Source organism: Cryobacterium sp. 10I5 (genome assembly GCF_035019865.1).
Lineage (GTDB): Bacteria > Actinomycetota > Actinomycetes > Actinomycetales > Microbacteriaceae > Cryobacterium > Cryobacterium breve_A.
The window spans coordinates 1-46154 of the sequence record NZ_JASJVI010000021.1 but is presented as its reverse complement, the minus strand read 5'-3'; the positions used below and the strand labels follow the sequence as shown (position 1 = coordinate 46154).

At 69.5% G+C, this 46154-nt stretch carries 37 protein-coding genes; 18 read left to right on the top strand and 19 right to left on the bottom strand.

The annotated features are described in order from the left end of the window. Positions 1-47: 47 nt before the first annotated feature. A complete protein-coding gene (locus QN350_RS08090; protein WP_323516090.1) occupies positions 48-3674 on the bottom strand; it encodes a bifunctional proline dehydrogenase/L-glutamate gamma-semialdehyde dehydrogenase in 3627 nt (1208 codons plus the stop codon). Between the two features lie 163 nt (positions 3675-3837). On the opposite strand from QN350_RS08090, the gene QN350_RS08085 reads away from it, so the two are divergent. The 5 genes from QN350_RS08085 (at position 3838) to QN350_RS08065 (ending at position 8814) form a co-directional block, all read left to right on the top strand. Beyond that, positions 3838-4770 (top strand): LysR family transcriptional regulator, encoded by a 933-nt coding sequence (locus tag QN350_RS08085; protein ID WP_323516086.1) that lies wholly within the window; start codon positions 3838-3840, stop codon positions 4768-4770. A gap of 170 nt (positions 4771-4940) precedes the next feature. After that, the gene (locus QN350_RS08080; RefSeq protein ID WP_323516084.1) at positions 4941-5333 is read left to right on the top strand and encodes an META domain-containing protein; all 393 of its coding nucleotides are present in this window, start codon (positions 4941-4943) and stop codon (positions 5331-5333) included. Positions 5334-5460: 127 nt separating this feature from the next. Next, on the top strand, positions 5461-6396 hold the full coding sequence (locus QN350_RS08075; RefSeq protein ID WP_322138391.1) for an aldo/keto reductase: 936 nt from the start codon (positions 5461-5463) through the stop codon (positions 6394-6396). A 120-nt stretch (positions 6397-6516) separates the two neighbouring features. Further along, positions 6517-8139 carry a phytoene desaturase family protein gene (locus QN350_RS08070; protein ID WP_323516083.1) on the top strand — a complete coding sequence of 541 codons (1623 nt, stop codon included), beginning with the start codon at positions 6517-6519 and terminating at the stop codon, positions 8137-8139. A 141-nt stretch (positions 8140-8280) separates the two neighbouring features. Continuing rightward, entirely contained in the window at positions 8281-8814 is a 534-nt protein-coding gene (locus QN350_RS08065) for an SRPBCC domain-containing protein (protein WP_281533467.1), read from the top strand. A gap of 91 nt (positions 8815-8905) precedes the next feature. Here the strand turns inward: QN350_RS08065 and QN350_RS08060 are convergent, their stop codons facing one another. Next, on the bottom strand, positions 8906-9469 hold the full coding sequence (locus tag QN350_RS08060; RefSeq protein ID WP_322138394.1) for an acyl-CoA thioesterase: 564 nt from the start codon (positions 9467-9469) through the stop codon (positions 8906-8908). Between the two features lie 42 nt (positions 9470-9511). On the opposite strand from QN350_RS08060, the gene QN350_RS08055 reads away from it, so the two are divergent. Further along, positions 9512-10150, top strand: coding sequence for a LysE family translocator (locus QN350_RS08055; protein WP_322138395.1), 639 nt, complete (start codon positions 9512-9514; stop codon positions 10148-10150). 10 nt (positions 10151-10160) lie between these two features. On the opposite strand, the gene QN350_RS08050 is transcribed toward QN350_RS08055, so the two are convergent. After that, complete coding sequence (locus tag QN350_RS08050) at positions 10161-11147, bottom strand: alpha/beta hydrolase (protein WP_322138396.1); 987 nt, start codon at positions 11145-11147, stop codon at positions 10161-10163. A gap of 119 nt (positions 11148-11266) precedes the next feature. Beyond that, on the bottom strand, positions 11267-11812 hold the full coding sequence (locus QN350_RS08045; RefSeq protein WP_323516081.1) for a YbhB/YbcL family Raf kinase inhibitor-like protein: 546 nt from the start codon (positions 11810-11812) through the stop codon (positions 11267-11269). A 135-nt stretch (positions 11813-11947) separates the two neighbouring features. On the opposite strand from QN350_RS08045, the gene QN350_RS08040 reads away from it, so the two are divergent. Beyond that, positions 11948-13648 carry a sodium:proton antiporter gene (locus QN350_RS08040; protein WP_322138398.1) on the top strand — a complete coding sequence of 567 codons (1701 nt, stop codon included), beginning with the start codon at positions 11948-11950 and terminating at the stop codon, positions 13646-13648. A gap of 112 nt (positions 13649-13760) precedes the next feature. Next, positions 13761-14654 (top strand): rhodanese-related sulfurtransferase, encoded by an 894-nt coding sequence (locus QN350_RS08035; RefSeq protein WP_323516079.1) that lies wholly within the window; start codon positions 13761-13763, stop codon positions 14652-14654. Here the strand turns inward: QN350_RS08035 and QN350_RS08030 are convergent. Further along, complete coding sequence (locus QN350_RS08030; RefSeq protein ID WP_322138400.1) at positions 14623-16041, bottom strand: LssY C-terminal domain-containing protein; 1419 nt, start codon at positions 16039-16041, stop codon at positions 14623-14625. The two genes, QN350_RS08035 and QN350_RS08030, sit on opposite strands and share 32 nt — an antisense overlap. Positions 16042-16198: 157 nt before the next feature. Between QN350_RS08030 and QN350_RS08025 the strand changes: the two genes are divergently transcribed. Together QN350_RS08025 and QN350_RS08020 are read left to right on the top strand one after the other, a co-directional pair. Continuing rightward, positions 16199-17215 (top strand): MDR family oxidoreductase, encoded by a 1017-nt coding sequence (locus QN350_RS08025; RefSeq protein WP_323516077.1) that lies wholly within the window; start codon positions 16199-16201, stop codon positions 17213-17215. A gap of 379 nt (positions 17216-17594) precedes the next feature. After that, positions 17595-20288, top strand: coding sequence for a helix-turn-helix transcriptional regulator (locus tag QN350_RS08020; protein WP_323516076.1), 2694 nt, complete (start codon positions 17595-17597; stop codon positions 20286-20288). Positions 20289-20347: 59 nt separating this feature from the next. Here the strand turns inward: QN350_RS08020 and QN350_RS08015 are convergent, their stop codons facing one another. Further along, positions 20348-21685, bottom strand: coding sequence for a glycosyltransferase family 2 protein (locus tag QN350_RS08015; RefSeq protein ID WP_323516075.1), 1338 nt, complete (start codon positions 21683-21685; stop codon positions 20348-20350). A 277-nt stretch (positions 21686-21962) separates the two neighbouring features. On the opposite strand from QN350_RS08015, the gene QN350_RS08010 reads away from it, so the two are divergent. The 5 genes from QN350_RS08010 to QN350_RS07990 all read left to right on the top strand — a co-directional run bounded on the left by QN350_RS08010 (position 21963) and on the right by QN350_RS07990 (position 29609). Further along, positions 21963-23324 (top strand): nucleotide sugar dehydrogenase, encoded by a 1362-nt coding sequence (locus tag QN350_RS08010; protein ID WP_322138404.1) that lies wholly within the window; start codon positions 21963-21965, stop codon positions 23322-23324. 83 nt (positions 23325-23407) lie between these two features. Beyond that, positions 23408-24466 carry an NAD-dependent epimerase/dehydratase family protein gene (locus QN350_RS08005; protein WP_281533480.1) on the top strand — a complete coding sequence of 353 codons (1059 nt, stop codon included), beginning with the start codon at positions 23408-23410 and terminating at the stop codon, positions 24464-24466. Beyond that, on the top strand, positions 24466-26250 hold the full coding sequence (gene glmS, locus QN350_RS08000) for a glutamine--fructose-6-phosphate transaminase (isomerizing) (protein ID WP_323516074.1): 1785 nt from the start codon (positions 24466-24468) through the stop codon (positions 26248-26250). The genes QN350_RS08005 and glmS overlap by 1 nt, the downstream gene beginning before the upstream one ends. 95 nt (positions 26251-26345) lie before the next feature. Beyond that, entirely contained in the window at positions 26346-28637 is a 2292-nt protein-coding gene (locus QN350_RS07995) for a cell wall-binding repeat-containing protein (RefSeq protein WP_322138406.1), read from the top strand. A 129-nt stretch (positions 28638-28766) separates the two neighbouring features. Then, complete coding sequence (locus QN350_RS07990; protein ID WP_323516073.1) at positions 28767-29609, top strand: hypothetical protein; 843 nt, start codon at positions 28767-28769, stop codon at positions 29607-29609. Positions 29610-29664: 55 nt separating this feature from the next. On the opposite strand, the gene QN350_RS07985 is transcribed toward QN350_RS07990, so the two are convergent. The 12 genes from QN350_RS07985 to hemE form a co-directional block, all read right to left on the bottom strand. Beyond that, on the bottom strand, positions 29665-30009 hold the full coding sequence (locus QN350_RS07985; protein WP_281533484.1) for a hypothetical protein: 345 nt from the start codon (positions 30007-30009) through the stop codon (positions 29665-29667). 78 nt (positions 30010-30087) lie between these two features. After that, positions 30088-31419, bottom strand: coding sequence for a glutamate-1-semialdehyde 2,1-aminomutase (gene hemL / locus QN350_RS07980; protein WP_323516072.1), 1332 nt, complete (start codon positions 31417-31419; stop codon positions 30088-30090). Next, complete coding sequence (gene hemB, locus QN350_RS07975; protein ID WP_281533485.1) at positions 31419-32405, bottom strand: porphobilinogen synthase; 987 nt, start codon at positions 32403-32405, stop codon at positions 31419-31421. Before hemB ends, hemL begins: the two co-directional genes overlap by 1 nt. 209 nt (positions 32406-32614) lie before the next feature. Then, entirely contained in the window at positions 32615-33406 is a 792-nt protein-coding gene (locus QN350_RS07970) for a uroporphyrinogen-III synthase (protein WP_281533486.1), read from the bottom strand. Between the two features lie 3 nt (positions 33407-33409). Then, positions 33410-34363: a hydroxymethylbilane synthase gene (hemC, locus tag QN350_RS07965; RefSeq protein WP_322138410.1), complete on the bottom strand. Its 954-nt coding sequence runs from the start codon at positions 34361-34363 to the stop codon at positions 33410-33412. Then, positions 34360-35478, bottom strand: a complete 1119-nt coding sequence (locus QN350_RS07960; protein WP_281533487.1) for a ferrochelatase — start codon at positions 35476-35478, stop codon at positions 34360-34362. The genes hemC and QN350_RS07960 overlap by 4 nt, the downstream gene beginning before the upstream one ends. Then, positions 35478-36242 (bottom strand): hydrogen peroxide-dependent heme synthase, encoded by a 765-nt coding sequence (hemQ, locus tag QN350_RS07955; RefSeq protein ID WP_323503042.1) that lies wholly within the window; start codon positions 36240-36242, stop codon positions 35478-35480. Before hemQ ends, QN350_RS07960 begins: the two co-directional genes overlap by 1 nt. A gap of 79 nt (positions 36243-36321) precedes the next feature. Continuing rightward, positions 36322-36615, bottom strand: coding sequence for a hypothetical protein (locus QN350_RS07950; RefSeq protein WP_322138412.1), 294 nt, complete (start codon positions 36613-36615; stop codon positions 36322-36324). Continuing rightward, positions 36605-37063, bottom strand: a complete 459-nt coding sequence (locus QN350_RS07945; protein ID WP_323516071.1) for a phage holin family protein — start codon at positions 37061-37063, stop codon at positions 36605-36607. Before QN350_RS07945 ends, QN350_RS07950 begins: the two co-directional genes overlap by 11 nt. Next, positions 37060-37473 (bottom strand): YtxH domain-containing protein, encoded by a 414-nt coding sequence (locus tag QN350_RS07940; protein WP_323516070.1) that lies wholly within the window; start codon positions 37471-37473, stop codon positions 37060-37062. The genes QN350_RS07945 and QN350_RS07940 overlap by 4 nt, the downstream gene beginning before the upstream one ends. A 95-nt stretch (positions 37474-37568) precedes the next feature. After that, positions 37569-39152: a protoporphyrinogen/coproporphyrinogen oxidase gene (locus tag QN350_RS07935; RefSeq protein WP_323516069.1), complete on the bottom strand. Its 1584-nt coding sequence runs from the start codon at positions 39150-39152 to the stop codon at positions 37569-37571. Between the two features lie 11 nt (positions 39153-39163). Further along, positions 39164-40354 carry a uroporphyrinogen decarboxylase gene (hemE, locus tag QN350_RS07930; protein WP_323516067.1) on the bottom strand — a complete coding sequence of 397 codons (1191 nt, stop codon included), beginning with the start codon at positions 40352-40354 and terminating at the stop codon, positions 39164-39166. Between the two features lie 83 nt (positions 40355-40437). Here hemE and QN350_RS07925 point away from each other — a divergent pair, with 83 nt between their 5' ends. Beyond that, positions 40438-41790, top strand: coding sequence for a glutamyl-tRNA reductase (locus tag QN350_RS07925; RefSeq protein ID WP_322138417.1), 1353 nt, complete (start codon positions 40438-40440; stop codon positions 41788-41790). A gap of 103 nt (positions 41791-41893) precedes the next feature. Here the strand turns inward: QN350_RS07925 and QN350_RS07920 are convergent, their stop codons facing one another. Continuing rightward, the gene (locus tag QN350_RS07920) at positions 41894-43279 is read right to left on the bottom strand and encodes a glycine--tRNA ligase (RefSeq protein WP_323516065.1); all 1386 of its coding nucleotides are present in this window, start codon (positions 43277-43279) and stop codon (positions 41894-41896) included. Between the two features lie 209 nt (positions 43280-43488). Here QN350_RS07920 and QN350_RS07915 point away from each other — a divergent pair, with 209 nt between their 5' ends. Next, on the top strand, positions 43489-45798 hold the full coding sequence (locus tag QN350_RS07915; protein WP_322138419.1) for a carbon starvation CstA family protein: 2310 nt from the start codon (positions 43489-43491) through the stop codon (positions 45796-45798). Next, positions 45795-46085 carry a YbdD/YjiX family protein gene (locus QN350_RS07910; RefSeq protein WP_322138420.1) on the top strand — a complete coding sequence of 97 codons (291 nt, stop codon included), beginning with the start codon at positions 45795-45797 and terminating at the stop codon, positions 46083-46085. The genes QN350_RS07915 and QN350_RS07910 overlap by 4 nt, the downstream gene beginning before the upstream one ends. Positions 46086-46154 lie beyond the last annotated feature (69 nt).

The following is a 46154-nucleotide window of genomic DNA, read 5'->3' as shown; positions in this document are numbered from 1 at the left end:
GGGGGCGGGTGAGCGCGGGGGGCGCGCGGGGCGCGCGGGGCGGGCGGTCAGATGATGCCGACGGAGAGGGTGCTCGGGTTGCCGAAGCGGTGCGCCGTGATCGAGATCGCCTGCTCCCTGAGGAACGGAAGCAGCTCGACCCGGCCTGCCTGCGTGACCGGGTGGGCGTAGACGGCCACGTCGGGGCTGCCGCGGAGGGCGTGCGCAAGCTGGGCAGCGGCATCCGTCGCCCCGGTCAGCGGGCCGCCGCCGATGAGCCGCACCCGGCTCGTCGTGATGCCGCCCGCCGCGGCGCGGGCGAGCCATTCGGCGTCGCTCTCGACCGTGACCGGGATCTCACGCTCCGCGAGGGCGCCGCGCACGATCGGCGGCATCGGCACCGCGCTCGACACCGAGAAACGCGACTTCGACAGGGTCGCTGCGATGAGCACCCGCAACAGGTTCGACAGGGTCCCGTCCTCGGCGAGGCGCACCGTGACGGGCAACGCCCGGTAACGGAACAGGTTGCGTTCGACGCCGAGTTCCGAGACGTCCCTGACCATCGCGAATTCCTCGCGCCAGGCGAGCGCGTCGCTCAGGGCCGAGCGGCGCAGCACGTCGAAGTCGGCATATTCGAGCACAGCCTGCGAGCCCTCGATGAGCTGGGTGACCCTCGGTTCGAGGCCGCGCAGGTGCAGGGTCGAACTGTTCCTGCCCGGGTTGGTCACCCAGCTGCCGAGGCCGTAGAGGTAGTTCGGGCCGCCGGCCTTCGTGCCTGCTCCCACCGAGGACCGCTTCCAGCCGCCGAACGGCTGGCGCTGCACGATCGCCCCCGTGATCCCCCGGTTGACGTACAGGTTGCCCGCCTCGATCGTCTCGAGCCAGGTCGCGAGTTCTTCGGGGTCGAGCGAATGCAGGCCGGAGGTGAGCCCGTAGTCGACCGCGTTCTGAAAGCGGATGGCTTCCTCGAGGGTGCGCGCATGCATCACTCCCAGCACGGGCCCGAAGAACTCGGTGAGGTGGAAGTAGGAACCGGGGGCGACGCCGGTGCGGATGCCCGGCGACCAGAGCGCGCCGTCCTCGTCGAGCTGCTTCGGTTCGACGAGCCAGCTCTCGCCGACGCCGAGCTCGGTGAGGGCGTGCAGGAGCTTGCCGTTCGCCGGTTCGATGAGCGGGCCCATCTGGGTGACCGGGTCTGAGGGGCGCCCGACCCGCAGGCTGGTCGCGGCGTCGACGAGCTGGCCGAGGAAGCGCTCGGACCGCGCGACGGAACCGACGAGGATGACGAGGCTCGCCGCAGAGCACTTCTGGCCGGCGTGCCCGAAGGCGCTCTTGACGACGTCGGCGGCCGCGAGGTCGAGGTCGGCGGACGGAGTCACGATGATCGCGTTCTTGCCACTCGTCTCCGCGAGCAGGGGCAGGTCCTCGCGGAAGCTCCGGAACAGCTGAGCGGTCTCGTACGCTCCGGTGAGGATGACCCGGTCGACAGAGGGGTGCCCGATCAGCCGGGTGCCGAGCTCCCGGTCGGCGAGGTCGACGAGCGCGAGCAGGTCGCGGGGAACCCCGGCCTCCCAGAGCGCCTCGACCATGACCGCGCCGGAGCGCTGGGCGAGCTTCGCGGGCTTGACGATGACGCCGGAGCCTGCCGCGAGCGCGGCGAGCACCCCGCCTGCGGAGATCGCGACGGGGAAGTTCCACGGCGGAGTCACAACGGTGAGGCGGGGAGGCACGAAGATGGCGCCCTGCACGGCGTCGAGCGCCCGGGCGCTCTCGGCGTAGTAGTGCGCGAAGTCGATGGCCTCGCTCACCTCGGGGTCGCCCTCGGCGATGGTCTTTCCGGTCTCTGCGGCCATCACCTCGATCAGGCGGTCGCGGTTCGCGGCGAGCGCGAGGCCGGCCCGGTGCAGGATCGCGGCCCGTTCCCCTCCGGGGCGCTGGCCCCACTCGTCGCCGCTCGCGGTGACGGTGTCGATGATGGCGTCGAGCTGCTCCTCGGTGTCGACGCGGGCGGCGAGGATCGTGTCGATGCCGAGGCGGGACCCCTCGACCTGGGCGAGGATCCGGCGCCCCCACGCACGGTTCGCGGGCAGTGCGGGGTCGGTGTCCGGTTCGTTGTGGAACCGGCGGATGCCGGCGGCCGCGTTTCCGGGGCCCGCGTGGGTCAGCAGTGCGGCCGTGTCGCTGAGCGAGCCGCGGGTGAAGCCGAGCACGGCATTGGTGAGGCCGAGGTCGTCGTCGGTGTGCTGGGCCGCGTCGACCGCCGACTCGGTCGCCTCGAGCTGGGTGACCGCTGACCGGTCCTGGGTGCGGTTCGGCGCTGGCACGAATGCCTCCGGGCCGACCGACGTTTCGAGGGCCCGGAGCGAGGCGAGGAAGCGCTCCTTCTCGCGTTCGAAGAGCGGGGGCGAGGTCGTGAGCTCGAATACGGCGGACATGAAGTTGTCCTGGCTCGCGTTCTCCTCGAGGCGGCGGATCAGGTAGCTGATCGCCACGTCGAACTCGGCCGGGTTGACGACGGGCGTGTAGAGAAGCAGCCTGCCGACGTCCCGGCTCACGGCCTCGGCCTGGCTCGTCGCCATGCCGAGCAGCATCTCGAACTCGACCCGGTCGTCGACGCCGCGCCGCTTGGCGAGGAGGTGGGCCCAGGCCACGTCGAAGAGGTTGTGCCCGGCGACGCCGATGCGGACGGCATCCGTGTTCTGCGGGGTCAGCGCCCAGTTGAGCACCCGCTTGTAGTTCGTGTCGGCGTCCTGCTTGGTGCCGTAGGTCGCGAGCGGCCAGTCGTGCACGATCGCGTCGACGTGCTCCATGGCGAGGTTGGCGCCCTTGACGACGCGCACCTTGATCGGGGCTCCCCCGGCCGCGCGCCGGCCCTGCGCCCAGTGGGTCAAGCCCTGCAAGGCGCCAAGCGCATCGGGCAGGTAGGCCTGCAGCACGATGCCGGCCTCGAGGCCGAGCAACCGGGGCTGGTCCAGGATGCGTTCGAAGACCGCGATCGTGAGATCGAGGTCGCGGTACTCCTCCATGTCGAGGTTGATGAATTTCGGCACAGCGGATGCCGCGGCGAGCTCGTACAGCGGCGTCAGCCTCTCGACGACCCGGGTCACGGCCTCGTCGAACGACCACATCGAGAGCTGGCTCGCGATCGAAGACACCTTGATCGAGACGTAGTCGACGTCGGGGCGGGCGAGCAGGTCCCTGGTGCCCTCGAGCCGGCGCATGGCCTCCTTCTCGCCGAGCACGGCCTCGCCGAGCAGGTTGATGTTGAGCCGGTTGCCGGATGCGCGCAGGCTCGCGATCGCGGGACCGAGCTTGTCCGGCGTCGCGTCGACGACGAGGTGACCGACCATCTGCCGCAGCACTTTGCGTGCGGCCGGGATGACGACCCACGGCAGCACGGGGCCGAGCACGCCGCCGAGGCCGATGGCGCCGCGCAGGTACCCGGGTAGGAAGCCTGGGGCCTTCTTCGCGACGGCCTGCAGGTTGTACCCGGCGACCATGAGGTCCTGGGGGCGCATGACGCCGTCGACGAAGCCGACCGTGAAGTCGAGTCCGTTCGGGTCCTTGAGCACGCCGGCGAGGCGTTCGGCCGAGACATCCGCAGGAATGGCGGTGCTCTCCGCGAGCCACTTCCTGACGAGCGTGACAACCTCCGCGCTCTGGGCCTGGTGCACGACGGACGGTGAGTTGCTCATGGTCACGAGGGTAGTCTTTCGCTCGCGCAACGGCCGGGAGCCGTTCCGGGGGGACGGAATCTGAGTCCAGTGTCCCGGGAACTTCCGATAAGCAAAAGCGACCGTTAGTGCAGAGTATTGGTTAGTATTTGTGTGCAATGGGGCCGAGTGGAAGGTGCACGCGATGCTGGACGTGCGAAGGTTGCGCCTGCTGCGTGAACTGAAGATCCGGGGGACCCTCGCCGGGGTTGCCGAGGCGCTCTCGTACAGCCCCTCCGCGGTGTCCCAGCAACTCGCCCTGCTCGAGAAGGAGGCGGGGGTCGAGCTCCTGCACAAGGTCGGTCGCCGCGTTCAGCTCACCGCGCAGGCCGAGATCCTCGTCGAGCACACCGCCCACCTGCTCGAACGGCTCGAGATCGCCGAGGCCGAGATGATGGCCTCGCTCACGACCGTCTCCGGCACCGTGCGGGTGGCGGTCTTCCAGTCCGCGTCGCACGCCGTGATCCCGCGGGCGCTGACTCTCCTCACCGCCGAATTCCCCCGGCTGCGTGTCGAAGTGACCGAGCGCGAGCCGGAGCGCGGCCTCTTCGAAGTGAGCGCCAGGGACTTCGACCTCGTCCTCGCCGAGCAGTACCCGGGGCACGGCCGGGCGCACCGGGCGGACCTCGACCGGGTGCACCTGGCCACGGATGCACTGCGGCTCGCGCTGCCGCCCGCGAGCGCCGGTGTCGGCGTGGGCGCGAGCGCCGGGCGGGCCGCGAGCGCAGCAGGGACGCTCGCCGGCATGGCCGGGCTGCCGTGGGTCATGGAACCGCACGGGACCGTCTCCCGGTCGTGGGCGAGCCAGCTGTGCCGCGACGCCGGGTTCGAACCGGACGTCCGGTTCGAGACCGCGGACCTGATCGCGCACATCCGCCTGATCGAATCGGGGAACGCCGTCGGCATCCTGCCGGACCTGGTCTGGGCGGGTGCCGCCCCCACGGTGCACCTCGTCGACCTGCCCGGCGACCCGCGCCGCACCCTCTTCTCGGCCGCGCGCCGCTCGAGCACGAGGCGCCCGGGCGTCGTCGCCGTGCGCGACGCGCTCGCCCGCGCCGTGACCCAGCCTGACCCCTGACGAATTCGACGGAGTTTTTGCCGGGGAAGCGCTTACATCCGGCTCCCACGTGCTTTTTTCGCAAAAACTCCGTCGAATCGGTTAGGCACGGGCGCCTTGACGGGGGTCGCGGGCGGGCCTTGAATAACAAGCAGAGCACGCGCGTGACCGCGTGCGGTTATGGAGTCCCCGTGGTCACCCTCCTCGCCCGCCGCATTCTCGTGGCCACCGCGGCGGCCAGCGTCGCCGTCGCACTCTCCGGGTGCGGGGCATCCGCCGAAAGCGCCGCGACCGGAGTCTGGGGCGATCCTGACGCCCCACGGATGCCGAGCCTCGAACTCCACGAGGACCGTTCGCTCTCCGGCACCGACGGCTGCAACCGGCTCGTCGGCACCTGGAAGATGAGCGGTGACCGGATCGAATTCGGGCCCATCGCCTCGACCCTGATGGCCTGCGAGGGTGTCGACACCTGGCTGGGAGCCGCGACGACCGCGACCATCGACGGCTCAACGATGACCCTCACGGACCAGGGCGGGAAAGAGATCGGCACCCTCGAGCGCCGGCCGGCGAGCAGCCCGAACTGACCCGCAGCGCCCGAGGGGAGCAACACCGGCGAACGGACGACCCCGAACCATTGAGCGCTTCCCCTTCTCAATCGCATCGCCGTCAGTTGTTTTACTTCTGCACGGGCCTCGCCTAGCGTGAGTCGACATGAAGACTTTCACCCTGCCCGGCACCGATATCGTCGCCCCGAACGTCATCCTCGGCCTGATGCGCATCCAGGAGAAGAGCGACGACGAGGTCCGCGACCTCGTGCGCACCGCCCGCGACGCCGGAATCGACTTCCTCGACCACGCCGACATCTACGGCTCAGAACTGCACGGCTGCGAACGCCGCTTCGGCGAGGCGCTGCAGCTCACCCCCGCGCAGCGTGACGAGATCACGATCCAGACGAAGACGGGAATCGTCGGGGACGGACCGTATTTCGACTTCTCCTACGAGCACATCATCGAGTCCGTCGAGGGGTCGCTCGCCGCCCTGCGGACCGACCACATCGACATCCTGCTGCTGCACCGCCCCGACGCCCTCGTCGAACCCGAGGAGGTCGCCCGCGCGTTCGACGAACTCGAAGCCGCGGGCAAGGTTCGGGCCTTCGGCGTCTCGAACCACACCCCGCGCCAGATCGACCTGCTGCGGAAGTACGTGCGCCAGCCGATCGTCGTCAACCAGCTGCAGCTCTCGCTCACCCACGCACCGATCATCGCCCAGGGCGTCTCCGCGAACATGAGCGCGCAGGAGCAGGCCGTCACCCGCGACGGGGGCGGCATCGTCGACTACTGCCGCCTGAACGACATCACCATCCAGGCCTGGTCGCCGTTCCAGGCCGGCTTCTTCACGGGGGTGTTCCTCGGCTCGCCGGAGTACCCCGAGCTCAACGCCGTCATCGACCGACTCTCCGCACAGTACGGCGTCCCGGCGATCGCGATCGCGACCGCCTGGATCCTCCGTCACCCCGCCCGGATGCAGGTCGTTCTCGGCACCACCACCCCCGAGCGCGTCACCGGCGCGGCCCAGGGCTCAGACGTGACGCTCACCAGGGCCGAGTGGTACGAGCTCTTCCGCGCCGCAGGGCACATCGTCCCCTGAGTGCTATCGGGGCTGTCCGGGCTGTCGGGGCTGTCCGGGCTGTCGGGGCCGTCCAGGCCGTCCAGGCCGGATGTCCCGCGCCGGCCCGCACGCGACGGCGCCCGTTGCTAGTCTCGAGGCGTGACGGAACCCACTCATGACGTTGTCATCGTCGGCGGCGGCCACAACGGACTGACCGCCGCCGCGTACCTCGCCCTCGCCGGCCGCAGCGTGATCGTGCTCGAGCGCGCGGACCACGTCGGCGGGGCCGCGATCTCCGCGGAGGCGTTCGAGGGCGTCGATGCCCGGCTCTCGCGCTACTCCTACCTCGTCAGCCTGCTGCCGCAGCGGATCATCGACGAACTCGGCCTCGAGATCGGCCTCGCCCGTCGCCGCTTCTCCTCGTACACGCCGAACCCCGCCGACCCGGCCGGCGGGCTCCTCGTCGACAACGGCGACGACTCCGCCACGCGGGCGAGCTTCGACCGGATCGGCGCACCCGCCGACGCCCCGGCCTGGGCCGACTTCTGCGCCGACACCGGGCGGCTTGCCCGAGCGCTCTTCCCCACGGTCTGCGAACCCCTGCCGACCCGCTCCGAGGCGAGGCTGCTGCTCGGCGACGACTCCCTGTGGGATCGCTTCGTCGAGCATCCGCTCGGCCGGACGATCACCGAGGCCTTCACGAACGACCTCGTGCGCGGCGTCGTCGCGACCGACGGCCTGATCGGCACGTTCACGTCTGCGGATGCGAGCGACCTCGCTGCGAACCGCTGCTTCCTCTACCACGTGATCGGCAACGGCACCGGGGACTGGGACGTGCCGATCGGCGGGATGGGAGCCGTGACGGGCGAACTCGAGAAGGCGGCGCGGCAGGCGGGTGCCCGGATCGTGACCGCTGCCGAGGTGACGAGCGTCCGTCCGGACGGAACCGTGCGCTACCGGCGCGGCGGCAGCATCCGCGAGGTCGCCGGAACGGTCGTGCTCTCCGGTGTCGCCCCCTGGGTGCTCGAGCGGCTCCTCGAAGCGGATGCCGGCGGCCGGGAGGATCGCGACGCCGCGCCAGACGCCGCTCCCGACCGGGTGCCCGCGCCGAAGCCGGAGGGCGCCCAGGTCAAGGTCAACCTCCTGCTGCGCCGCCTGCCGCAGCTCCGCGACACGTCGGTCACCGCAGAGGCCGCGTTCGGCGGCACCTTCCACGTCAACGAGACGTACATCCAGCTCGAGGGCGCGTACGACGAGGCCATCCGGGGGATCATCCCGGACCGGCTGCCCTGTGAGATCTACTGTCATTCCCTGAGCGACCCGAGCATCCTGTCGCCGGAGCTCGCGGCATCCGGCGCCCACACCCTCACCGTCTTCGGCCTGCACGCACCGAACCGCTGGCTGAGCGATGAGAACAACGACGCAACGCGGGCCCGGCTCCAGGAGGCCGTGCTCGCCTCGCTCAACTCGGTGCTCGCCGAGCCGATCGAAGACCTGCTGCTGACGGATGCGGCCGGCCGGCCCTGCATCGAGACGAAGACGACCCTCGACCTCGAGCACGCCCTCAACCTGCCCGGCGGGAACATCTTCCACGGTCCCCTCGAGTGGCCGTTCCTCGAGGACGACGCTCCCCGGGGCACCGCGGCGGAACGCTGGGGGGTCGCGACCCGGTATCCGCGCATCCTGGTCTGCGGCGCCGGCGCCCGCCGTGGCGGCGGCGTCAGCGGCATCGGAGGGCACAACGCCGCCCTGGCGGTGCTCGAGGCAGAGCTCGACGACTGAACCCGCCGGGCGATTTCGGCGGCCGATTTCGGCGGCCGGGGCCAGCGAACCAGGCCGGCACAGGCGATGCTGTGGCACGGGGACGCCGAACGGGTTTAGCCTGAAGGCACGGCTCCTGTTTCACTCACCGCGGAGGTTCCCATGTCAGCCAAGCCCACCGGTCGCCTCGCCCATCGCGAGGACGGGCTGTACCTCATGCTCGATCGTCTTTTCACGGCGCCCATCGACGACGTCTGGGCGAGCGTCAGCCGGCCCGGTGGCCTCGCCGGGTGGATCGGGACGTACACCGGGGCGCCGGAGACCGGTGCGGTGCGCTTCAAGCTCTCCGAAGCGGATGCCGAGTGGACGTATGTGACGATCCTCAAGTGCATCCCGCCGAAGCGGTTCACCGTCAACCTCGGCGAGGGTGAAGCGGCGAGGCACCTGATCCTGCACCTCGTCGAAGGCGCGGGAATGACCACGCTCACCCTCGGGCAGCGCCTGCACTCCGCGGCGGACGCCGCACGGGTCGGGCCGTTCTGGGACTACTACCTCGATCGCCTCGTCGCCGTGCGCACCGGGCAGCCGCTGCCCGCCCACGAGCACTACGCGGGCGGGCACGAGCTCTACTACTCCGAGCTCATCGTCCCGACCAAGCCCCCGGTCGCTCCCGTCCCCGCACCGCCGCGCGCATAGTCCTGCCGACCGTCCCCGAGGGTGCGAGCCCTCCCGGACGTCGGCGCGCCAGAACTGCTGCGCCCGCTGCCGAAACGGCCGCTGCCGCCGACTATTCCCAGAGACTCGGGGCGGCCGCGCGGGTCGCGGGCAGGGCGACGTCGGCGCTCCACTCGAGCAGCCACGTCGGGACGGTGAGACCGGCGGGCGCCGGTCCGACGGCGGCCAGCAGTTCCTCGATTCCGACGACGCCCCCGCTGCGCTTGAGGAAGCGACCCCGGATGAAGCCGAGCGCGAGGATCTCGGGGTTACCGTCGGCATCCGGTCGCACGAAGCGCTGCTCCACGTAGACGGCCTTCTCGTCGAAACCGAGGATGCGCGATTCGACGGTGAACCGCTGGCCGACGGTGAGCGACTTACGGAAGCTGATGGTCTCGCTCACGACGACGGGGTACCAGCCCCGTGCGGTGAAGATCGGCCAGATGCCGGTGCGGTGCAGCAGGTCGAGCCTGGCGATGTCCATGATCGACAGGTACACCCCGTTGTTCATGTGCCTCAGGATGTCCTGGTCGGTCGGGAGAGTCACGAACCGGGTTCTCACGACGTCATAGGACCCGACGCGGGGGCCCCGCTTCGACAGCCAGCCGTGGAAGAGGGTGCGCATCAGCATATGCATCCTGCGATGTTAACGCCTCGGGCGATTGGGTAGCATTCCGGTATGGTCCCGATCGATCACCTGCTCACGTTCGCGCTCGCCTCCGTCGCACTCATCGCGCTGCCGGGGCCGACCGTTCTCTTCGTGATCGGACGCTCCCTCGCGCTCGGACGTCTCGGCGGTTTCCTGAGCGTGCTCGGAAACGCCCTCGGGATGCTGCCCCTCATCGCCGCGGTCGCCCTCGGCCTCGGCGCGCTCGTGACCCAGTCGATCGTGGTCTTCACGATCGTCAAGGTCGTCGGCGCCGCCTACATCGTCTACCTCGGCATCCACGCGATCACGCACCGCGGCGCCGTCACCCGGGCACGCGGCGTCACGCTCGTCGGCCGACCCTGGTGGCGGCTGCTCGCCGAGGGGTCGGTCGTCGGCGCCACGAACCCCAAGTCGATCGTGTTCTTCGTCGCCGTGCTGCCCCAGTTCGTCGACTACCGTGCCGGTGCGGTGCCGCTGCAGCTGCTTACCCTCGGCACCATCTTCGTCGTGCTCGCCCTCGCGGGCGACAGCGTCTGGGCACTCGCAGCGGGCACGGCGCGGAACTGGTTCGCGAAGTCGCCAAAACGCCTCGAACGGCTTTCCGCCGGCGGCGGAGTCATGATGATCGGCCTCGGCGGCGTCCTGGTCGCGACCGGCGCCCAGAGCTGAACCGCCGTTCCTAAACGGCGACCGGGGCCGGAACGGGCACTGGAAGGGCCGCGACCCGACGGACGAACGCGCCGAGGCGCCGGTAGACCTCCTGCGACTCGGGATGCCGCGCGTCCTGCTGCCAGGTGTGATGGGTGTTCGCCTGCCGCCGGTCGTAGATCAGGCTGTCCACCTGGATCGACCGGCGCTTGAGCGCAGCGATGAAGTTCAGGTTCGCCCGGTAGAAGTAGTCCCGCTCGCTCGTCGTGACGAAGACGGGCGGGAATCCGCTGTCGAGCCATTCGATCGGGTTCATGAACCGAGCCGCGGCCCGCAGCACGACTCCGCGCCCCCGCTCGGGCAGCAGCATCCGCAGGAAGTTGAGGCTCAGCACGAAGCCGCGCTCGAACATCACCGAGAGGTCGGCGATGCTGCAGTGCTGCACGAGACCGCGGAGGTTGCCCGGATCTACGTGGGGTTCGATGCCGTAGTGGGCCGCGAGCTCCGGCTCGAATGCGGATGCCGCGAGGAGCGCCGCGATGTGGCCGCCGGCCGAATCCCCGCCGAGCACGATCCGGGTCGGGTCACCGCCGAAGTCGGCCACGTTGCGGGCCACCCAGTCGAGCACCGCATCACCGTCCTCGAGCATGTGCCTGAGCTGGAACCTGGTGGCCATCCGGTAGTTGGCATTGACGACGACCATCCCGTCCGCGGCCTGGCTCGCGCAGTACTTGGTGAGTGGCGCCTTGTCGCCGGAGGTCCAGCCGCCGCCATGGAAATACACGTAGACCGGAAGCGGACCGGCAGGGTCGTGCGGCACCATCACGTCGAGCCGGTGGTCGCGGCTCGCGTCCCCGATGTAGTCGACGTCGAGGTGGTAGTCCACCGTATCGATCGGCTGGAGGTTGAACTTGTGCAGCTCGCCGGGAGAGAGCCGGATCATCAGGGCCCGCCAGACCCAGACGGGAACGCGGCGGAGACTGGTTTCGCGGGGTTTCAGGGTGGTGCCTGCGGTCATGCGAGGGTGCTGCGGATCTGGTTCACAGCACGAACCTAGGTCCCGCGTGTGTGAGCAACCTGAGAGGACCTCAGGTTTCGGCCCCGGGCAGGCTTATGTTTTCGATCCGGGCAGGCGTTCTAGGGGTGCAGTGCCGCCCCGCCGAAGGCGCCGGTCGCTTCGATGACCGCGCGGCCGAGGGTGTGGAACCGGAGGGTGAAGCCGAGCACGGCGGGAGTCGATCCCGGGTCGAGGTCGAGAGTGGGGACATCCACTGCGTGCACGATGAACTGGTAGCGGTGGGTGCCGGTTCCGGGCGGCGGGCCGGCGCCGATGAAGGAGGTGAGCCGCAGCTCGTTGGGCAGGGTGACCGCTCCGGCGGGTAGCAGCGCTCCGCCGGGTGCGCCGGCTCCGGCCGGCAGAGACGTGACGGAGGCCGGGATGTTGAAGACCGCCCAGTGCCAGAAGCCGGAGCCGGTCGGTGCATCCGGGTCGTAGAGAGTGACCGCGAAGCTCTTCGTCTCGGCCGGGAACCCGCTCCAGGACAGCTGCGGCGAGCGCTCGAGGCCACCGGCTCCCGCGCCGAACTGCGCGGCCGAAAGCGGTGCCCCGTCGGTCACATCCGTGCTCGAGAGCGTGAAGAGCGGCACCTCGCCGTAGACGGCGAGCGGATCGACGGTGGTCATGGGTCCTCCTGGCGGCGGGGGTTCTTGTGCGGGCTGCCCCCAGTTTAGGCGCCAGGCGTCCTCGCTTCGAAGATCCTCAGGCGCCGCCAAGGTCGCACAGCGGTCGGGTCCAGCCCGCCTCGCTACGGTCCAGCAATGGACTATTCCCTTCTCGGCGTCTTCGGCATCCTGACCATCGTGTCGGTCGCCGTCATCGCGCCGCGGCTCGGAGTCGCCGCCCCGCTCCTCCTCGTGCCCATCGGGATCGCGGCGAGCCTCGTCCCCGGCGTACCGGCCTTCGATTTCCCGCCAGAGCTCATCCTCGCGGTCGTCCTCCCTCCGCTCCTCTATTCGGCCGCGGTCAACGTGCCGTTGCACGACTTCCGCCGCAACGCGACGGCGATCACCGGGCTCTCTGTGCTGCTCGTGATCGTGAGCGCCGTCGCGAGCGGAGCACTGTTCCACTGGTTGCTGCCCGGCCTCAGCGTTCCCGCCGCCCTCGCGCTCGGTGCGGTCGTGAGCCCGACGGATGCGGTCGCAGCGACCTCGATGGGGCGCCGGCTGGGGCTGCCACCCCGGGTGGTGACCCTGCTGGAGGGTGAGGGACTGCTCAACGACGCCTCGGCCCTCGTGCTGCTCCGCTGTGCGATCGCGGCGACGGCAGGCGGGGTGTCCCTGATCGGCGTGGCCGGGGACTTCGTGTACGCCGTCGGAGTCGCGATCGGGATCGGTCTCATCGTGGGGCACCTGACCGTGTGGCTGAGGTCGCGCCTGGGGAACGTCGTGCTCAACACGACGATCTCATTCGCGGTGCCGTTCCTCGCGTTCATCCCGACCGACCACGTCCACGCGTCCGGGGTGCTCGCCGTCGTCGTCGCCGGGCTCGTGACCGGGCATCGGGGACCGCTGGTCTTCACTGCGGAAGTGCGGATCAGCGAACAGGTGAACTGGCGGACGATCCAGTTCGTGCTCGAGAACGGCGTCTTCCTCCTGATGGGCTTCGAACTGAAGTACCTGGTCGGCGAGGTGCACGAGGATCATGTCAGCGTCATCGAGGCCGTCGGCATCGGACTTCTCGCGACCGTCGTCCTCGTCGTCGTCCGGGGCGCCTTCGTCGTACCTCTTGTCGCCCAGCTCAAACGACAAGAGCGCAGGGCCCGGGCCGGCGGCCGGGAGGTCGACTCCGCACTGCGGCGGCTGCGCATGGCCAGGCATGAGGGCGTCGCCCAGGCCAGTGCTCACCGGAGGCTGACCAGGAAGCGGGCGGACCTCGACTTCCAGACGGTCGAGAGCCTCGGCTGGCGGGACGGCGCTGTGCTCGGCTGGTCGGGGATGCGAGGCGTCGTCGCACTCGCCGCCGCGCAGTCGCTGCCGACCGGCATCCCCTACCGGCCGCAGCTGATCTTCATCGCGTTCACCGTTGCCCTCGTGACCCTGCTCGTGCAGGGCGGCACCCTGCCGCTGCTGATCCGCAGGCTCGGGCTCACCGGAAGCGCCGAGGCGGATGACCAGCGTGGCTTCGCAGCCCTCGTCGGCCAGATCAGCGCGGCCGGGCTCCAGAGCCTCGGCAACCCTGCGCTCGCGCAGGACGGTGGTGAACCGTTCACCGCGGAGGCACTGTCCCTGGTGCGTGCGGACAGCATCCGCCGCGCACAGGCGCTCGACGAGACGGCGGCCCCGGCCACCGCGGCACCGCACCACCAGCACCGTGCGCTGCGGCTGCACGTGCTCGCACGTGAGCGCGCCGCCCTGCTCGACGCCCGCGAGACGGGGGTCTACGGCTCGCACCTCATCGAGAGGGCCCAGCGCATGCTCGACCTCGAGGAGACCCGGCTGTCCTCCAACCCCTGGGCATGACTCCTGCACATTCCCCTGCGGTGGAATTCCTGCCGCGTGATTCCGGGGCCCCCGCCGTCAACCGCGGGAATCTGCAGGAGTCATGCCGAACCAGGGCGGGTAACATGGCGCGGTGGCCATTCCGAAGATCCTGCTGTACTACGTCTTCACGCCGCTCGCCGACCCCGAGGCCGTGCGGCTCTGGCAGCGCGGCCTGTGCGAAGCGCTCGGACTGCGCGGCCGCATCCTGATCTCGAAGGACGGCATCAACGGCACGGTCGGCGGCGACCTCCCCGCCGTGAAACGCTACGTGCGGACGACGCGCGAATACCCGGCGTTCCGCGACATCGACTTCAAGTGGAGCGAAGGCACCGGCCTCGACGAAGCCGGCCTGAGCCTCGACTTCCCGCGGCTCGTGGTGAAGGTGCGCGAGGAGATCGTGAGCTTCGGCGCTCCCGGCGAGCTCACGGTCACCGGGGCGGGAGTGCAGGGCGGCGGCACCCGGCTCGACCCCGCCGCGCTGCACGAACTCGTCGCCGAGCGCGGCGAAGACCTGGTCTTCTTCGACGGCCGCAACTCCTTCGAAGCGGAGATCGGACGCTTCCGGGGCGCCGTCGTTCCCGACGTCGCAACGACCCGCGACTTCGCCGCCGAGCTCGACAGCGGCCGGTATGACCACCTCAAGGACCGCCCGGTCGTCACCTACTGCACCGGCGGCATCCGCTGCGAAGTGCTCAGCTCGCTGATGAAGGACCGCGGCTTCGGCGAGGTCTACCAGCTCGACGGCGGTATCGTGCGCTACGGCGAGGCCTACGGCAACTCCGGCCTCTGGGACGGTTCGCTCTATGTCTTCGACCAGCGGATGTCCGTCGACTTCGCCGGGGACACCGCGGTCCTCGGCCGGTGCGCCTGCTGCGCGGCAGCGACGAATCAGATGATGAACTGCCGCGAACCGTCCTGCCGGGAACAGCTCGTCGTCTGCCGGGACTGCACCGCTACGGCGCCCGCCTGCCCCGCGCACTCCTGACCGGCCGCGCGCGGGAGAACTCCCTCGCGTCCTTCGCCGAGAGGGCGAGCAGGATGAGGATGTCGAAGGTGACGCTCACGAGCGAGGTCCGCAGGGTGATCGCGGCCCCGTTGACGGCATAGTCGACGAAGCTTGTGATGATGCTCACCGTCGCGAACGACATCGCCACGATCCGCGCCCAGTTCCTGCCGAAGTACACGAATGCGGCGAAGCCGATGTTGAGGGCGAGGACGACTCCGTAGCCGGCCAGCAATAGCCCGAGGGCGACGCCGGCCGTAGCGGGGTCGACGGTGCCCGCCGGCTTGCCGTCGATGGCGACGGCCGAGACGAACTCCGGCCAGTCGAGCGCAGCGAGGACGATGACACCGAGGCCGGACAGGACCCGAGCCGAGAGCATCAGGGCTCCGACGCTGATCGAAGCCGGCCGCCGCCGGTGGACACCGGGTGCCGCCGGCGCCGCGCTCCCGTTCGGTGCCTCGCCCGATGCCGTGGACGGAACCGGCGCGGCAGCAGAACCCGCCCGCGCAGCCGCGCTGCCGGACACCGCGACGCCGGACACGTCGATGACCGGCAGGTCTCCGTCCGTCTGTATCGTGTCACCTCCGCCGTTGCGCGCGTGGTAGCCGCTCGCGAAGTCCCGGATCACGTCCACCCGGGCCCCCGAGCCGGCCTGAAGCAGCGACTCGACGATGTGGTCCCGCTCGATGTCGGTGTTCTCATCGATCTTGTGCGTGATCTGCAGGGTGAACAGGGAGAAGCCGACGGCGCGATCGAAGGTCCCCGCCGCGAGCCAGTCGACCCTCGTCCCGCCCGGGAGGAGCCAGCCGTCCGGGCAGCGCCAGAACCGCACGTGGTGCCGCTTGGCCGGATTGTCGGCGACCTCCTGCTGGTACGCGAAATCCTGCATCCGGTCGAACAGGAACAGCGGGCTGACGGGCGCCTCGTCATAACTGCGCCTGGCGAGCGTCGCCGAGACCATCCTCCAGGTCGTGCCGGGCGTGATGTCGTCCGCCCGCGTCCAGCCTGCCGCGGCGAGCGCCTGCTGAAGCTGTTCCGCCGAGCCGGTGATCGCGAGGTTGACCGGGTCGCCGAGCAGGCCGTCGCTCGTGCGGGTGCGGCCGATGAAGTAGTTGGGGACGTACAGCTGCGTGAGGATCCGGTGCAGCCTCGGGAGCACGAGGTACGCGAGCAGCACCCAGAAAAGCACGGCGAACCAGAGCGCACCCCAGCCGAGCAGGAAGCTCTCGCTCACGAGCAGAACGGCGAGCCAGACCGCGGCGAACCCTCCGAAGACGAAGAAGAAGGCGTCGACGCCCGCACTCAGCGAGAGTCGGCGCGGCACGATCCGCACCTTCTCTGGCACGGCGGCGGCGGTCATAGCGCTCATGTTATCGATTCGGCCGCGAGCTGGCGAGGGTGATCCGGGTCCCCGCGGTCTCCGCGAGAGCGCACTTTTGGCCCTTAAACCACCGCCATAAGGGCCAAAAGTGCGCTCTCGCGGAGGGGGAGGAAGGCGGGCGAGCGACGAGTCGTAGGCTCGGAGCATGACTAGTGAGACTCGGTTCCGCGCCATCGTCGTCGAACGAACCGTTGCGGAGGACGGCACGAAGTCGCAGCATGCGACGCTCACGCTCGTCGACGAGACCTTCCTGATGCCGGGTGACGTGACCATCTCCGTCGAATTCTCGAGCCTCAATTACAAGGACGGGCTCGCGCTCGCCGGTCGGCCCGGGGTCATCCGCGTCTGGCCCCTCATCGCCGGGATCGACATCGTCGGCACCGTCGAGTCGAGCGAGGACCCGCGCTGGGTTCCGGGAGACCGGGTCATCCTGAACGGCTCCGGCCTGGGCGAGACCCACCATGGCGGCCTCGCCGAACGCGCCAGGGTCTCTGGGGCCTCCCTGGTGCGCCTGCCCGCCGGGATCAGTGCCCGCCAGGCGGCCGCGATCGGCACGGCCGGCTTCACCGCCATGCTCGCCGTGCTCGCGCTCGAACGCGGCGGCACGACGCCGGACTCCGGTCCTGTGCTCGTCACGGGCGCCGCCGGCGGCGTCGGGTCGATCGCGGTTGCCCTGCTCTCGGCCCGTGGCTACCGGGTGACGGCGTCGACCGGCCGCGTCGACGAGCTCGGCGATTACCTTCGCACCCTCGGGGCCGAGGCCGTCCTGGACCGGAGCACCCTCTCCGAGCCCGGCAAACCGCTCCAGGCCCAGCGCTGGGCCGCGGCCGTCGACTCCGTCGGGAGCGCCACCCTCGCCAACGTCCTCGCCCAGGCGAACTACGGGGCCGTGATCACCGCCTGCGGCCTTGCCCAGGGCGCCGACCTTCCGACAACGGTGATGCCTTTCATCCTGCGCGGGGTGAGCCTCGTGGGCATCAACTCCGTCGAGGCCCCCCTGGCCCTCCGGGAACAGGCGTGGTCGCGGCTTGAATCCGGCCTCGACCTGGCGCTCCTCGACGGTCTGACGTCGAGCATCCCGCTCGGGGAGGCCATCAGCGCGGCCGATGACATCCTCGCGGGTCGCCTGCACGGGCGCACGGTCGTCGCGATCCACGAATAGCGCGGTCAGACCCGATTTAATCAGGGCAGTTCGGCCCAGCGCACTATCAGAACGGAGGCGCCTCGCCGCATCCGCCGTCATTCGACGCGCCGTAATCCCCCACTAGTGGGGGATACCTTGGAAAAAAATGAGCGTACCTTGCATAACAGGAACCCCCTTCACCGGGGGTGCCAGGCTCCGGACCACCCATTCCGGAACCGCACACAGGTAGTCGCACACAGGTAGTAATGCAGAGCACCGACTCATCCCCGAGGCGGCTGCTGTACTCCCCGAATAGAGTGATCCGCACGCACTCGTTACCCGAAACGAAGCGCCGTCTCATGAATGAACTCCTTCACCGACCCCCGGAACGGTACGGACAGACCCCGGGGGCCTTCGCATGAAGTCCAGCATCCACCGCGACATGCTGGGCGCGATCATCGATGTCGCAACGGCCGCCCATGAGTCGGCCCTGCTGGTCGTCGGCGAACCCGGATCCGGTAAGTCGCGCCTGCTCGCCTGCGTCGAACCGATCGCTGGGGTCGAGATCTTTCGGGTCAAGATCAATCCTGCCGAAGCCGGTTTCCCGCTCTCCGGCCTCTCAGCCTTCGTCGCCTCCTTCCAGAACCCGGCCGCCGCCGCGCTCTCCAGCGAACTCCTGATCCCCGGTGAAGCGGATGCCCAGCTTGCCGGCCGCGCAGCGGAACTTCTCGCCCTGATCCGCGACTGCACGCCGGCGGCAACCCTCCTCCTGATCGACGACCTCGACCTGATGGACCTCGCGAGCCAGACCGTCTTCGCGATGGTCGCGACGCGCCTCGGCGGCACGGGACTGCGCCTCGTGGGCACCGTGTCTGCTGAGCCGCCCGTCGGCCCGCTCGCCTCGCTCCCCCGCATCACCCTCGACCGGCTCACCTTCGCCGAATCGATGCTCCTCGCGACCGAGCTCCTGGGGCCCCAGGCCGACGAGGCGCTCCGTCGCATGCTCGCCTTCTCCTCGTCGGGAAGTCCGTCGGAACTCGCCAGGAACGCCCGGCTCCTGACCAGCAGGCATCTCGGCAACACTGCCCCGGTCGCGCTGCCGTTCCGCGCCTCGCGCGCCCCCTCGACCCGGACCTCACAGGAACCGGACGACCAGCATCTGCTGCTGGCGATGCTGTCCTGCTCCTACCTGAGCAGCCAGGATCCGTTCCGGCAGAGCGGCGACCCCCTTCGCGGGGCCCTGGAGGAGCTCCTGTCCGCGGGCACAGTGGTCCGCGACGGCCGGTACCTCCGGATTTCCGACTCTGCGCTGCGATCCCACCTCTACTGGTCCATCGACGCCGGTACCCGTGCCGAATTCCACGCCCGCGCCGCCCGAAGCGAGGCAGCGCCCGGCGGGGACCCCGGCCTCGCGGCCTGGCACCGCAGCTGGGCGGATGCCGGCAGCCTGTCTTCGGACGAACTGCTCGCCTCCGCTGCCGAATTCGCCGGCAGGGGCCTGATCTGGCAGGCCGTCGAACTCGCCGAACGCGCCCTCGCGCTCGCCCTCGACGCGACGGGCAGCCCCGAGGCCCTTCTCGAGGTCGCGGACGCGCTGTACCTGCAGGGCGAACTCTCGTATGCGGCCCGCTACGCCAGGCTCGGCCAGCGCAGGCCCGGCTCGATCGCCACGGTCACAAAGCTGGCGATCCTCCGCACCGGAATCGAATTCATGTCGACCCACCAGTTGCTCACGACCGACCTCGACGACTGGGTCGGTCTGCGCGGCGCGGGCAGCAGGGCAGAAGACCTCGCGCGCCTGCTCGGCATGAGCGCCCTCAGTCACGCCGAGCGCTGGGAAGTCGACGCCGCGCGGGACGCCCTGGCCAGGGGCCGCCACCTTCTCGAGAGCGCAACCCCGGAGTCCGTCGAACTCCACGAGCTGTCCGCGCTGCTGCTCTCCGCCCTCGAGGGCGACCCTGGTCCGTCGACGCGGATGTTCGAGAGGGTCTCCCGGCACGGCTGGACAGAGGAGACGAGCGCGCGCGCCCTGTCCGTCCTCGGCCGCAGCCTCACGTTCATCGATCGCTACGGCGACGCCAGGCGGGTGCTGCGCACCGTCGTCGGACTCGAGCCCCCTCCTGACCCGATCGTCCTGCAGACGGCCAGGTACTACCTCGCCGAGAACGAAATCCTCGCCGGCAACCAATTCGAGGCCATGGCCATCATCGAATCGCTCACGGCCTCAGGGACGGAACAGGTGCATCGTCGCCCGCTCCAGCTCTTGACGGCCTGGTACTGGCAGGCCCGCGGTGACCGCGCCCGCGCGGACGCGGCGATCGAGCTCTGCAACCGCAGCTTCGCGACGAGCGACCATCCGGCGCTCGCCGCACGGCTCGTAGCCGACCAGGGTCGGTTCGCCCTCATGGAGGGCCGGTTCGACGATGCGATCGCGTTCCTGCACCGGGCGGGGGCAATCGGTTCCGCGTTCCGCAATCCCTCGCTGCTCCGGAACCAGGTCGACCTGATCGAGGCATACGTGCTGTCCGGCCGGCTGCGGGAGGCCGTCATCCAGTTCCGCGAGTTCCGGGCCAGGGCCCGGCCCTTCCACACCCGGTGGATCGTGCTCGCCTCCGCACGCGCCGAGGCCCTGCTGACACCCGGCGAGGCATCCGTGGCCGTCTTCGAACACGCTGCGGGCCTCTGGCAGCCCAATGACTCACAATTCGAGCAGGGCCGCACCCTTCTGAGCTTCGCCGACCGGCTCGTGAACCTCGGTCACGGCAGGGAAGGCGCCGACCAGTACCTGGCCGCACGGATGATCTTCACCCAGCTCGGCGCCATCCCGTGGGCCAGGAAGGCGGATGCCGTGCGTCTCGGCACCCACGCCCCGAGCGTCAACCCCCTCCTCGCGACCCTCGCCCCCGACGAACGACTCGTCGCCGAACTCGTGCAGCAGGGCAAGCGCAACAAGGAAATCGCAGCAGAGCTCTTCGTGTCCCTGCGCACCGTGGAGGTGCGTCTCACCCGCACGTACAACAAGCTCGGCGCCAAGTCCCGGTCGCACCTGATCGCGCTGCTCTCCGGCTCCGGAGCGGTGCTGGCGGATGGCGCGGCGAGCGGGATGGTCTGAGCCACTGAACCGGTCGGGCCCCCGCGCCCCCGCGGCCGGGGGCCTGACCGGGGTTCGCGCTACCCGGGCAGGGCGTCGCCGACCGCGATCCCGGAGTTCGTTGCCGTGTTGCTCCGTCGTTCCGGGCTCTTCCAGGTTCCGCTCGACCGGCCGAAAAAGGCCTGCGGGATGGTCCGGAGACAGATGAAGGCGTCGACGATGCGCACGAGCGGGAAACCGATCCCGAGCACCAGGTACTGCGCTCTCCCGGTCACGATCACGACCAGGATCGTGAGCAGGTAGTCCGGCACCAGCACCCCGATCACGATGGACGTCGGGGGGACCGCCTGGGCGACCGCGATCCACACGGGATCGGCCGAGACCTCCCCCCAGGCCGAAGCACCAAGTGAGAACAGGAGAAGTGGAAGGAAGATCAGCATCATGATGCTGCTCGTCACGAGTTCGAAGACGTAGAGGGCGAGCGCTCCCCAGAAGGTCCCGAACCGGAAACCGTGCCTGCGGACCGTCTGCCAGAAGCCGAGCGTCCACCTGCGCAGTTGTTTCGTGTAGTCCCGGAAGGTGTCGGGGTCCTGGGTGTACGCGATCGCAGCGAGGGGGTGGAACGCGATGCGGCCGAGACGCTTGGCATGCACCTCGAATGTCATGTTGAAGTCCTCGATCGCGAGGCCTGGGGCCGAGATGTCGATGTCGGCAAGGATCCGGCTGCGATACATGCTCGCGAAGCCGGGGACGATCGACACCACGTTCGCGAAGCGGGCTGCCTGGCCGTACTTGAGGAGGTACTGCACGACGACATAGAACCGCTCACGGTACGCCACGAGGAAACGGCCGAGCCGGGTCGGTGACGGCGGGTCCGTGACCGTCGCTGCCCGGCCGGCGACGGCGACGACCCCCGGATCGTCGAAGTACGGGAGGCCCGTCTCCATGTAGTCATCCGCGAGCTGGGTGTCGGCATCCAGAAGCATCACGATCTCGAAGCGGTCGGCAAGCCGGAAGTGCGCGATCGCGGCGACGAGCGCACCCGCCTTGCCGCGGTTGGGCAGGAGCTCGACGACGTTCGCGCCGCTCTCCTCCGCGATCGCCGCCGTCGTGTCCTTCGACGCGTCCGAGGCGATGAAGATGTTGCCGACGGGCACGAGCCTGGCCGCGGAGCGGATCGTGTTCCGGATCACGAGTTCCTCGTTGTGGGCCGCGATCAGCACGGCGACGTCGTTCGGGGTGACACGGCCTGCCGGTGCCGTGCCCGCCCGGCCCGCCGTCGGCTGCGCGAGCCGGTGGCGTGCGCTCCGAGGCCGCTTCCGGAACGCCTGCGCGACGACCCGGCCCAGACCGACAGTGCCCCACAGGGCGGTGTTCACCCCCACCACGAGGATCAGCACCACGATCAGACTCAGCATGTGACTCTCCGTCGGCCGCCGGCGGCGGGGTCGCACCGGTGGTCCGACCGTACACGCGGCGCCGGGAGCCCGCGACAGCAGACAACTGCGGTTAACCACATCCGACTGCGGGATGCCCACACGATCCCGCAGAGTCCCCTCCACGGGTTGCCCGGACCGGGACATCTGCAGAGACTGGCCGCGGGAACACCACAGGCCGCGCACCGTCGAGTCCCGAAACTCCTCCCTTGCCAGCGGCGCATCCGCCTCACCGACTTACCCAAACAAAGGACCTGGAATGTCAATCGAAATCGTCGACGACTCTTCCCTTCCGCTCACGCACCAGGGCCGTCAGCGCACGGCCGCGGACTCCCTGCTCATCCCGGTCATCCCCCGCACGCAGTTCGACTTCGACGTCGCCATCGTCGGCCTCGGCTACGTCGGACTGCCCACGGCACTGTCCCTGCACGCCGCCGGTCTCCGGGTGCTCGGCGTCGACGTGAGTGAACGCCGGCTCGCCGTGATCCGCAGCGGTGAGGCCGACCTCCTCGAGTCCGACCGCGATCGCCTCGAGACGGCGATGACGGGCGACGACTTCCAGATCACCGGCGACACCTACCTGCTCGGTGACGCGGCGGCGGTCATCATCTGCGTCCCCACCCCGATCGACGAGCACCTCACCCCGGACCTCGAGATCCTCGCGAGCGCGTGCACGATGGTCGTCGACGCCGCCGTTCCCGGTCAGCTCCTGATGCTCACATCCACGACGTACCCCGGCTGCACCAGGGACCTCCTCGTCACCCCGCTGCTCGTGCGCGGCCTGACCGCCGGCAAGGACATCTTCGTGTCCTTCAGCCCGGAACGCATCGACCCCGGCAACGACCGCTACGCCCACGAGGACGTGCCGCGGGTCGTCGGCGGGGCGACACCAGCCTGCCAGACCGCGGGAGCCGCCCTCCTCGGCCGCTACGCCCGCAACATCCACGGCGTCAGCTCCCTCGAGGTCGCCGAGATGAGCAAGCTCCTCGAGAACACCTTCCGGGCGGTGAACATCGCCCTGGCGAACGAGTTCGCCGAGGCGTGCCTCGCCCTCGGGCTCTCGGTCATCGAGGTCATCAACGCCGCGGCGACCAAGCCGTACGGGTTCATGCCCTTCTTCCCCGGTGCCGGCGTCGGCGGGCACTGCATCCCGTGCGACCCGCACTACCTGCTCTGGCAGCTCCGCAAGGCCCACGTCGACGCACCCGTCATCGAACACGCGATGAGCGAGATCGCCGGCCGTCCGCGCCGGGTCCTCGAGCGGGTGCGCGAGACCCTCGCCGACCAGGGCAAGCCGCTCCGCGGCTCACGCGTGCTCGTGGTCGGGGTGTCCTACAAGCCCAACGTCGCCGACCTGCGCGAGTCGCCCGCCCTGGAGATCCTCAGCATGCTGGCCGACCAGGGCGCGGACGTCGGGTTCCACGACCCGTTCTTCGGGTCCGTGCGGCTCAGGGACGGCCGCGAGCTCACCGCGACGATCGACCCTGACGCGTTCGGCGCCGACCTCGTGGTCCTGCACACCGACCACGACAACGTCGACTGGGAATGGCTCTCCCCCGAGGTCCTTGTGCTCGACACGACCTACCGTCGCACCGACCTGCCGCGCCGCGTGCAGCTCTGACCCCTCCCTTCCCGGGCGGATGCCGGGGCCGCTCGGCCCCCGGCATCCGTTGCCCTGCCCACCCCTTCGATCGGAGAACCACCGTGAAATCATTGATCACCGGCGGCGCCGGCTTCATCGGCAGCCACCTCACCGAATACCTGTTGCAGCAGGGCGACGACGTCATCGTGCTCGACGACCTGTCGACGGGCTCGCTCCGCAACCTCGCCGGGGTCAGCGACAACCCCCGGTTGCGATTCGTCGAGGGCAACATCCTCGACAAGGCGCTCGTCACCGGCCTCATCACGGGGCGCGACCGGGTCTTCCACCTCGCCGCGGCCGTCGGCGTCAAGCTCATCGTCGAAGAACCGCTGACGAGCCTGCGCACCAACATCCACGGCACCGAGAACGTGCTCGACGCCTGCGTCGCCGCGGGCGCGACCCTGCTGCTCGCGTCGACGAGCGAGATTTACGGGAAGAACACCGCTGACAGCCTCGACGAGGACTCCGACCGCATCCTCGGCTCCGCCCTCAAGTCCCGCTGGACGTACGCGGCCGCGAAGGGGATCGACGAGGCATTCGCCCACGCCTACTGGCGTGAGCTGGGCCTCTCGGTCGCCATCGTGCGCCTGTTCAACACCGTCGGGCCCCGCCAGACCGGGCGCTACGGAATGGTCTTCCCGAACCTCGTCGGCCAGGCGCAGCGCGGGGAACCGCTCACGGTCTTCGGCGACGGCAGGCAGACCCGGTGCTTCTCCTACGTCGGCGACATCGTGCCCGCCCTGGTCCGCCTCGCCGAGACTCCGGCCGCGTACGGCCTGGCCGTCAACATGGGCGGCGCCCAGGAGATCTCGATCCTCGGCCTCGCCGAGCGGGTGATCGACGTGCTCGGCTCGACGAGCACCATCAGCCTGATTCCCTACGAGCAGGCGTACGCCCCCGGCTACGAGGACATGCGCCGTCGGGTCCCCAACAACGGGCTCGCGCGCAAGCTCGTCGACTTCGAACCCAGGACCCCCCTCGACGACGTGATCCGCAATGTGGCCGGCGCCGCAGTGGCCGGCGGAAACGGCAACGAGGCGATGGCCCTCGCGGGTTCGCCGCTGCATCCGCACGACCCCGGCCTCGTCGCCGCCGGCAGCCAGACGCCCGGTGTGCTCTGATGTGCGGGATCATCGCCTGTCGCGCCTTCGAACCCGCTCCCGGCTATCTCGTCGCGGGACTCAAGCGCCTCGAGTACCGGGGCTACGACTCTGCGGGCATCGCCGTGTCCGCGGCAGACGGCACGACGGCCGTGTTCCGCACGATCTCCCGCGTCGACTCCCTGACCGGGCTCGTCGAGGATTGGGACGGCCCCTTGCTTGCCGGCACCGGCATCGGACATACCCGCTGGGCCACCCACGGCGGGGTGAGCGTGCAGAACGCGCACCCTCACCAGGACTGCGAGGGCCGCCTGAGCGTCGTGCACAACGGCATCCTCGACAACGCGGACCGGCTGCGGGCCGAGCTCGTGCACGCCGGCCACCGCTTCTCCTCTGAGGTCGACAGTGAGGTCATCTGCCACCTCGTCGAGGACCGCCTGCTCGACTCAGACGACCTGCTCGGGGCGGTGAGCGACGCGGTCGCCCAGCTGACCGGGTCGTGGGCCCTCGTCGTCCTCGACGCGCGGACAGGGCGCATGGTCGCCGCCGCGCACCGCTCACCGCTGCTCGCCGCCCGTTCCGCCGCCGGGATCTTCCTCGCGAGCGATATCTCGGCGATCGGCGACTGGGTCGACGAATTCCACATCCTCACAGACGGCGACGTCGTCGAGGTCACCAACGACCTGGTCTGGACCAACTCCGGGATCCCGGCCGTGGTTCCCGCGCCCATCCCGAGGCCACCGCGGCCGCACTTCTCGCTGACCGTCGAGGCCGACGACCACATGGCGGCCGAGATCCGGGAGCAACCGGAGGCCGCGGCCCGACTGCTCGAGGAGGTCGGCGGCCGGATCGCGACCGGCGAACTCTGGAACGACCTCGGCCTGCCCCGGTTCGACCGGATGCGGGTGGTCGCGTGCGGGACCTCCCTCAACGCCGGTGAGGTCATCGGTTCGGCCCTCAGCCGGCTCGGCGGGCTCGGTCATTCCTCCGTCGTCGCGAGCGAAGCGGCCGGCTCGGTCGTCGAGCCGGGAACGCTCACGGTGATGATCAGCCAGTCTGGCGAGACCGCGGACGTGCTCCGTGCCCTCGAGGAAGGACCGGAGGGCTCTCCGGTGCTGGCCCTCGTCAACAATGTGCACTCGACGCTCGGCCGCAAGGTCGACGCCGTGCTCAGCTGCGCGGCCGGACCGGAAATCGGTGTCGCGGCCACGAAGACCTTCGTCTGCCAGGTCATCGTCGGCACGGGGCTTGTGATCTCCTCGCTCGTCGCAAGCGGCAGGATGGACGTCGCCCGCGCCCACCGCCTCGTCAACGACCTGTACCTCATTCCGGAGCAACTCGCGGAGGCCGCAGCGGCCGCGCGGGCACTGCTCCCTCCCCTCGTCGAGGAGGTGCGCGGCGCGAAGGGCTTCCTGTTCCTCGGGCGGGGCGCCGGCGTCGCATACGCGGCTGAGGGCGCCCTCAAGCTCAAGGAGATCACGTACCGCTGGGCGGAGGCCTATCCGGCCGGCGAGCTCAAGCACGGACCGCTCGCCCTCGTCGAAGAGGGCACCCCGGTCATCGTGATCGACGACGACGATCACCGGCTCGCGGGAAACATCGCCGAGGTGCGCGCCCGGGGCGGACGCATCATCACGATCGGCCGGCCGGGCAGCAGCGTGGAGGTTCCGCTGTCCCTCGCCGCGCCGTGCGGACCGCTCGCGGCCGTCGTGCCCCTGCAGATGCTCGCACTCGGCCTCGCCGTCGAGCTCGGCTTCGACGCCGACAAGCCCCGCAACCTGGCCAAGTCGGTCACCGTGGACTGACCGGGCGGCAGAGGCCGCCGCCGAACGATCAACACACGACAGAGCACCACACGACAATGCACCACACGAGCACACCAGATGGGGAGCGTGGCACCATGGCATCACTCACACGGAATACGGGAGCACTGCTCCGTTGGGGGGCGATTCTCGCCGCCGGCGCGGTCTTCGTTGGCGTGGGCAGCACGGCGGCCCGTGCGGCGGTCACCGACCCGGCGACCATCGTCAGCTTCACCTTCGACGACGGCGTCGCCGACCAGATGAATGCCTTGCCCATCCTGGACGGGGCGGGAATGAAAGGTACCTTCTACATCCCGACCGGATGGATCGACGCTACCGGGTACCTGACCAAAGCCCAGCTCGGGACCCTGAAAGCGACCGGTCACGAGATCGGCGGACACACTGTCAGCCACGCCGATCTCACCACTCTTCCGGCGGACGAAGTGACGAAACAGATTTGCCAGGGCCGGAACACTCTCGCCGATTGGGGTTTCCCGACAACGGACTTCGCCTACCCATTCGCGACCGTGAACCCTGCAGTGGCAGCCGCGGTACAAGCGTGCGGCTTCAATAGTGCCCGAAACCTGGGAGATACCTTCACCCGATTCGGCGGTACCCCCGGACTCTTTGCGGAAACAGTGCCCCCAGCAAACGCATTCGAGACCCGTGCACCCGACGAGGTCGACTCGACCTGGACGCTGGCGGATCTCCAGAAAACCGTGACCGATGCAGAAACGGCCGGCGGATGGCTCCAGCTCACTTTCCATCATGTTTGTGCGACCGCATGCGATGCTTCGAACCTGTCAATCACACCGGCGCTACTCCAACAGTTCGTCAGCTGGCTTGCCTTGCGGTCGCCGACCGCCGCAACTCCGACGAACAACACGACCGTGAAGACCGTGCAGCAGGTCATCGGTGGCGCGGTGAAACCACTTGTGCCGTCAACTAACACATTCCGTGCGGCACCCGGACCGGGCGTTAATGGCGTCCTCAACCCGAGCCTGGAAACGCCAAGCGCAGTCGCCGGGCAGATGCCACAGTGCTGGCAACCCGGTGGTTATGGTCTTACCACACCGACCTTCACCACCGTCACGACTGCCCACACCGGAACTGCTGCGGAGCAGCTCACGGTGACGGGACTCGTTGCCGGCAGCGACGCAAAAGTGGTGGTCATGCAGGACCTTGGCACGTGCGCACCCTCCGCGACACCAGGCCACACCTACTCGCTGAGAGCCTGGTACACCTCAACGGTGAGTACCCAATTCGACGTGTACTACCGCAATGCGCTCGGCGGTTGGATTTACTGGTCATCGAGCCCGTTGTTCGCCAGCTCAGCCGCGTACACCCAGGCATCCTGGACAACTCCGGCCGTGCCGGCCGGCTCGACCGGGATCAGTTTCGGACTGAATCTCATCACGAATGGAACACTCGTGACCGATGACTACGCCCTCTACGACAGTGTCGGCGCCCCGCCGACTTCGGTGTCGACCCGGCTCGCCGGCGCCGACCGGCTGGCAACTGCCGTGCAAATCTCCCAGGCATACGCGCCGGGTGTTGCACGCGTGTACCTGGCCAATGGCTACAATTTCCCCGACGCCCTGAGTGCGGCTCCCGCTGCTGCTCACTTCCAGTCGCCGGTCCTCCTCACTCCGCCGGATCGATTGGTCCCCGGCGTGGCGGCAGAGATCACCAGGCTCGCACCGACGCTGATCGTCGCTGTCGGTGGCACAAATGTCGTCTCAGACGCTGTGCTCGCACAAGCGCAGGCCGCACGGCCGACAGCCACGGTGATACGGATCGCCGGACCTGACCGCTATGCGACGTCGCGGGCGATCGCACTTGATGCTTTCGGATCAGGAGCGACCTCGGCCTATCTCGCATCCGGGGCCAACTTCCCGGATGCGCTCGCCGCCGGTCCGGCAGCTGCGCACTTCGGTGGGCCCACGATCCTGGTCCCCGGTGCGAGCGCGACCCTGGACACGGCGACCGCGAACCTTCTGGCCACCTTGAAGGTCACGACGGTTCGCATCGCGGGCGACGCCAACTCCGTCACCGCAGGAATCGAGAACTCCGTCAAGGTCGTACCCGGAGTCACAACCGTCAAGCGCAATTCCGGTGCCGACCGATATGCGACGGCGGTCGCGATCAACTTCGACGCCTTCGCAACGAGTTCGACGGCATACCTCGCGGTCGGGACGAGCTTCCCGGACGCGATGGCCGGCGCAGCCCTGGCCGGCTTGAAGAATGCGCCGCTGTACCTGAGTCCGACGACCTGCCTCGGAGCGGGGGTGTCCACCGAGATGCAACGACTCGGCGCGACCTCGCTCGTGCTGTTCGGCGGGACCGCAGTACTCAGCGACAACGTCTACAATCTGGTCGGCTGCGTCTGACACCAGCCGCCGCTGTCCGCAGTCGTGGTCGGCGCCACCGTTTCCCGGAGGCGCCGGCCACGACTGCGACCGCACCAGCACCAGCACCAGCACCAGCACCAGCAAAAGTACGAGTACGAGGGAGGGTGAATGTCGACACCTGATGAGACCGGGAGCTGGACTCCCCGTCGTCGCGCGATCCTGATCAGCGTGCTGGCGATCGGCGTGACCGTGCTCGCGGTTTCGGCCATCGTCTTCTCGACCGCTCCGCGACCGAGCCCGACCGCGACGGCCGGCCCGACGCCCACCGGCACACCGAGCCCCACGGCTCCGGTCGCGGGCGGGTACCCCTGGCACACCGGGATCGTCTCGACGACGTTCTGGGTCGGCGAGATCTTCGACCCGAACGCCGCGGACGGCAGCCAGGTCTTTTCGACGTATGACTCGGGGTGGATGGCGAGCTATGGCGGCTGCGACGGTGTCCGGACCGCCGACGACTGCCAGACCGAGGTGCGGACGGCGGCCAATGACTACTTTCCGACCCAGCTGAAACCGAAGGAGAACCCGTTCTACCTCGACCTCCCGTTCGACGACCTCAACGACGCCCAGGCGTTCGCGACCCGCGAGCAGGTCGTGCCGTGGGCGGGCCAGTCCGCGTACGCGGGCTCGGCGGGCGATGACACCGTCAGCCTCATGAAGAACCGGTGGGTGCGCATCCGCTCGAACGGACAGACCTGTTACGGCCAGATCGAGGATGCCGGGCCCGGCCAGTACCACGACGCCGCCTATGTGTTCGGTGCGGACGACGCCCGGCCGGCCAATAAGAAGTTCAACGGCGCGGGCATGGACGTCTCCCCGGCCCTGAACGGCTGCCTGCGCTTCAGCGACATCAACGGCGAGAACGACACTGTCGACTGGCAGTTCGTCGAGGCGGCGGATGTTCCGCAAGGGCCCTGGACGAAGATCGTCACGACGAGCGGCGTGCGCCCGTAGCCCGGAACCCCGGTACCGCGAAGGAACCGCGGGCGTAGACAGCAGACCGCCGGAGCTACAACTTGAGCGACGCGATCAGGTCTGGGGCGTGGTTGGTCGTGAGGATCACGCGCGAGAAGTCCTCGTCGACGAGGTCGATGACGACGGCCTGGCGGCGGCGCTTGATCGCGAGAAAGTCCTTGCCCCCGTGGAACTTCCACGTGCCGACCGCGACCACGAGGGGAACCTCGAGACCGGGGGCGCGGATCCCCCGGATCCAGATCCACGGGTCGTCCGTGATCGTCACCGAGCGGATGTTCTCCCGCGCGACGACGATGTCCTCGCGACGGAAGGCCAGGGTCTTTTCCGCCTTCGTCAGGTGTACCTCGAGCCGATCGGGATGAACGCGCAAGGAAGCCATAGGCCTAGTCTGCCCCGTTCGGCCGGTAATCCGGCTGTCGAAACCTCACAATGCAGTAACGCGGAACTGTGCGCGTCGTCAGGCAGGGGCCACGGCCGCCGCGGCCGCCTTCGCCGCCGCGGGCAGGGCGTCGAGAATCCACTCGATCGCCTGCTCATCATGGGCCGCCGAGACGAACCAGGCCTCGAACACCGACGGCGGCAGCGACACCCCGCCATCGAGCATCGCGTGGAAGAACGGACCGTACCGGAAGGCCTCCTGGCGCTGCACGGCGGCGTAGTCCCGCGGGGGGTGCGCGGCGGCATCCGCCCCGAAGACGAAGCTGAACAGGTTGCCGGCACGCTGCACGCTGTGCGCGACACCCTCTGCGGAAAACGCGGCGGAGACGGCGTTGGAGAGCAGGAGCGCGGTCGCATCGAGACGAGGATAGACCGTGTCGTCGAGGGCAAGCAGGGTGGCGATGCCCGCCGCGACGGCGACCGGGTTCCCGGACAGGGTGCCGGCCTGGTAGACCGGGCCAACGGGGGCGAGGTAGTCCATGACATCGGCGCGACCGCCGAGGGCAGCGACGGGCAGGCCGCCCCCGATGACCTTGCCGAACGTGAAGAGGTCGGGACGGTACGGCTCAGCGTTGGTCTCTCCCACGTTGTCGAGGCCCCAGTAGCCGGCCGGTCCGACCCGGAACCCGGTGAGCACTTCGTCGATGATGAGCAGCGCGCCGTAGGAGTGCGCGAGCTCGGTGAGGGCTGCGTTGAAGCCGGGGTCCGGCGCGACGACGCCCATGTTTGCGGCCGCTGCCTCGGTGATGACGGCGGCGATCTTCCCCGGGTGCGCCTCGAACGCGGCGCGCACGGCTCCGAGGTCGTTGTACGGGAGCACGAGGGTCTGCGCCGCGGTCGCAGCGGTCACGCCGGCGGAACCGGGCAGAGCGAGGGTCGCGAGCCCGGAGCCGGCCTGGGCGAGGAGACCGTCGGAGTGTCCGTGGTAGTGGCCGGCGAACTTGATCAGGAGGTCACGTCCGGTGAAGCCGCGGGCGAGGCGAATGGCGGTCATGGTCGCCTCCGTGCCCGTCGAGACGAGGCGCAGTTTCTCGACGGCCGAGACGCGGCCCTCGATCAGCTCGGCGAGTTCGGTCTCGCCCGGAGTGGACGCGCCGAAGGACAGGCCGAGTGCCGCAGCGGCCTGGACGGCGCGGACGACCTCCGGGTGGGCGTGGCCGAGGATCGCGGGCCCCCAGGAGCTGACGAGGTCGACGTAGTCGCGGCCGTCGGAGTCGGTGACATGGGCGCCGGAGGCCTTCACCAGGAACAGGGGGGTACCGCCGACCGAGCGGAAGGCCCGGACCGGAGAATTCACACCGCCGGGAATGGCGCGCTGGGCGCGGGCGAACAGGTCGTCGTTACGGGTCATCACTTGTGGTTTCCTTCGGTGAGCCAGGCGGCGAGTTCGACGGCCCAGTAGGTGAGCACGGCGTCTGCGCCCGCCCGGCGGATGCTGAGCACCGATTCCTCGATCGAACGGCGGCGGTCGATCCAGCCCTGGGCCGCGGCCGCCTCGATCATCGCGTACTCGCCGGAGACCTGGTACGCCCAGACCGGGACAGCGCTCACGGCGGCGACGTCTGCGAGCACGTCGAGGTAGCTGCCGGCCGGCTTCACCATGACGACGTCCGCGCCCTGTTCGATGTCGAGGAGGGCTTCGCGCACGCCCTCCCTACGGTTGGCCGGGTCGAGCTGGTAGCTGCGCCGGTCTCCCGTGAGCGTCGACTGCACGGCCTCGCGGAACGGGCCGTAGAACGCGGAGGCGTACTTCGCGGAGTATGCGAGCACGGCGGTGTCCTGGAAACCGGAGCCGTCGAGGGCTGCGCGCACGGAGGCGACCTGGCCGTCCATCATCCCGCTGAGTCCGAGCAGCCGGGAACCGGAGGCGGCCTGGATGAGTGCCATCTCGTTGTACCGCTCGAGGGTCGCGTCGTTGTCGACGCTGCCGTCGAGTGCGAGCACGCCGCAGTGACCGTGGTCGGTGAATTCGTCGAGGCACAGGTCGGTCTGCACGACGAGCGCGTCTCCGACCTCGTCGGCGATGGCCCGCGTCGCGAGATTGAGGATCCCCATCGGGTCCGTTGCGCCGGAGCCGATGGCGTCGCGCACATCCGGCACTCCGAAGAGCATCACGCCGCCGACGCCTGCTGCGGCAGCCTCGGCTGCCGCCCTGCGGGCACTGTCGATCGAGTGCTGCACCACGCCGGGCATGGAGGTGATCTTCACCGACTCCCGGCCTTCGCGGACGAACATCGGCAACACGAGTTCGGCGGGGTGCAGACGGGTTTCACTGGCGAGCCGGCGGAGGGCAGGCGTGGAACGCATCCGCCGCGGCCGAATAACAGGACTAATCACCCATCTACCCTACCCACGCCATCTCCACGTTCCCCGCAGTCACGCGAGAGCACACTTTTGGCCCTTAAGACCGCGGTTTAAGGGCCAAAATTACGCTCTCGCGGGAGGCTGTGGGCGCGAACGGGCTGGGCTCGGCGGGTGCGGCGGGTGCGGCGGGTGCGGCGGGGCTCGGCGGAGCCGCCCGAGGCGTGGCGGAGGGCGAACCGCGGCTAGCGGAGTTCGGCGACGTGGGAGAGGGCCTCGATGAGCGCCTCGGCGCTCGGGGCCTCGGCGACGAGGTCGACACGAAGGCCGAGGGCCGCCGCGTCCTTGGCGGTGCGCGGACCGATGCACGCGACGAGGGTCGTCTCGGGAACCGGCCCGAACTGCGCCTGGACCTGTTCTGCGACACTCCCCGAGGTGACCAGGAGCGCCTGCACCTTGCCCGCCGCGACATCCGCGACCACCCGCGGGTCGACGGGCACCCCGATCGTTCGGTAGGCGACGACGGATTCGACCTCGTGGCCGATCCGGCGCAGGCCCTCGGTGAGGAGGGGCTTGGCGATCTCGGAACGCAGGGTCAGGATGCGCAGGGGCACGACACCCTGGGTGGCGGCTTCCCACTCGGCGAGCAGGCCACGGGCGGAGTTGTCCTCGGCGGGGACGAGGTCGACGCGGTAGCCCGCGGCGACGAGGGCCGCGGCGGTGGTCTCGCCGACGGCGGCGATCCGGGTGCCGGGAGCGACGATGGCGCGGTGCGAGGAGAGCACGTCGACGGTCGTCGCGCTCGTGATGGTCATCCAGTCGAAGTCACCGTCCGCGAGGCGGGTGAGCGCGGCTTCGAGGGCAGGGGCGTTGTCTGTCGCGGCGAAGTTGATCATCGGGGCCACGATCGGCTGCGCGCCGCGCGAGCGGAGGTCCGCGGCGACATGGTCGCCCCAGGGGCCGCCGCGCGGCACGAGGACGCGCCAGCCGGCAAGCGGCTTGGTGGGGTTGGAGAGGGTCTTGTAGCGCCAGGTCATTTCTTAAGAAGTCACCTTCATGGGGGCAAAATCGGCAGCCCCGCCTTGGATCAGATCACGGGCCACACGCTCGGAGACGTCCTGGGCGGCCTCGGCCAGGTGGGTGACGGAATGTGAATCGGGCGTCGCGGCGTGCGAACTCACGATACTTCGGGCACCATCAGGACTGTACACCGTGGCCGTCAGGAACAACAGGCCGTCGTCGATCGCCGCCATCGCACCGATCGGGGCGGCGCAGCCTGCCTCGAGCCGCGCGAGCACGAGACGCTCCGCCGTCGTGGTGGCCTGGCTCGTGGCGTGGTTGATCGCGGCGAGCGCGAGACCGAGTGGGCGATCGAGCCTGCCCTCGCGCACCTCGATCGCGAGAGAACCCTGACCGGGCGCGGTCGGCCAGTCGGAGAGCTCGAGGTACTCGCCCTCGACCGCACTCAGGAGACCGAGCCTGCTGAGGCCGGCGGCAGCGAGCACGACGGCGTCGAGGTCGCCAGCGGTGACCCTGCCGAGCCGGGTGTCCACGTTGCCACGGATGTCGACGACGTTCAGGTCTGGCCGCGCCTTCAGGAGCTGGGCGACCCGGCGCGGAGATCCTGTGCCGACCCGTGCGCCATCGGGGAGGGTCTCCAGCGTCAGCCCGTCGCGGGCGCAGAGCACGTCACGGGCGTCCGCCCGGCGCGGCGTGGCGCCGACGACAAGGCCGGGATAGTGCGCGGTCGGCAGGTCCTTGAAGGAGTGCACGATCGCGTCGCAGTCGCCGTTCAGCAGGGCCTCGCGCAGTGCGCTCGCGAACACGCCCGTCCCGCCGAGGCCGGACAGGGGTTCCTTTGAGGTGTCGCCGTGGGTCGTGATCACGACGAGCTCGACCTCGGTGCCCGCTGCCGCCGCGATCCGGTTGGCGACGGCCTGGGTCTGGGCGAGGGCGAGGGCGCTCCCGCGGGTACCGATCCTGATGGTGCTCACGGCGCGATCCCGGCGAGCGCGGGCTTGAAGCCGAGACGCACGTTCTCGCAGCACCCGGGCCGGCACACGTCGTACCAGGGTCCGAGCGGGGTCACCGCGGGCCGTTCGGCGGCCGGGGTGTCGTCGAGGCGTTCGACCACGAGGTCGATCAACCCACTCACGTATGCCGGGTCGACGCCGGGCGTCGGAACCCGCACCGAGAAGATCCCCTGTTCGTGCGCGGTTTCCGTTGCCTCGTTGTCGAGGTCCCACATGACCTCCATGTGGTCGCTCACGAAGCCGAGCGGCACGATGACGACGGCACGGATGCCCCTGGCCGGGAGCAGCCGGATCGCGTCGTTGATGTCGGGCTCGAGCCACGGCATGCTCGGCGGGCCGCTCCGGGACTGGAAGACGAGCTGCCACGGGGTCTCCCCCGCTGCGGCATCCGCTGCGCCGACACCCGTCATGACGGCGTGCGCGACGGCGAGGTGCTGGGCCTGGTACGCGCCACCCGCACCGAAGCCGCGTTCGGCCGGTCCGCTCTTGTCCGCGTCCGTGGACGGGATCGAGTGGGTCGAGAACAGGATCTCCACCTCGGTGGCGAGGTCGATGCCGGGGAACTGCGCCGCGACATCCGCGAGGCCCGTGCTGACGCCGGTGATGAAGGGGGTGACGAAGCCGGGGTGGTCGAAGAACTGCCGCACCTTGTCGATGTGCACGACGCCGGTCAGGCCTGTGGTTTCGAGCGCGGCGGCGAGGTCTTCCCGGTACTGACGGCAGCCGGAGTACGAGCTGTACGCACTCGTGACGATCGCGAGCAGGCGATCCTGGCCGTTGGCGTGCGCCTCGGCGACGACGTCGCGGAGGTAGGGGTCCCAGTTGCGGTTGCCCCAGAGCACGGGGATATCGATGCCGCGGCGGCCGAGTTCGGCTTCGAGTGCGGCGCGCAGCACGCGGTTCTGGGCGTTGATCGGGCTGATGCCGCCGAAGTGGCGGTAGTGCGTCGCTACTTCCTCAAGGCGTTCTTCCGGGATGCCGCGGCCGCCCGTGACGTTGCGGAGGAAGGGGATCACGTCGGCCTGGCCCTCCGGCCCCCCGAAGCCGGCCAGGAGGATGGCGTCGTACGCGCTCATTACTGGAGCACCTCGACGAGTTCCGCGGTGGAGATGCGGCGGCCGGTGTAGAACGGGACCTCTTCGCGCACGTGGCGGCGGGCCTCGGTGTTGCGGAGCTCACGCATCAGGTCGACGAGTTCGGTGAGCTCGTCGCTCTCGATCGGGAGGAGCCATTCGTAGTCGCCGAGGGCGAAAGCGGAGACGGTGTTCGCGATCGCGCCGCGGAAGGCGGCGCCCTTGCGGCCGTGGTCAGCGAGCATGGCGCTGCGCTCGGCCTCGGGGAGGAGGTACCACTCATAGCTGCGCACGAAGGGGTACACGGTCAGCCAGGCCTTGGGTTCGATGCCGCGCAGGAAGCCGGGGACGTGGCTCTTGTTGAATTCGGCGTCGCGGTGCACGCCCATCGCGTTCCAGGTCGGCAGCAGGCTCTTGAGGAGCCGGCTGCGGCGCAGTTCCCGGTTCGCCCACTGCAGTGTCTCCGCCTCGGCCGCGTGGGTCCAGATCATCAGGTCCGCGTCGGCACGGAGCCCCGAGACGTCGTAGAAGCCGCGGACGGTGACGCCCTCGGCCTCGACGAGTTCGACGATGTCATCGAGCTCGAGCACGGCGTGCGGAACGTCACGGCCGTCGAGGTCGTCCGGATTCGTCGGGTCCTTGCGGAGCACTGCGAAAAGGGTGAAGCCCTGGGGCGACGCCGCACTCGTTGCGTCACCGGTGAGGGTGTCGGCGTCGGGGGCGGGATGGGGAGAGGTTACTGCCTCTCCGGCAGCCGGCTGAGTCATGAGTACAGTCTCTACTTTTTTACGGTGAGAGCCAAAAGACTCGGCCGGCGCCCAGCGGGGCACGCTCGTCCGGTCGGTCTCAGTCGTCGAGGACGGCCTTGAGCGCGAACCAGACCACGGCACCCACCGCGAGTGCGCTGCCGAGGGCGACCCCGAGCAGTGCCGTGGGGTTCTCCTCGCCGAGCTTGTGAAGGCGCCGCCGGGCGAGGCGCTCCCGGTCGCGCAACCGCTTCGGGACGTTGAGCTTGTACTCGATCGCGTCGAGGGTCAGCGCGAGCTGGGCACGCGCGGCGGACGCCTCGGTGCGCAACTCGTGCGTGGACTTCGACGGAGTCGCAGCCGCACCGGTCGTTTTGTCCTGTTCAGTGCTCATAGTCTCCGACTCCCTTGATCGCGTCCGCGTCCCGGCGGATGCTTGCAGCGAGGCCGTCCGGGTCGGCGCGCGTTCCGGCCTTCACCCGGTTGACCCCGATCAGCACGAGGATCCCGGCGATGAGGAGCAGGGCGACCGCGACGATGAGCGTCGCAAGCCAGAGCGGCAACACGAGCGCGAGGGCGATCACGGCGAGCGCGACGAAGACGATGACGGCGAGGAATGCGAACACCCCGGCCACGACGAAGAGGCCGATGCCGACGCCGATGTTCTTCGCCTTGCCCGCCATCTCGGACTTGAAGGCCTCGATCTCCGCGTGGATGAGCGCGGCGATCTGCCCGGGAAGCTCGGAGACGAGGGTGATCAGCGTCTTGCGCGGCCGCGGGCCGAACCCGCCTGCGCGAGCGCTGTCGGTCGGAGTTCCGGTCGCGGCCGGCGATCCGGTCACAGTGAGGATGCTTCCGATGTGGGCGCGCCCGGGTCGGGGGTGCCCTGGGCGGGAGTCGCCGCCGAGGTGGCCGGCGCTGCTGAGGCGGCCGGCGGCGTTGTGGCTGCCGGGCGCTTCGTGGGCCACGACGTTCCATACCGGGGGCCTGAACCCGCGGCATCCGTGGCCTTCGCCGTCTTGTCCGCGAGGGCGCCGACGAGCTTCTTACCGGCGTTGATGAGAGTGGCCGGCACGTCGCCGACGCGCTCGAGTGCGAAGTCGCGGGCCTCGGTCACGCGGCGCTGCACGGGGTCGGCGTTCCACAGGCTTTCCGCCGAGGCCACGATCTGGTCATAACGCTTACGTCCGGCACGGGCGCCCAGGACGTAACCGACGAGTCCACCGGTGATAAAAAGAAGCTTTCCCCGCATGTGCCACTCCATTCTTCGTCGTTCACGTACGTCTCAGAGTATCCCGCCTGCGGAAACGGTGAAGGGCAAACTGCCGGACTAGTGGGGAGAACGGTTCAGAGGACCAGTGCGTCGCGGCGCGTTCGGCCGGCGGTCGCGAGGGCATCGGGGATGACGGAGGCGAGCCCGGTTCCGGAGAGCCAGGCCCCGGTGACCTCGAGTCCTTCGAGGGCCGCGACGGCCCGGCGTACCTGGTCGACGCGGTCGCGGGCGCCGACGGTCGCCGGCGCGAGCGCGTCGCCCCACCGGGTGCGGTCGAAGCCGAGCACCTGCCCCGCGGCGAGCGTGATGCCGAGGATGGCCGAGGCATCCGCGAGGGCGAGGGCGAGGAATTCGTCGTCGGTGAGGCCGGCGCTCGGGCTCTTCTGCCCCGCGCGTCCGTAGGACAACCGGAGCACGTGCACGCCAGGGCCCGCTTCCGCGGCGACCCATTCCCATTTCGCGGTGACGTGGGTCAGAGCCTTGGCGGTCACACCCGGCGCGTCCGCGGCGACGAGCACTCCGGTGCCGCGCGGATGCGCGTCGAGCTCGGGGGCGGCCAGCACGAGGGTGGCGAGTTCGATCGGGGTCGGCTTCGGCCAGTGCAGGGCGCCGAGCGCCTTCTGCTGCGGTCCGAGGGGTGCAATGAGGGCGAGGGTCTGGACACCGGGCGTCGCGAGGATGACGAACCGCGCCGAGAGGGTTTCCGGCAGGTCGCCGGATTCGAGGCCTCCGGGCGTGGCGGCGGTTTCGGCCGTTGCGGGCGTTTCAGCGGTTTCGAACGTTTGAGGTGCTCCGGGGGCGCCGGATTCTTCTGCGGCTTCTGGCTGGGGCGCGATGGTGACCTGCCAGGGTTCGGCCGGGGTGGGGCGGATGCGTGTGACGGCGGCCTCCGTGTACACCTCGACCTCGAAGCGGTCGAGGTCGGCACGGAGAGCGGTCACGAGACCGGCCATGCCGCCGCGCAGGCCGGAGACGGCGGAGCCGGCTGGAGCGGCGCTGCGGAGCGAGAGCACGGCGCCGGACAGCGATCCGGTCACGGTGAGGGCGGCGTTGAGCCCGGGAGCAACGACGTCGACCTCGAGGTCGTCTGCGGACGAGGTGTAGACGCCGGCGGTGACCGGTTCGACGAGGCGTTCCAGGACGCGGCGGCCCATCCGCTTGCGCACGAGTTCCCCGAGGCTGTGCTCCCTGCCGATCGTGAGCACGGGCATGAGCCGGTCGAGCCAGGCACGCAGGGCCCCCGACCAGCCGATCACGCGGCGCACGTCCTCGGCGAGCGGGGAGCCCGGGATGCCGAGCACGCCGGCCCGGGGCATCGGTGCGCTCACTGCGGCGCCGCCCGGACGCTCGGACGGCAGGTAGAGCCAGGCGCCGGCGGGGTTCGGTTGCACGACGCGGTCCGCGAGACCGAGGCCTTCGATGAATTCGGCGACGGCGTTGCGGCGAACGGCGAAGCTCTCCGCCCCGCTGTCAAGGGTGAGCCCGGCGACCTCGTGGCTCGCGAGCGCCCCGCCGAGGACGCTGCCCGCCTCGAGCACCGTGACGCTCAGCCCGACGCGCGCGCACTCGCGAGCGGCAACGAGGCCGGCCACCCCGCCGCCGATGACGACGACGTCACGCACGTCGCCCATCCGTTCGCCCCGCATTGCTTCGCTCATCGTTCGCCGGCTCAGGACGCAGGCAGCGTGGTCGCCGGCTCGCTCGGTACGCCAGCGGATGCCCCCGGCCCCGTCTCCGCCGGAGCTCCGGCCGTGACCTCGTGCACGAAGGCGACGAGGCGGGTGAGCACCGTCGGGTCGGTCAACGGCGGGACGCCGTGGCCGAGGTTGAGCACGTGGGCCGGAGCGTTGCGCCCGCGCTCGAGCACGTCGAGGACGTGAGCCTCGAGAACGGGCCACGGCGCGGCGAGGAGCGCCGGGTCAAGGTTGCCCTGCAGGGGGACGTTGCCACCGAGGCGGCGGTTGGCCTCGTCGAGCGGTACCCGGTAGTCGACCCCGACGACGTCCGCGCCGACGGCGTGCATCTCCTGGAGCAGTTCGCCGGTGCCGACGCCGAAGTGCACGACGGGGACGTGGCGGACCGGCGCGTCCGCGACCGGCGTCGTCTCCGCATAGGTGAGGTCGCGCACGTGGGCGATTGCCGCAGCGGATGCCGGGGCGACGAACCTGCTGTAGTCGGCGAGGGAGAGCGCACCGGCCCAGGAATCGAAGAGCTGGGCGGCGCTCGCGCCGGCGAGCACCTGGGCGCGCAGGAAACGGCCGGTCACCTCGGCCGTCCAGTCCATCAGTGAGGCCCAGGCGACCGGATCGGCGTGCATCAGGGTGCGCGCGTGGATGTGGTCCTTGGACGGGCCGCCCTCGACGAGGTAGGCCGCAAGGGTGAACGGCGCCCCGGCGAACCCGATCAGCGGGGTGCCGCCGAGTTGGGCGACCGTGCGGGAAACGGCCTTCCGGATCGGGTCGAGGGTGGTCTCGAGCACGGCGGGGTCGAGGGCGACGAGTTCCGCGACATCGCGGGCGGTGCGCACGGCCTTGCCGAGCACCGGTCCCATGCCCGCAACGATCTCGACGTCGACGCCGACGAGCTTGAGCGGGATCACGATGTCGCTGAAGAGTATCCCCGCGTCCACCTGGTGCCGGAGCACAGGCTGGAGGGTGATCTCACTGGCCATCTCGGGGTCGAGGCACGCATCGAGCATCCGGGTCCCGACCCGCAGCGACCGGTACTCGGGAAGCGAGCGCCCGGCCTGGCGCATGAACCACACCGGGGTGATGTCCGGGCGGGTGCCCTGATATGCGCGGATGAGGCGGGAATCGGCGGTGAGACCGGAGGCGAGGGGATGGTGCGCGTCAAGGTTCATTTGTCTCAATTCTGTCAAACTTTCAGGACTCCGATGCTTCCCGGAGATGATGCATGCCCAGATGGACAAAGTAGACTCACCGAGTGCTGATCTGCCTGTCCGCGAACCACAAGAACTCGAGTTTCGACGTGCTCGAGAAGCTGTCTGTCGGTGCGCCCGGAACGGCGGGCGGAATCATCGAACGCCACCCCGACCTGTCTGGCGCGGTGATCGTGGCCACCTGCAACCGGTTCGAGGCCTACCTCGACCTTGACGCGCCGGACGGCGCCTCCCCCCTCGACGCGGTGCAGGCCGCGATCGCCGGCGTCAGCGCGGGCACCGGTGTGACCGCGGAGGTCCTCCGCGAGACCCTCGACTTCGTGCACGGCAATGGCGTCGCCGAACACCTGTTCGCCGTGACGAGCGGACTCGAATCCGTCGTCGTCGGCGAGGGCGAGATCGCCGGCCAGGTGCGGCGGTCCCTCGAGCAGGCCCGCGAGCGCGGCACGACCACTCCCGAACTCGAGCGACTGTTCCAGCGCGCCTCGCAGACCTCCCGCGGCATCAAGAACCGCACCGGAATCGGCGCGGCCGGGCGGTCACTCGTCCGCCTCGCCCTGCAGCTCGCCGAGACCCGCATCGTCGACTGGGCGACCACCCGCGTGCTGCTCGTCGGCACCGGCCGTTACGCCGGCGCCGCCCTCGCCGCGCTCCGCGACCTCGGCGTCACGGACGTGCGGGTCTACTCGCCCACCGGGCGCGCCGCCAAGTTCGCCGGCTCGCACGGCATCACCCCGGTCGCCGAGTCGGCATTCGCCGCCGAGGCCGATCGTGCCGACCTGGTCCTGACCTGCACGACCGTCGAACACCACGTGGTCACGGCCGCACTGCTTCGAGCGGGCGCGGCAGCAATGACGGATGTCGACGCCGGAGGAGAGTCGGCAGCTCCGGCCGCCCGACGGCTCATCATCGACCTCGGCCTGCCGCGCAACGTCGCCCCCGACGTCATCGAGGTCCCTGGCGTCGAGCTGCTCGACCTCGAGACCATCCGCATCCACGCCCCGCTCGAAGAGCTCAATGCGACGAGTGAGGCCCGCCTGCTCGTCGACCGCGCCGCGCGCAAGTTCTCGGCGGTCGCGGAAGAGCAGAGCCTCACCCCGGCGGTCGTCGCGTTGCGCGGCCACGTCTTCGACCTGCTCGATTCGGAGATCGAACGAGTACGCGCGCACGGCGACGACACCGAACAGACCGAGCGGGCGCTGCGGCACCTCGCGAGCGTTCTGCTGCACACGCCCATGGTGCGCTCTCGGGAACTCGCCAGGGCCGGCGAGCAGGCCGCGTTCACCGGCGGGCTGGACGCCCTCTTCGGAATCCAGGTCGAGCCCGGCGCCGGTTCTGCGGTCGTGTCCGCTGCTCCCCGGGATCCGTTCCCCGGATCGGCGCACCGGGCATCCTGAGCCCTCGGGCCCGACAGCTCGGCGTCTTTTCCGCGAATGCGGGAGGCGCGCCGCTGCGCGGGTGGCGGACCACACGCGCAGCGGCGCAGAACCCGCTCCCGGGTCAGGCTCCGCGGAGGCGCTCGGCGAGGTAGGCGTCGAGCTTGTCCAGGGGCACACGCTCCTGCTTCATCGTGTCGCGGTCGCGCACGGTGACAGCCTGGTCCTCGAGAGAGTCGAAGTCGACCGTGATGCAATACGGGGTGCCGATCTCGTCCTGGCGACGGTAGCGCCGCCCGATCGCACCGGCGTCGTCGAAGTCGACGTTCCACGACTCGCGCAAACGGGCGGCGAGGGAGCGCGCCATCGGCGAGAGCGCCTCGTTGCGGGAGAGCGGCAGCACGGCCGCCTTGATCGGCGCGAGACGCGGGTCGAGCTTGAGCACGGTGCGCTTGTCGACGCCGCCCTTCGCGTTCGGCACTTCCTCCTCGTGGTAGGCGTCGACGAGGAACGCCATCAACGACCGGGTCAGCCCGGCAGCGGGCTCGATCACGTAGGGCACCCAACGCTCGTTCTTCGTCTGGTCGAAGTAGGAGAGATCCTTGCCGGATGCCGCCGCGTGCGTCTTGAGGTCGAAGTCCGTGCGGTTCGCCACGCCTTCGAGCTCGCCGAACTCGCTCCCGCTGAATCCGAAGCGGTACTCGATGTCGACGGTGCGCTTGGAGTAGTGCGAGAGCTTCTCCGCGGGGTGCTCGAAGAAGCGCAGGTTCTCCGGTTCGATGCCGAGGCCGGTGTACCAGCTCATCCGCTGGTCGAGCCAGTACTCGTGCCAGGTCTCGTCTGTGCCGGGCTCGACGAAGAATTCCATCTCCATCTGCTCGAACTCGCGGGTGCGGAAGATGAAGTTGCCCGGTGTGATCTCGTTGCGGAAGCTCTTGCCGATCTGGCCGATGCCGAACGGAGGCTTCATCCGGGCGGCCTGGAGCACATTGGCGAAGTTCACGAAGATGCCCTGCGCGGTCTCCGGACGCAGGTAGTGCATGCCCGCCTCGTCGTCGACGGGGCCGAGGTAGGTCTTGAGCAGGCCGGAGAAGGCGCGAGGCTCGGTCCAGATGTGCCGGTTGCCGCAGTTCGGGCAGGGGATGCCGTCGAGGCCGCCCTCGGCGGGGCGCCCCTTCTTCTCCTCGAACTCCTCCTCGAGGTGGTCGGCGCGGAAACGCTTGTGGCAGCTCGTGCACTCGACGAGCGGGTCGCTGAAGACCTCGACGTGACCGGATGCCTCCCACACCTTCCTCGGCAGGATCACCGAGGAGTCGAGGCCGACCACGTCGTCACGGCTCGTGACCATGAAGCGCCACCACTGCTTCTTGATGTTCTCCTTGAGCTCCACGCCGAGCGGCCCGTAGTCCCACGCGGACCGGGATCCGCCGTAGATTTCACCCGCCTGGAAGACGAAGCCGCGGTGGCGGGCGAGGGCGATGACGGAATCGAGGCGGGAGGGTGCGGCCACGGTGGCTCCAATGGTCGAGGGTGGATGTGGGGCGGCGCTGCCGGAAAATCCCGGTCAGGCGTACCCATTTTAGGCTCTTGCCCCGCTGCGCCCTTCAGGCTGTTAGCCTTGCTAAGGAATCATCACGAATTCAGCTGACACACAGCCTGGATCCAGCACGAATGTGAAGCGAAACTCAGCACCATCTGCACCACCTCAAAGGAGAGATCATGGGCACCAGGCCCCGCACACCGCACGACGCTTTCACGGGGGCTGGTCCGCTCGATCGCGATCCGTCCCTGCTGCCGGTCGCACTCGACCAGACAGAGCACGACGCCGAGGAACGGCGTTGGACACCGGCCAAGATCGCACTCTGGGCCGGCATCTCCCTCCTCGGCGGACTCAGCTGGGTCATGCTCGCGGTCGTCCGCGGCGAGACCGTCAACGCCATCTGGTTCGTCTTCGCCGCGGTGTGCACCTACCTGATCGGCTACCGCTTCTACTCCAACTACATCCAGAAGCACCTGCTGAAGCCCGACGACCGCCGGGCGACCCCCGCGGAGTACAAGGCCGACGGCAAGGACTTCGCGGCCACCGACCGCCGGGTGCTCTTCGGCCACCACTTCGCCGCGATCGCCGGGGCGGGCCCGCTCGTCGGCCCCGTGCTCGCCGCACAGATGGGTTACCTGCCCGGCACGATCTGGATCATCGTCGGCGTCGTTCTCGCAGGCGCGGTGCAGGACTACATCGTGCTGTTCTACTCGATGCGCCGCGGCGGCCGCTCCCTCGGCCAGATGGCTCGCGACGAACTCGGCAAGATCGGCGGCACCGCCGCCCTGATCGCCACGATGGCGATCATGGTCATCATCGTCGCCATCCTCGCCCTCGTCGTGGTCAACGCCCTCGCGGCGAGCCCGTGGGGCGTCTTCTCGGTGGGAATGACCATCCCGATCGCGCTCTTCATGGGCTGCTACCTGCGCTTCTTCCGGCCGGGCAAGGTCAGTGAGGTCTCGATCATCGGGTTCGTGCTGCTCCTGGCCGCGATCATCGGCGGCGGCGCCATCTCGAACACAGCCTGGGGAGCGGCGTTCTTCCACGTCGACCCGGTGCCGCTCGCGATCGGCATCATCATCTACGGCTTCGTCGCCGCGATCCTCCCGGTCTGGCTGCTGCTCGCCCCGCGCGACTACCTCTCGACCTTCATGAAGATCGGCACGATCGGGATGCTCGCCATCGCCGTCATCATCGTGCGCCCGGAAATCACGGTGCCGGCATTCAGCGAGTACACAAACGGCGGCGGGCCCGTCGTGAGTGGTGCGCTCTTCCCGTTCCTCTTTGTGACGATCGCCTGTGGCGCCCTCTCCGGCTTCCACGCCCTGATCGCCTCCGGTACGACCCCGAAGCTCATCGAGAAGGAACGCCAGACCCGGTTCATCGGCTACGGCGGAATGCTCATGGAGAGCTTCGTCGCGATCATGGCCCTCGTCGCCGCCGTCTCGATCGACCGCGGTATCTACTTCGCGATGAACTCCTCGGGTGCCATGACCGGAGGAACCGTCGAAGGCGCGGTCGCTTTCGTCAACAGCCTCGGGCTGACCGGGGTCAACCTCACGCCCGAGATGCTGACGGAGACCGCCAAGAATGTCGGCGAGACGTCGATCGTGTCGCGTTCCGGCGGTGCACCGACGCTCTCGGTCGGGCTCGCGCAGATCATGCAGCAGGTCGCCGGTGGAACCGGGATGATGGCCTTCTGGTACCACTTCGCGATCATGTTCGAAGCGCTGTTCATCCTCACCGCCGTCGACGCCGGCACCCGCGTGGCCCGGTTCATGCTTCAGGACAGCATCGGCAACTTCTTCCCGAAGTTCAAGAACACGTCCTGGCGCGCCGGGGCCTGGCTCACAACGGGCATCATGGTGCTCCTCTGGGGCGCCGTGCTGATCATGGGTGTCACGGACCCGCTCGGCGGGATCAACACCCTGTTCCCGCTGTTCGGCATCGCGAACCAGCTGCTCGCCGCGATCGCACTCGCGGTCTGCATGGCCATCGTCGCCAAGCAGGGCAAGTTCAAGTACATCTGGATCGTCGCCCTGCCGCTCGCGTTCGCCGCCGTCATCACGATCTACGCCTCGATGCTGAAGATCTTCTCAACCGTCCCGGCCGTCGGATACTTTGCCCAGAACAAGGCATTCTCCGATGCCCTTGCCGCGGGCAAGACGAAGTTCGGAACGGCGCCGAGTGTCGCGGCAATGGAGGCCGTCGTGCGCAACACGATGGTGCAGGGGATCCTGTCTATCCTGTTCGTCGTCCTCGCGATCATTGTGATCGCCGCCTCGATCGTGGCCACCTGGAAGTCCTGGAAGAGCCGCTCCTGGGGCACCAACGAGGACCCGGCGCTCCCGTCGCAGATGTTCGCGCCCTCCGGCTTCCTGCCGACCCCGGCCGAAAAGGAACTGCAGGGTCGCTGGGAGGCGCAGGCCGCCCTCGACAAGAGCGCCAAAACGGCGAAATCCGCTGGCGCAGGCACTCCGGGCCGGTGACAGAGGTGACGGCGCCGGTGACCCGCCGAGGGCAGCGGATACCCACGGCGCGCCGCGTTCCGGTCGCTGCTGCCCTCTCGGGCATCCGTCGGGCTGCGCGGAGCGTGGCCTGGTACGTCAAAGGGGTGATGGGAGAGGATGCCTGGGACAAGTACGTGGCGCACCATGAGGCCGCGCATCGGGACGGCGATCCGGCCAGCCCCAGCGAGCGGATGATGACCGAACGCGAGTTCTGGCGGGACCAGACCGACCGCCAGGACACCAACCCGCAGGGCCGGTGCTGCTGACCCGCTGCTGAGGCTCGCGAAAGCGGGTGAGTCGTCGTCATGACTGGGGCAAACCGACGGCTCACCCGC

Coding starts and splice junctions, on each gene's coding strand:
- QN350_RS08090 (WP_323516090.1), bottom strand. CDS start 3,674: ATGAGCAACTCACCGTCCGTCGTGCACCAGGCCCAGAGCGCGGAGGTT.
- QN350_RS08085 (WP_323516086.1), top strand. CDS start 3,838: ATGCTGGACGTGCGAAGGTTGCGCCTGCTGCGTGAACTGAAGATCCGG.
- QN350_RS08075 (WP_322138391.1), top strand. CDS start 5,461: ATGAAGACTTTCACCCTGCCCGGCACCGATATCGTCGCCCCGAACGTC.
- QN350_RS08065 (WP_281533467.1), top strand. CDS start 8,281: ATGTCAGCCAAGCCCACCGGTCGCCTCGCCCATCGCGAGGACGGGCTG.
- QN350_RS08060 (WP_322138394.1), bottom strand. CDS start 9,469: ATGCATATGCTGATGCGCACCCTCTTCCACGGCTGGCTGTCGAAGCGG.
- QN350_RS08055 (WP_322138395.1), top strand. CDS start 9,512: ATGGTCCCGATCGATCACCTGCTCACGTTCGCGCTCGCCTCCGTCGCA.
- QN350_RS08050 (WP_322138396.1), bottom strand. CDS start 11,147: ATGACCGCAGGCACCACCCTGAAACCCCGCGAAACCAGTCTCCGCCGC.
- QN350_RS08045 (WP_323516081.1), bottom strand. CDS start 11,812: ATGACCACCGTCGATCCGCTCGCCGTCTACGGCGAGGTGCCGCTCTTC.
- QN350_RS08040 (WP_322138398.1), top strand. CDS start 11,948: ATGGACTATTCCCTTCTCGGCGTCTTCGGCATCCTGACCATCGTGTCG.
- QN350_RS08030 (WP_322138400.1), bottom strand. CDS start 16,041: ATGAGCGCTATGACCGCCGCCGCCGTGCCAGAGAAGGTGCGGATCGTG.
- QN350_RS08025 (WP_323516077.1), top strand. CDS start 16,199: ATGACTAGTGAGACTCGGTTCCGCGCCATCGTCGTCGAACGAACCGTT.
- QN350_RS08020 (WP_323516076.1), top strand. CDS start 17,595: ATGAAGTCCAGCATCCACCGCGACATGCTGGGCGCGATCATCGATGTC.
- QN350_RS08015 (WP_323516075.1), bottom strand. CDS start 21,685: ATGCTGAGTCTGATCGTGGTGCTGATCCTCGTGGTGGGGGTGAACACC.
- QN350_RS08010 (WP_322138404.1), top strand. CDS start 21,963: ATGTCAATCGAAATCGTCGACGACTCTTCCCTTCCGCTCACGCACCAG.
- glmS (WP_323516074.1), top strand. CDS start 24,466: ATGTGCGGGATCATCGCCTGTCGCGCCTTCGAACCCGCTCCCGGCTAT.
- QN350_RS07995 (WP_322138406.1), top strand. CDS start 26,346: ATGGCATCACTCACACGGAATACGGGAGCACTGCTCCGTTGGGGGGCG.
- QN350_RS07990 (WP_323516073.1), top strand. CDS start 28,767: ATGTCGACACCTGATGAGACCGGGAGCTGGACTCCCCGTCGTCGCGCG.
- QN350_RS07985 (WP_281533484.1), bottom strand. CDS start 30,009: ATGGCTTCCTTGCGCGTTCATCCCGATCGGCTCGAGGTACACCTGACG.
- hemL (WP_323516072.1), bottom strand. CDS start 31,419: ATGACCCGTAACGACGACCTGTTCGCCCGCGCCCAGCGCGCCATTCCC.
- QN350_RS07970 (WP_281533486.1), bottom strand. CDS start 33,406: ATGACCTGGCGCTACAAGACCCTCTCCAACCCCACCAAGCCGCTTGCC.
- QN350_RS07960 (WP_281533487.1), bottom strand. CDS start 35,478: ATGAGCGCGTACGACGCCATCCTCCTGGCCGGCTTCGGGGGGCCGGAG.
- hemQ (WP_323503042.1), bottom strand. CDS start 36,242: ATGACTCAGCCGGCTGCCGGAGAGGCAGTAACCTCTCCCCATCCCGCC.
- QN350_RS07950 (WP_322138412.1), bottom strand. CDS start 36,615: ATGAGCACTGAACAGGACAAAACGACCGGTGCGGCTGCGACTCCGTCG.
- QN350_RS07940 (WP_323516070.1), bottom strand. CDS start 37,473: ATGCGGGGAAAGCTTCTTTTTATCACCGGTGGACTCGTCGGTTACGTC.
- QN350_RS07935 (WP_323516069.1), bottom strand. CDS start 39,152: ATGAGCGAAGCAATGCGGGGCGAACGGATGGGCGACGTGCGTGACGTC.
- hemE (WP_323516067.1), bottom strand. CDS start 40,354: ATGAACCTTGACGCGCACCATCCCCTCGCCTCCGGTCTCACCGCCGAT.
- QN350_RS07915 (WP_322138419.1), top strand. CDS start 43,489: ATGGGCACCAGGCCCCGCACACCGCACGACGCTTTCACGGGGGCTGGT.